Consider the following 57021-nt stretch of genomic DNA (forward strand, 5'->3'; position numbering starts at 1 on the left):
GTTTTCTCTTGAAAAGAGGGGTTTGGCGGGTCCTTTTCCACGGTCGGTGCTTCTCTGAAGGAAGCCTCTTAGGTGGCAAACAGTCTTCGCCGCGGGACCACAAAAGCGCTGCGAAGCCTTCCATTATACGAAAGAGCCCGGTCGCCGCGCAAGTGGACCGCAGTCCTGGCCCCAAAGCGGTCAGTTGGGCGTCTGGCGGCGGCGCTGCTCGTCGGCTTCGTACCGGCGGCGGTTCTCCACGCAAATGGCTTGATTGGCCTGGGACGGCTTCTGGCACTCCTGGTGGATACACATGGGGCGGGCCAGGAAATTGGCGTCAGCGCACACCTCCTGCGGCGAAGGCAGGCGGGGTGGCGGCGCAGGACGGGGCTTGGGTTCAGCCACCACAGGGGGCGGCGCAGGCACAGGCTCTTCGTGCACCACGATGGGGGTGGGGGCCGGCTCGGCAGTCACACGCTTGGTGGCACGGGGGGAGGGCTTGGGCGCCGAGGCGACCACAAAGGCGGGAACAGCGGCTGCGGCAGAAGCCGTGTCGGCCGGCGTGCCAGCACCTTCCGAGGCCACGGCCGCTGCGTCTGCGCCAGCCGTCCCAGGCGCACTGACGTCCACCAGCGCGGCCGCTGACGAAGCCCCTGCCGCTGGCGGCTCGGCCATCTCGGTGATGATGTCATCGCGCGGCGGTTTGCTGCTTTGGCTCCAGCGCCAAGCGCCTCCAGCAACCACAGCCACCAGCGCTGCCACCACAATGCCCGCCACCAAAGGCGAGCGCCGTGACGAGGGAGCGGGCTTGCCGTGGCCACGCACCAGATCCCGCTCCAAGGGCGCGGACCGCCGGTCCGCCGCACGCGAACCGCTAGCGCCCGGCGAGCGGTGGTGCGGCAGGTCCTCAAAGCGGGAATCGTCCTCAGCGACCACGGAGTCGCCAGCGTCGATGAACACCGTGTCGCCGGCATCGGCCGCCACCGTGTCAGGACCGGCCAGCATGACCGTGTCCGCGCCAAAGTCATCGCCGGGGCGGCCCGCCTGCTCGGGGGAAGGAGCCGCTGCGGCCGCTTCCGCACGCTGGGCCTGCGCCTGGATATCGGCCACGATGCTGGGGGCAGAGGTCACATCCACGGTGGGCGTGGGCAGCCCCGGACCGGGCTGGTCGGCGGGCTCTACCCAGATGTCGCCCAGTTCCGCCCGAAAGTCGAAGTGCTGCACATCGTCCGGCGCCGAGGTCATCTCCATGGTCTGGAGAAAGGCATCGATGCTCTGCGGCCGGTCCTCGGGCCGCAGGGCCAGGGACTGCGATATCGCAGCAACAAACGGCGCCGAATACTCCACGCCAAACTGCCGCTTGACGGTCTTGGCGATGCGGGAGAACGACACCATGCGGTCGCGGATGGAGCGCAGCGTGGCAGGCAGGGGCGTGTCGTTGGCCAGACAGCCGTGCATGACCGCCGCCAGAGAGTACAGATCGCTCCAAGGCCCTTGGCGCAGTTCCTCGTCGCCATCGGAATACTGCTCGATGGGCGCGTAATTCACCTTGAGCACGGCCGTGTGCTTGCGGTCCTGGTCATTGATGGCGTGCCGGGCGGCGCCCAGGTCCAGCAATACCGGCGGGCCGTTGTCCTGCAGGAAGATGTTGTCTGGCGAGATGTCGCGGTGCAGCGTGTTGCCGTCGTGCAGCACACGCAGCGCATCCAGCACCGACCACAGCAGCTTGCGCAGCCAGGCCTCGGGCGGGGGCGTGCGCATCTGGGCACGGGCCTGCTTGAACGTCATGCCCGAATACAGCGGCATGACCATATAGGCTGTGTTGTTGGCCTCCCAGAAGCGGAACACCTTGACCAGCGACGGGTGGTCAAACTGCGCCAGCAGCCGCGCCTCGCCCACAAAAGACACCAGGCCTGCCTGGAAGGTTTGCTGATCGGACGAAGACCGCACCCAGAGCGATTGCCCCTGCGAGCGACCGGCCAGCGCCGAGGGCATGTATTCCTTGATGGCCACCGCCCGGTGCAGGGAATGGTCAAACGCCTTGTAGACCATGCCAAAACCGCCCACCCCCAGCAAACCCAGGATCTCGAACTCCGCCAGGCGTGTGCCAGGGGGCAGCGCATCGATATGGCTGACACCGCTGGCGGGGGCTGTGCTGGAGCTTTCGGTCATGGTCGGAAGACGGGGCGGGCTGGCAATTTCACAGGCAAATCAATGGAACAACAAGCACAACGGCGGAAAGCGGACCCCACCGCAGGCGCGATCATGAGGCATGGCCGCACCGGATTTGGCAACAAATGGCTAACAGAGGACGGCCTGTCTGCCAAAAACATCACGTCCCCCGCCACCACAAGGCCCCCGATTGTGCCGCGCCCGGACGAGGGCGCTGCCCCGGCAGCACAACACACTCGTTACCATTGGGCCATGTTCAGTTATCGCCACGCCTTCCACGCAGGCAACCATGCCGATGTGCTCAAGCACACCGTTTTGATTGCTGCCTTGCAACACCTTACCGAGAAAGACGCGGCGCTGACCGTGCTGGACACCCATGCAGGCGCGGGCCTGTACCGGTTGGACGGGGACTATGCCAGCACCAGCGGCGAAGCCGCCGACGGCGTGGCCCGGCTTTTTGCACCAACCACGCCTGCCCTCACCCCAGCCCTGCAGGCCTATGTGGACATGGTGGGCGACTTCAACCAGGGCAAGGCGCTGCGCGTGTACCCCGGCTCACCCTTCATCACCCAGCGCCTGCTGCGTAGCCACGACAAGCTCAAGCTGTTTGAGCTGCACCCCACCGACCTGCGCGCGCTGGCCGGCAACGTGGCCCAGCTGGAGGCAGGCCGCCAGGTGGCGGTGCTGCACGAAGACGGCTTTGAGGGCATCAAGAAGTTTTTGCCTCCACCGGCCCGTCGCGCACTGGTGCTGTGCGATCCCAGCTATGAAATCAAGAGCGACTACGCCAAGGTGCTCGACATGGCGGCCGATTCGCTCAAGCGTTTTGCCACGGGCACCTATGCGTTCTGGTACCCCATCATCCCGCGCCCCGAAGCCCACGACCTGCCCCGCCGCCTGAAGACACTGGCCACCAAGGCGGGCAAGAGCTGGCTGCACGCCACGCTCACCGTCAAGTCGAGCAAGATCACGGAAACCGTCACGGGCGACACCAAACGCCCCGGCCTGCCGGCCAGCGGCATGTTCCTGATCAACCCGCCCTACACCCTCAAGGCCGCGCTTAAAGAAGCCCTGCCCCAGATGGCCGAGCTGCTAGCACAGGACAAACACGCCACCCACACGCTGGAATCGGGCGGCTGACCGTCCCTTCCGGTTCCCGAGATCGCGTCAAGGCGCCGCCGGGCATTCCTTGTCGTCGTCCTGCAGGGCGAACAGCTCCACCGGCTTGAGCCCCAGGCCCACCATACCCAACGCCTCGGCGGCGCCCCGGCTCAGGTCGATCACCCGGTTGCGGGTGTGGGGCCCGCGGTCGTTGATGCGCACGATCACCGTACGCCCCGTGGCCTGACTGCGCACACACACGCGGGAGCCAAAGGGCAGCGTGGGGTGTGCGGCCGTGAGCGCACGCATGTCGAACAGCTCCCCGCTGGCGGTACGCCGCCGGTGGAACTGCGCCCCGTACCACGAGGCCAACCCCACCTCGTCCGCCTCCAGGCTGAGCGGCGATCCGCCGGGAGTGTTAGGTTCCGGTTTGGCCGGGGGATCGATCAGCATCGCCTCCCCCGGTACGGACAGCAGGTTGGGGGCCAGCGCGTCCGGCTCTGCCTGCAGCCCCTGGGCGTGCGCAACCGCGAAGGCGCTGCACAGCAACCACAGCCCCACCAGCTGCCGCAGCGGCGCCCACCGGGCCACGCTGCGACAAGAGCCGGGTGGCTGCTCGCCCCCCACCATCAGATCCCCAGCCGGCGACAGATCTCCAGGGTCGCGGCGCTTTGGTTCATGGTGTAGAAGTGCAGCGCGGGCACGCCGGCCGTGCGCAGCTGGTCGCACAGATCGGTCACCACATCCAGGCCAAACGCCTTGATGCTGGCGGTGTCGTCCCCAAACGACTGCAGGCGCAGACGTATCCAGCGCGGAATCTCGGCACCGCAGGCGTCCGAGAACCGCATCAGCTGCGTGGAGCTGGAAATGGGCATGATGCCCGGCACCACCGGCACGTCAGCGCCCAGGCGGTGCGCGTCTTCCACAAAGCGGAAATACGCATCGCTGTTGTAGAAATACTGGGTGATGGCAGAGTCTGCGCCCGCCCGCACCTTGGTCACGTAGGCCTGCAGGTCCGCCTCGGGCGACTTGGCCTGGGGGTGCACCTCGGGGTAGGCCGCCACCTCGATGTGGAAGTCCCGGCCCGTTTCGGCGCGGATGAAGGCCACCAAGTCGCTGGCGTACTGGAACTCGCCGCCCGCGCCGTAGCCGCTGGGCAGGTCGCCGCGCAGTGCCACCAGGCGCTTGACGCCCATGGCCTTGAGCGTGGCCAGCTGCTCGCGCACCGACTGGCGCGTGGCCCCGATGCACGAAAAGTGCGACGCAGCGCCCACGCCTTCGGACAGGATCTCTCGCACCGTGCCAAACGTACCTTCTTGCGTGGAGCCCCCTGCGCCGTAGGTCACCGAGCAGAAGTCCGGATGCAGTGCATACAGCTGCTGGCGCGCCACGCGCAGCTTGTCGGCGCCTTCAGGCGTCTTGGGCGGGAAAAACTCGAAACTCACCGGAAACCCGGTGCCTTGCGCGTGGGCTGCATTCATGCGGCTCTCCTTGCGTGTACAAAAAATTCTCGATTGCCATCACCGCCCTGGATCGGGCTGTCGATCCACGCCCGCACTTCCAGGCCCAGAGTTACGCAGCAATCGCGGATGCGCTGTTCCACCACCGCATACAGGGACTCGTCGCGCACAATGCCGCCTTTGCCCACCTGCCCCGGCTGCAATTCAAACTGGGGCTTGACCAGCATGACCAGGTCGCCCTGCGGCGCGAGCAACGGCACCAGTGCAGGCAGCACCAGAGTGAGCGAGATGAACGACAGGTCGCCCGTCACCAGGTCAAACACGGGCGTGACCTGCACATCCTCTCGCCCCTCTCGGCGCTGGCGCACCACCGGTAAAGTGCCCTCGGCCCGCGCGCGGGCCTTGGCGGCGCGCTCGGCTTTGAAGGCTTCCACGTCTTGCTCTTTGGCATCGTCGCTGTCGTCGTATTCTTCATCGACCAGACCGCCATTGCGCATCCAGCTGTAAGGAGCGACCGGCTGGGTGTCGTTGTCTTCATGGTCTTGCACCAGCTCTTCGGACAAGGCCGCTTCACAGCCTTCGAGCAGCGACTCGGCTGTCATGGCGCGGGCATTGATCCCTTCCACGCCCACCACGCGCACATCGTCACGCAGGCGCTCATGCAACTGGCCATGCCCCACATCCACACCCACCACCTGGGCCGCGCCATGTTGCAACAGGCAGTCCGTGAAGCCACCGGTGCTCTGCCCCACATCCAGGCAGCGCAGGCCCGTCACGTCCAGGCCCGTGGCCTGCAAGGCGCCTTCGAGCTTGAGCCCGCCACGGGAGATGTATTTGGCCTCGGCATCGTCCAGCAGCCTTACCTCGGCCACGGACGGGACGTCATCCCCGTTCTTGGCCACCTTGTTCCAGGGCGACAAGGGCGTCAAGCGCCACTCCACCCCCGAAGCGATCAGGCGCTGCGCCTGCGAGCGCGTGGCGGCATGGCCACGCTCCACCAAAAACACATCTGCGCGCATCGCGCCCATCCTTTTTGAGTCAAATCGGCTGGTAGCGCTAGTGAATCATGCGCCAGCAGCTATCAATTTATGAGCAATCAAGCATTGCTCAGCATCACGGCGCCACACCACCGTGCGCGCGCCCTGTCGCCAGGGCGCGCGCACCGGGATCAGTAGCGGTAGGTGTCAGGCTTGTAGGGGCCTTGCTTGGGCACGCCGATGTAGGCGGCCTGTTCGTCGGTCAGCTCGGTCAGCATGGCGCCCACCTTCTTGAGGTGCAGGCGCGCCACCTTTTCGTCCAGGTGCTTGGGCAGCACGTAGACCTTGCCGTTTTCGTAGTAGTCGCTGTGAGTGAACAGCTCGATCTGGGCAATGGTCTGGTTGGCAAAGCTCGACGACATCACGAAGCTGGGGTGGCCCGTGCCGCAGCCCAGGTTCACCAGACGGCCCTTGGCCAGCAGGATGATGCGCTTGCCGTCCGGGAAGATCACATGGTCCACCTGGGGCTTGATCTCTTCCCACTGGTACTGCTCGAGCGTGGCGACCTGGATTTCGTTGTCAAAGTGGCCGATGTTGCAGACGATGGCCTGGTCTTTCATGGCCAGCATGTGCTCGTGGCGGATCACGTCCTTGTTGCCGGTGGTGGTCACAAAGATGTCGGCCTTGTCGGCCGCGTATTCCATGGTCACGACCTTGTAGCCTTCCATTGCGGCCTGCAGGGCATTGATGGGGTCGATCTCGGTCACCCACACCTGGGCGCTCAGGGCGCGCAGGGCCTGGGCGCTGCCCTTGCCCACGTCGCCGTAGCCCGCGACCACAGCCACCTTGCCGGCGATCATCACGTCCGTGGCGCGCTTGATGCCGTCCACCAGCGACTCTCGGCAACCGTACAGATTGTCGAACTTGGACTTGGTCACCGAGTCGTTCACGTTGATCGCGCGGAACATCAGCGAGCCCTTGGCCGACATTTCCTTCAGGCGGTGCACGCCAGTGGTGGTTTCTTCGGTCACGCCGATGATCTGGGCGCTCTTGCGGCTGTACCAGGTCGGGTCTTGCGCCAGCTTGGCCTTGATGGAAGCGAACAGGCAGGTTTCTTCCTCGCTGGTGGGGTTGGCGATGAGGGACGCGTCCTTTTCGGCGCGCTTGCCCAGGTGCATCAGCAGCGTGGCATCGCCACCGTCGTCCAGGATCAGGTTGGGGCCTTCGCCGTCGGTGCCGGCCGCGCCGAAGTCAAAGATGCGGTGGGTGTAGTCCCAGTATTCGGCCAGGGTTTCGCCCTTGATGGCGAACACAGGCGTGCCAGCGGCAGCAATCGCGGCGGCGGCGTGGTCTTGCGTGGAGAAGATGTTGCACGAGGCCCAGCGCACTTGGGCTCCCAGCGCCTGCAGGGTCTCGATCAGCACCGCCGTCTGGATGGTCATGTGCAGCGAGCCGGTAATGCGTGCGCCCTTGAGCGGCTGCTTGGCCGCGAATTCTTCGCGGATGGCCATCAGGCCGGGCATTTCGGTTTCGGCGATGCGGATCTCTTTGCGGCCCCATTCGGCCAGGCCGATGTCGGCAATGATGCAGTCGGTGTTGACCGGGGCGTTGACGCGTGCGTTCATGATGGTGTGCTCCAAAGCATGTTTGAAAAGCCACTGCGCGAAGGGGATGGTCGATACGCCTCACCGCACGCGAAGTGGATGAGCGTCGTTGCTAGATGACTCCGAGCCTCACGCCCCGCCTGTGCTGGGGACGCTGCAACGCTCCTCGGATCGGCGGATTATAAAAGCAAGTGCATTCCCGGCGCCATGCCCGAGGGGGTGAATTCATCCCGGACCTTGCACGGAACAGTAAAATCCCGCGACTGCCGCCCCTGCGACCCATGCAGGTCCCGGCCCGAAGATTTCTTGCGCAGGGCGCTCTGCCCCGCACCCATCCCATTCAGGAACCCCTGTGTCCTACGCCCCAGAAACCCGGCGCCGCCGCACCTTTGCCATCATTTCCCACCCCGACGCCGGTAAAACGACGCTGACGGAAAAGCTGCTGCTGTTCTCGGGCGCGATCCAGATCGCGGGTGCCGTCAAGGGCCGAAAGGCCAGCCGCCATGCCACCTCCGACTGGATGGAAATCGAAAAGCAGCGCGGCATCTCGGTAGCCAGCTCGGTCATGCAGATGCTGTACCGCGAGCATGTGATCAACCTGCTCGACACGCCCGGCCACAAGGACTTCTCGGAAGACACCTACCGCGTGCTCACCGCCGTGGACTCGGCGCTGATGGTGATCGACGCCGCCAACGGTGTGGAAGCACAAACCCGCCGCCTGATCGAGGTCTGCCGCCAGCGCGACACGCCCATCATCACCTTCGTCAACAAGATGGACCGCGAGGTGCGCGACCCGCTGGACATCATGGACGAGGTCGAGCGCGAACTGGGCATGCCCTGCTGCCCCATGACCTGGCCCGTGGGCCAGGGCAAGAGCTTTGGCGGCATCATCAACTTGCGCACCAAGACGATGACGGTGTTCGAATCCGGCAGCGAACGTCGCCCGCAGGACTTCGAATCCATCCCGCTCACCGATGTGGACACCCTGCGCGCCCGCTTCGGCGCAGAGTTCGACGCCGCCATGGACAGCATGGAGCTGGCTACCGGTGCATCGCCCGCCTGGGACCATGAAGCCTTCCTGGCCGGCAAACTGACCCCCGTGTTCTTCGGCTCCGGCGTGAACAACTTCGGGGTGATGGAAGTGCTGGACGCCCTGGTGGACATGGCCCCGCCGCCCGGCCCGCGCGTGAGCACGCTGGAGGTGAACAAACAGCCCGTCGTCAAGACCATCCAGCCCGAGGACGAAGGTTTCTCCGGCGTGGTGTTCAAGGTGCAGGCCAACATGGACGCCAACCACCGCGACCGCATCGCCTTCGTACGCGTGGCCAGCGGCAAGTACACGCCGGGCATGAAGCTCAAGGTACAGCGCACCGGCAAGGAGCTGCGCCCCACATCGGTGGTGACCTTCATGTCCCAGCGCCGCGAGGCCGTCGAAGAAGCCTACGCGGGCGACATCATTGGCTTCACCACCCACGGCGGCGTGCAGCTGGGCGACACCATCACCGACGGCGCCAACCTGCAGTTCACCGGCCTGCCCTTCTTCGCGCCCGAAATGTTCATGACCGTGGTCCTCAAGAACCCGCTGCGCACCAAGCAGCTCCAGCAAGGCCTGGCCCAGCTGGGCGAAGAAGGCGCGATCCAGGTCTTCAAGCCCGACGCCGGCGGCAACATGCTGCTGGGCGCCGTGGGCCAGCTTCAGTTTGAAGTGGTGCAGCACCGCCTGAAGGCTGAGTACGACGCCGACGTGCGCCTGGAAGGCTGTCAGTACACGGGCGCCCGCTGGATCACCGCCGACAACGCGGCCGACCTGCGCGCCTTTACCGATGCCTACCCGCTGCGCCTGGCGCACGACGCGGCGGACACGCTGGCGTACCTGTGCACCTCGCCGTACGACGTGCGGTTGGCGCAGGAGCGGTTTCCCAAGATCCACTTCCATCCGCTGCGTGAGCATGCGGGGTTGGCACTGCAGAAGGCCGGTTGAGCCCGCATGCAACCTCTGGATCTCTGGCCAACAGTGGCCCGCCGCGACCTGGTGGGCGTGTTCACCGACATCGACGACACCCTGACCACCGAAGGCGCCATCACGCCCGACGCGCTGCAGGCGCTGGCTGACCTGAAGGCGGCGGGCCTGGTAGTCATTCCCATCACCGGGCGGCCGATTGGCTGGTGTGAACCCTTCATGGCCGGGCCGGGGGGTTCGACCTGGCCGGTCGATGCCATGGTGGCCGAAAACGGGGCCGTGGCTTTTACCCGGGGCTCTGGCGCTCAACCCACGCTGGTCAAGCGCTACCAGCAAGACGCCGCCACGCGCAGCGCCAACCAGGCACGCATGCGCGAGATCGCCGCGCTGGTGGCTTCGGAAGTGCCTGGTGTGGCCCTGAGCCGCGACAGCGCTGGACGAGAGACTGACCTGGCCTTTGACTACGCCGAGTTCGACCGGCACCCGCCCGAGACCGTGCAGCAGATGCTGGCTCTGCTACAGCGCGAAGGCATGCAGACCACGGTGAGCAGCATCCACATCCACGGCTGCTTTGGGGACTTCAACAAATGGCAGGGCGCCAACTGGATCGTGCGCGAGCTGCTGGGGCGCGATCTGGCGCAGGAGCTGGACCGCTGGGTGTTTGTGGGCGACTCAGGCAATGACCAGGCGATGTTCCAGCACTTCACCCACAGCGTGGGCGTGGCCAACATCGCGCGGTTTGTGCCGCAGCTCTCACATCTGCCACGGTATGTGACGCAGGGCGAACGGGGCGCGGGGTTTGCGGAAGTGGCTAGGGCAATTCTGGCGCACCGCTAAAGACGAGCAAATCTAGCGACAGGGCGCTGTCGCCACAGCCCCTGGCTGATCCACGTAACGGGGCCAGCCCCACCGGGACAGTGCACGCAAGACCTCCAAGAAGCAGTTTTGACTAAAAACGCCCGCTTGCGCTAGTGGAGTATGCCGTGACAGCTATTATTTAAATAGCAAATCCATCAAACCTTGAGGAAGATATCGGTGTCCGGCGCAAAACACGCGTGCAGCGGCAGCAGGGCCCCGCCCAGCGCGCGGGCGTCGGAGCCTATGGTGCCCAGCTCCAGCCGGGGCGGCTGGTGCAGGCCTTCCCAGTTGTAGTCGGCCATCGCGTGCCGCGCGCCCTCGCACAGCGCCTGCAGCAGCTCGGGGGCCGCAGCGCCATCGACCACCACGGCGTCCAGATCCAAAAACGCGGTGGCCGAGACGATGCAGTGCGCCAGGCCCGCCGCAGCGCGCGCGATCCAGCCCCGGCTGTGTTCCAGCCACGGTGCCTGCAGCACACGCTTGTCGTAGGCGGCCATGGGGTCCAGGCCGTGTTCGCGAAAGCGCTGCTCCAGTTCCCACAGGGATGCCAGGCTGATGAGCTGCGCGGGCGCCTGGCCCGGCTGCGCGGGTGACAGGGGCAGCGAGGCCACGGCGCCCGCGTTTCCGTGCAGGCCCCGGTGCAGGTGCGAGTTGATGACCAGCCCGCCGCCCACAAAGGTGTCCATGAACAGGTACAAAAAACTCGGGATGTCGCGCCCGCGCCCCTGCAGCAGCTCGGCCACGCAGGCGGCGGAGGTGTCCTTGGCAAAACTCACGGGCAGCTCGGTCATCTGCTGCACCTGCTCGGCCAGGTCGATGTTGTTCCAGGCCTCGGACTGCGCTTCGGTCAGCCCCAGCATGCGGTGCCAGCCGCCCAGCTGGAACGGCGCGGCCACGCCCACGCCCACCACGCGCGAGCGCACCGGGCCCAGGCCGTCGAGCAGCTGGTTCAGGTGCGTGCGGATCGCGGGCAGCAGCACGTCGATGTCGGGGAAGACGTAGTCGAGCACGATGCGCTCGCGCACATGGCCGGTGAAATCGACCAGCAGCCAGTCGGCACTGCGGCGGCCGATCTTGATGCCGATGGCAAAGGCGCCGTCGGGGTTCAGGCCGATGGGCACCGAGGGCTGGCCCACGCGCCCACGCACCGGCGCTTCGCGGCGCAGCAGCTGGTCTTCATCGAGCCGCGCAGTGATCAGGCCGATGGTCTGCGCCGTGAGGCCGGTGACGCGCGCCATCTCGGCCTTGGCCAGGCTGCCGTGGGTGCGCAGCGCCTGCAGCACCACGCGCTCGTTGAACTGGCGCAGCCCCACGTGGTTGGATCCGCGCTGGCGCAGCAGCGCGGGGCTGGCGGCAGCGTTGTCAACGGCAGGTGGAGATGCTTCGGTGTCCAGCATGGTGATGAATCGGTCAGGCGTTCAGAGTGTCGCCGATGACGCCCTTGCGCAGCAGGAAGTTGCCCCAGGGCTGGCGCTCGCCCGTGACGACGATGGCATAGGCTTTTTTGACGCGCTCGTAGAACGCAAAACGCTCCACGCCCTCGGCCTGCTCGCTGGCTACGCCCTCGCGCGCCAACACGTCCATGGTTTCGCGCTGCAGGGCTGAGCGGTACGGCACTTCCGTGCCACCCACCTGCATGTAAGCCACGGGGTGCGGCACATCCTGCGCCAGAGGCAGCACGCTGGCCACGGCCTGCACGGCGCGCGCCATGCCAATGCCAGGCAGGCGCAGCACCGGCTTGCCTGCGCCCAGGCTCATGGCCGTGAAGTTGGCGTCCGCCAGCACGATGGCGTCGTCGTGGCCCATCTCGGCCAGCACCTTGAGCAGGTCGGGGGTCAGCAGGGGATCAATGTTTTTCAGCATGGGAAGCGTTTCAGGCAAGGCATTCGGCGGGCAGCTCGGACGCGGCCATGGCGCCCGTCATCACGGCCACGGTGTCGCTCATGCTGATCTTCTTGGGGTTGACCACGGCCGCGCGCTTGCCCAGGCGGGCGATGTGGATGCGGTCGGCAATCTCGAACACATGGGGCATGTTGTGGCTGATGAGGATGACGGGCAGGCCCTTGTCGCGCACGCGGCGGATCAGCTCCAGCACCATGTTGCCCTCCTTCACGCCAAGGGCCGCGGTGGGCTCGTCCATGATGACGACATGCCGTGCAAACGCTGCGGCGCGCGCCACGGCCACGCACTGGCGCTGGCCGCCCGAGAGCGTCTCCACCGCCTGCGTCATGGAGCGGATGCCCACCTTCAGCTCGGCCATGCGGGCCACGCTTTCTTCGAGCATCTTCTTTTTGTCGAGCATGCGCAGCGCGCTGCCCAAGAGGCCCGGGCGGCGCAGCTCGCGTCCGAGGAACAGGTTTTCGGCAATCGTCATGGCCGGGGCCACGGCCAGGTCTTGGTATACGGTTTCGATGCCCGCACGGCGCGCGTCGATGGGGCTTTTGAATTGGATGCGCTGGCCGTCGAGCAGGATTTCGCCTTCGTCCGGCACGGTGGCGCCGGACAGCGCCTTGATCAGGCTCGACTTGCCCGCACCGTTGTCACCGATCACAGCCAGGATCTCCCCGGCGCGCAGTTCAAAGTCAGCGCCGTCGAGCGCGGTGACTTGGCCGTAGCGCTTGACCAGGCCCTTGGCCTGCATGACCAGCGGTGGGGTCGTTGTATGTGTGGAGTTGGTCATGATCAACGCACTCCTTTGCGCGAGAGTTGGTCGGTGGCCACGGCCAGGATCACGAGGATGCCGGTGACCAGTATCTGGTAGACCGACGACACGCCCATCAGCGTGAGCCCGTTGCGGAACACGCCCACAATCAGCGCCCCCACCAGCGTGCCCAGGATGACACCGCGCCCGCCAAACAGGCTGGTGCCGCCCAGCACCACAGCGCTGATGGCGTCGAGGTTGTCGGTCTGCCCCGCGTTCGGGTCGCCTGCGCCGGTGCGCGCCACCGACAGCAGCGACGCAATGCCGTAGAACAGGCCTGCCAGCACATACACGCCCAGCAGCACCTTGTCGGTGGCAATGCCGGTGAGGCGCGTGGCCTCGGGGCTGTTGCCCACGGCGTATACATGGCGGCCGGGCGCGGTCTCGCGCAGCGCAAACCAGGTGACGAGGTACAGCACCAGCATCAGCACCGCGCCCCAGACAATGGCGGTCTGCCCCAGCTGAAAGGTGTTGCCCAGCGCTGTCATGCCCGCAGGGATGTCGGTGATGGTCTGCGCACCCGAGTACAGCTGCGTGGCGGCAAACGCGATGTTGAGCGTGCCCAGCGTGACGATGAAGGGCGGCAGCTTGATCTTGGTGACCAAGAGGCCGTTGACCAAACCAAACAGCATGGTCACCGCCATGCCGCAGGCAATTGCCACGGGGGCCGAGAGGCCGTAGTCCGCCGCCATCTTGGTCATGACGATGCCGCCCAGCGCCATCACCATGCCACACGACAGATCAATGCCCGCCGTGAGGATGACCAGCGTCTGGCCGATGGCAATGACCGCCACCACCATGACCTGCTGCAGGATGAGCGCGAAGTTCTGCGCTGACAGAAAACGCTCGCTCTGCGTCGCAAAAAAGGCGCACGCGAGGATCAGCGCAATGAACGGCCCCAGCGTGGCCAGCGGCGGTAGTTTGGAAGCGGTCGAGGACATGGCGGCTCCGTGCGGGTGGACAAAGGGGGCGCTCAGGCAAGCCCATTGCAGGGTGCCTGGCGCCAAGTCAGCAGAGGCAGCTTATTTGGCGCCCCAGCACAGGTCGGTGCCAGTTTTCACATCCTTGCTGTCCACGCCCGCCATGGGCTTGGCAGCGATCAGCGTCACGCCGGTGTCGGTGTAGCCGCTGACCTTCTTGCCGGTCTTGGCGTATTCCACGCCTGCCGCCACGCCCATGGCGGCCATGCGCAGTGGGTACTGCTGGCTGGTGGCGGCGATCACACCCTTGCCCACATCGGCAATGCCTGCGCAGCCGCCGTCCACCGAGACGATGAGCACGTTCTTCTCCTTGCCTGCGGCCTTGAGCGCGTTGTAGGCACCGGCGGCAGCGGGCTCGTTGATGGTGTAGACGATGTTGATGTCGGGGTTCTTCTGCAGACAGTTTTCCATGCCGGTCTGGCCCTTGGCGCGGTCACCAAAGCTGTCGGCCATGCAGACCACTTCGGCGGGGCGCGACAGTTCGTTGCTCTTGGCATCGTTGGCCTGCAGGCCAAAGCCCTTCAGGAAACCGTTGTGCCGCTGCGCGCCCACGGGGTGGCCGGGGAACAGGTCCAGCGTGGCAATCACAGGTTTCTTGCCCGCCGCGGCGGCCTTGGCGTACTGGCCGATCAGCTCGCCGGCCTTGTAGTTGTCGGTGGCAAACAGCGCGTCCGTCGCGTCCATGGGCTCGGTGGGGCTGTCGAGTGCAATCACCATCACGCCGCGTGCCTGCGCCTTCTTGATGGCGGGCACGATGGCCTTGGCGTCGCTGGGGGTGATGAGGATGGTCTTGGCACCGGCGGCGATCAGGTTCTCCATGGCCGTGACCTGGCCCGCGTTGTCGCCATCGGTCTTGCCTGCGGCCGACACCAGCTTTGCGCCCAGCTTCTTGGCCTCGGCAGTGGCACCCTCTTTCATCTTCACGAAGAAGGGGTTGGTCTCGGTCTTGGTGATGAGGCCGATGACGGGCTCGGACGTTTGCGCCTGGGCCAGGCCACAGGCCAAGGCGCCGGTGAGGGCAAGGGCAGAAAGCGCGAAGGCGGGGATGCGTTGCATGGCGTTGTCTCCAGGTGTTGGGATGGCAGATTCCTGTCGGCCCCGTGCTGCGCGGCTGGCAGGTGAACCACTCTTGTCGGGTGGATGGGATCGAACTATAGTGGCCGACAAGTTAATAAATCAAGTGGATTTACTTATGGTTTTCCCTATCCAGTCCGCCAGCTCTGCCCCCACCCACACCCCACGGCCGCTGCGCGTGGCCACGGCGGGTGAGGCCCTGTTTGACCTGATCGAAGAGCCGGACGGCCGCCTGAAGCCCTGCGCGGGCGGCGCGGTCTACAACCTCACCCGCGCGCTGGGCCTGCAGGGCGTGGGCACGCAGTACCTCAACCCGCTGTCGGGCGACATGCTGGGGCGGCAACTGGCGCGTGGCCTGCACGATGCGGGCGTGGCCCTGGCCTCCCCCACGCCGGTGCGCGCGCCCAGCGCGCTGGCGCTGGCCGCACTGGATGCCGAGGGCAAGGCCAGCTACAGCTTCTACCGCGACGGCGTGGCCGACCGCCAGGTGACGGCCGCGGCGCTGACGGCCGCCTGCGCTGCGTTACCCGACCTGCAGGTGGTGGCCACGGGCTGCCTGGCGCTGGTGGCGCAGGACGCTGCCATCTACCAGCCCTGGCTGGCAGCGCAGCGCGCAGCGGGCCGCATGGTGGTGGTGGACGCCAACCTGCGCCTGTCGGCCGTGGACTATGCGGAGTCCTACCGCGCCAACGTGATGGCCGCCCTGCAGCACACCCACCTCATCAAGGTGAGCGACGATGACCTGGAAGCGCTGGCGGTTCCGGGCGCCAACGCCTTGGAACGCGCCCACTATTTGCAGCAGCAAACACAGGCCCAATGGCTCGCCCTGACCCTGGGGCCAAACGGCGCCTGGCTGCTGCAGCGCGATGGGCTGGCCGTGCATGCGCGCGAAGAGGCGCCAATCACGGTGGTGGACACGGTGGGAGCGGGCGACTGTTTTCTGGCAGGGCTGATCACCGCCTTGTTGGCTGGGCCCGAGCGGGGGGAGGAAGCGCTGGCCCTGCGCGCGGGGGGCATCACGGCGCCCATCACGGAAGCCCGGCTGCGCACCGTGCTGCACCACGCGCTGGCGAGTGCCAGCCATTGCGTAGAGCGGGCGGGCTGCACGCCCCCCCGTTACGAAGAAGTGCGCGAAAGGCTGGCGCTGCGGCGCTCTGCGACTGCCGCAGGCCGGTAGCCTTTACTCGGCGGGCTTGGCGGCCGGTTTGCGGGCCCGGCTGCGCGGGCGGGCAGCGGGTGCCTTGGCGGGCGTGGTGCCTTCTGCCTCCGCAGCAGAGGCGTCGGGCGCGGCGGCGGGGGGGTCGACATGAACCGCTTCACCCGCATCACCCCCAGCACGCGCACTGCGTGCACGGGGCGTGGCGGCCTTGCGTGGGCTGGCGGCAGGCTTTGCGCTGTCTCCACTGCGCGCACGGCTGCGGCGAGGGGCAGCGGCTTCTGAGCTATCGACCTCGGTCGAAGCACTGACCTCCGGGGTGTCCGCGCCCTCTTCTGCTTCGGAGCGCAGCGCTTGTGGCGCGGTGGTATCGATCACCGGCTCTGGCGGCACCGCCTCAAGAGCCACGGGCTGACTGAAATAGCGGCTGGCCGGGCGCTCAGCGGGAGCATCGGCCTGCTCGGACTCAGGGTGTTCGTTGCGCTGCGTGGGGCGATTGTCTCCACGGTCTGCGCGGTCTGCACCCTCACCACGACGCCCTCGGCTGCGACCCGGCGCGCCCTGCCCTTCGCCACCTTCAGAACGCAGGTCAGGCGCCGTCGCCACCGCATGGAAATCGTGCCGTGTCGCTCCGCCTTGGCTGGTGCGCTCATTGGTGCGCTCACCGGCGCCTTCAGGCCGTGCGGGCACGACTGGGGCGCTCGACCCGCCATGGCTGCGGTACACATACGCACCTGATTTTTCATCGCGCCCAAACTCCAGCAGCCCACGCGCCTGCGCTTCCTCCAGCAGGTTGCCAAAGGTGCGAAAGCCATACCGGCCTTCGCTGAAATCGGGCTTGCGGCGCTTGATGGCCTCCTTGAGCACCGAGGCCCAGATCTTGCCGGTGTCCCCCCGCTCCAGCAGCAGGGCCTCGAAGGTTTCGGCGGCCAGCTCCACGCCCTGGGTGCGGCGTGCGTCCTGGCTTTCCTTGCGGCTGCGCTCTTCTTCGGGGCTGCGGCGGGGCGCAGGTGGCGGGTTGCTGCCAGGGCTCTGGCGGCGGGCCTGGGCACGCTGGTTTTCGCGCACCAGGTCGTCGTAGAAGATGAACTCGTCGCAGTTGGCGATCAACAGGTCGGATGTGGACTGCTTCACGCCCACGCCGATCACCTGCTTGTTGTTCTCGCGCAGTTTGGACACCAGCGGCGAAAAGTCCGAGTCGCCGCTGATGATGACGAAGGTGTTGACGTGCGACTTGGTGTAGCAGAGGTCCAGCGCATCCACCACCAGGCGGATGTCGGCCGAATTTTTGCCCGACTGGCGCACGTGCGGGATTTCGATCAGCTCGAAGTTCGCCTCGTGCATGGTGGCCTTGAAGCCCTTGTAGCGCTCCCAGTCGCAATAGGCCTTCTTGACCACGATGGAGCCCTTGAGCAGCAGGCGCTCCAGGATGGGCTTGATGTCGAACTTTTCGTACTGCGCATCGCGCACGCCCAGGGCGACGTTTTCAAAGTCGCAGAACAGGGCCATGCTGATGCTGTCGGAGGGGGATGCCATATCGTGTGTGAGTTCCGTTCAATGCTGCGGATCATCACACGGAACGCATTGCCCCCTCCGAAGGGAGTGGCCTCAGGTGGGTTTGGCCAAGCCCAATTTCTCGACCAGCGCCTTCTCGCGCGTGAAGGTGTCCTGCGCAAACTTCTTGTACGCCGACGTGCTCATGTACATGGGCACCATGTCGTAGCGGGCGAGGGCCGTCTTGTAGCTGTCCTGCTCCATGGCCTGTTTGAAGGCGTCGTGCAGGCGCTTGACCACCGCATCGGGCGTGCCCTTGGGCGCGCCGATGCCAAACGGCGAGTTCTGCACCAGGTTCAGGCCCAGCTCCTTGAGCGTGGGCGCATCGGGGAACTTGGCCAGGCGCTCGGCGCCCCAGGTGTTGAGCACGCGCAGCTTGCCGGCCTCGACCTGCGGCGCAAAGCCGGTGGAGTCGGCCGCCGCCATGATCTGCCCGCCGAGGATGGACTGCATGAGGTCGGCGCTGCCCTTGTAGGGCACATGCAGCAGCTCGATGCCCAGCTGCTGCGCGATGAGTTCCATGGTCAGGTGCGGGCTGGTCATGGTACCGGTGGAGCCGTAGCTCAGCTTGCCGGGGTTGGCCTTGGCCCAGGCCACGAAGTGGGTCCACGTCTTGAGTGGCGAGTCGGCGGGCACCACCAGGCCAAACGCGTAGCCGGTGACGTTGAGCACGTAGCTGATGTCCTTGACGGGGTCCCAGTTGATCTTTGTGGTGTAGGGCAGGCGGAACACGCCCAGCGGAATCTGAGCCACCGTGTAGCCGTCGGCTGGAGAAGTTTGCAGCTGCTGTGCGGGCAATGTGCCGCCGGCACCGGGCTTGTTCTCCACGATCACGGGCTGGCCCAGGATCTTGCTGGCGTTGTCGGCCAGCGAACGCATGGTGATGTCGGTGGGGCCACCGGCAGGGAAGGCGATGATCAGCTTGATGGGCTTGTTGGGAAAGCTCTGGGCCTGTGCCAGGAATGCGGGGGCGGCCAGGCTGGCGGCTCCCCATTGGATGATCTGGCGACGTTGCATGGCGGGCTCCTGAAAAGCAAAAACAAGGACGTCGCCATTGGACTGCAGGCCGCGCCGCGAGGGTATGCGGAAACCCCCTAGCCCATGTCGCCAAGGCGCCAGCGCGCAGCCCTTGCGCTGGTACACCGCCGGGGCTGCATCACGCCTTGTAGGTGGACAGCAGGATGCTGGTTTCAGTGTTGGCAATGCCGGGCGTGAGCCGGATGCGGCCCAGGGCTGCGTCAAACGCCTCCAGGCTCTCGGCGCGCACCTCGGCCACGATGTCCCAGCGGCCGTTGGTGGTGTGCAGTGTGCCCACGGTGGGCTCGCCACGCAGCGCGCGGATCACGGCGGGGGCGGCGTTGCCCTCCACCGCAATGCTCATCCAGGCGCGGATGCGCTGGGGTTCTGAATCGGGCCGCAGGCGCACGGTGTAGCCGGTGATGACGCCGCTCTCCTCCATCTTGTGGAGGCGGTTTTGCACCGTACCGCGCGACACGCGCAGCTTTTGCGCCAGTGTGGCGACCGGGGTGCGGGCGTCGCCACGCAGGATGCTGATGATTTCGCGGTCGGTGTCGTCAAGCTTGGTCATGGTGGGCGGGGCAACTGGCAGATCGACAATTTTCTGCGCATTCTGATGGCTTGGGTGCCAGGTCCCACAGGCCCGTGAAGCACGCCGTCGTGCCCTGCCACGCTTTGCACCCAGCGGCGTGCGACCGGCCTGTACCAGCGCGTCACAGGCCCATTGGGCATAAAAATGCCTGGTAGCGCCAGTACACATTGCCCTGACAGCTATCAAATCAGGAGTACCACCAGTCATTGCCCCGGCGGCAACACCTGCGCTTCCAGCCGCGCATCGCAGCCAATGCCCGACGCAATCCAACGCCGGGCCAGCGCCGACATCGCACGCACCGCCCACGGGTACGTCATGCCCGTCACCGCCGCCGGGTCGGCCACCATGCCGCACCAGTAGCGCTGGTCGGCATTGCTCCAGCGCAGGGCCGCACAGGCGCCCCGGCGACGGCGCGACACCAACACGCCCAGAGGGCAGGGCTCGACCAAGCAGCACAGACCGCAGCCGTTGCAGGGCGCGCCTTCGGCCGGCTTGGGCGGTGCTTCAGGGTGCAGCCACACCACGGTGGGTGAGCCAGGGGGTTGTGTGGACATCAGTTGCGAATGGCGTAGAGCGCAACGGCAACACCGCACACGCTTTGGCTCATTGTGCCGCCAGCTTCAATGTCCCGGCCCCGCGATAACGCCCGCCCAGCGCGGCTGGCCCCTCACCCCATGCCTAAAAAAAGCCCCTGCTGCGAAGGCAGCAGGGGCTGAACCGGCCGAAGGACCGGGGAGGGAGACAAGCAATGAGATCGGTAGAACGCGCGGTGCGCGCGAGGCTCAGCAGCCCGACGGGCGGTTGGGGCGCATCGGCACGATGCCGCTCACGCGCAGCGTGGCGCCCGATCCGTCGGAGGCCGTCAGCGTCTTGCCGGTAAAGCGCACCTGGTCGCTCTCGCGCACCACGGCGGTGTCGGCGGGTTCGCCGCTGCCGTATTCCTTGCCGTCAAAGGTCAGGAACACTTGGTGCAGGCTGGTGGCATCCGGGCGGTAACGGATATCGCCGAACGCAGTGGCGGCGGAGCCCACCTTGTTGGCACCGTCAAAGCGGAAGGTGCACAGCTCGGGCACCGAGCCGATGGGGTTCTTCTTGTCCACATCGGTGAGGTTGAGGGCGCCGTTGCCGTAGACGCCATTCAGGCCGTCAACGGTGGCGTTGCTCACCGTGAGCACGCCGGGTTCGTTGCTGGGGGATGGGTCGTCGTCATTGCCACCCCCGCAGGCCACCAGCAACACAGAGGTGGCCGCAAGGGCGGTACAGGTCTTGAGGAAATGGAGCGTTTTCATGGCGGTGTGTCCTGGGATGTGGATGGAAGGTGGGGAACCGATCCCCTGCAGCCCATCGTAGGAAAACCACCCCAGGCGCCACGTGCGCCATGTTCCGCGCTGTGCGTAGGACAGAGGCCGATGGGGCTGTGCGCCCCTAGCCCCACAGCCCCCTGCCCTCGGCGCCTCAGCGCGCCAGCACCGGCGCCAATGCCTTGCCCGTGTGCGTGCCTGCAGCCACCACCTCTTCGGGCGTAGCGGCCGCCACGATGCGGCCACCGGCGTTGCCGCCCTCCGGTCCCAGGTCCAGGATCCAGTCGGCCTCGGCGATCACATCCAGGTCGTGCTCGATCACGATCACACTATGGCCACCGTCCACCAGGCGGTGCAGCACACGGATGAGCTTGTCCACATCAGCCATGTGCAGGCCCACGGTGGGCTCGTCCAGCACGTACAGCGTGTGCGGCACCTTCTGGCCGCGGCGGCCGACCTCGTCGCGCACCTTGGTCAGCTCGGTCACCAGCTTGATGCGCTGCGCCTCGCCGCCACTGAGCGTGGGTGAAGGTTGCCCCAGCGTGAGGTAGCCCAGCCCCACGTCCTTCAAGAGCTGCAGCGGGTGCGCGATGCTGGGCATGGTGGCGAAAAAGTCCACGGCCTCGTCCACTTCCATCTGCAAAACATCGCCAATGCTCTTGCCGCGCCAGGTCACGGCCAGCGTCTCGGGGTTGAAGCGGGCGCCGTGGCAGGTTTCGCAGGGCACCTTCACGTCGGGCAGAAAGCTCATCTCGATGGTGCGCACACCCGCGCCTTCGCAGCTGGGGCAGCGGCCTTCACCGGTATTGAAGCTGAAGCGCCCGGCCGCATAGCCGCGCGCCTTGGCCTCCAGCGTTTCGGCAAACAGCTTGCGGATGGTGTCCCAGAAGCCGATGTAGGTGGCAGGACAACTGCGCGGCGTTTTGCCGATGGGCGTCTGGTCCACTTCCAGCACGCGGTCAATGCTTTCGAAACCCGAAAGGCCCGTGCAACCGACCAATGGTGGCGCCTTGCCCGCGTCCATCGCATCGCGCCCGGCCTTGGTACTGCGTTGCTGCACCCAGGCCTGCACATTGGCCAGCAGCACATCGCGCGCCAGGGTGGACTTGCCCGAGCCGCTCACGCCCGTCACTGCCACCAGGCGGTGCAGCGGCACGGTGGCGGTCACGTTCTGCAGGTTGTGCAGCTGCGCGCCGTGCACCGTCAGCCAGCGCATGGCGGCGCGCTCTTTGGCCTCGGTGAGTGCATCGGCGGCCAGCGCAGCGGCTTGGGCGGCGCGCTTCTTCACGGCGGCGCTTTTGCGGCCGGTGGGCGCTGCGGCTTCAGCCTGCGCAAACGCGGCGGTGGCTTCGGCGCTCACCTCGCCAGCCACCATGCTGCGGCGCAGCTGCAGCGGGTGCTTCATGGCATGCAGCAAGTAGCGGCCGGTTTGGGAATCGGCGGTGTCCGTGAGGTCGCTCACCGAGCCCTGGGCCACCAGGCGCCCGCCGCGTTTGCCCGCGCTCGGGCCGATGTCGATGATGTGGTCGGCACGGCGGATGGTGTCTTCGTCGTGTTCCACCACCACCAGCGTGTTGCCCTTGTCGCCGAGCTTGTGCAGGGCGTTCAGCAGAATCTGGTTGTCGCGCGCATGCAGGCCGATGGTGGGCTCATCGAGCACGTAGCACACGCCCTGCAGGTTGCTGCCCAGCTGCGCGGCCAGGCGGATGCGTTGCGCCTCGCCACCGCTGAGCGTGGGCGCCCCCCGGTCCAGCGTGAGGTAGCCCAGGCCCACTTCTTCCAGAAACTCGAGGCGGCTCTGGATCTCGGGCACCAGGTCGCGGGCAATGTCGGCCTCGCGCGCCGTCATGCCGCCTTCAATGCGCAGGGTCTCCACCCAGCGGCGCACATCGGTCACGGACAGCGCGGCAATGTCGGTGATGCCTACGCCTGCAAACTGCACAGCGCGCGCCGTGGCATTCAGCCGCGTGCCGCTGCAGCTCGGGCAAGCCGTGTCGGCCAGGTCTTCCACCTCGGGCTCGGCAAAGGTCTGCTCGCGGCCTTTTTCCTTGTCGTCCTGCACCGAGTCGTCAAACACCTTGCGCTGGTCTTTGGTGAGCTTGACACCGGTGCCCACGCAGTCGGGGCACCAGCCGTGTTTGCTGTTGTACGAGAACAGGCGCGAGTCCAGCTCGGCATAGCTGGTGGCGCATACCGGGCAGGCGCGTTTGGTGGAGAACGCCTGCAGCGCACCAATGCCCGCCGTGGGCTGGCCGCCCTCCATGGCCTCGCGCAGGCCGGTGATCCCACTGAGCACATGCACCACGCCCTTGCCGTGCGTGAGTGCGTCGGCCAGCGCGGTGCGCAAAGCCGCTTCATTCTCGGGCGACACATCGAGGCTGGCCACAGGCAGCTCGATGGTGTGTTCCTTGAAGCGGTCGATGCGCGGGAAGTTGGTGGTGGGCAAAAAGTTGCCGTCCACGCGCAGGTGCGTGTAGCCGCGCGGACGCGCCCAGTCAGCCAGCTCGGTGTACACGCCCTTGCGGTTCATCACCAGCGGCGCGAGCAGGCCGATGTGCTGGCCGCGGAACTGCGTGAGCAGCTGCGCGGCGATGCTCTCGGGCGTCTGCGGCTGCACGGCGGCGCCGTCCTTCACGCAGTGCTGCGTGCCCAGCTTGACGTACAGCAGACGCAGAAAGTGCCACACCTCGGTGGTCGTGCCCACGGTGGACTTGCGCCCGCCGCGCGAGAGGCGCTGCTCGATGGCGACGGTGGGCGGGATGCCATACACGGCATCCACCTCGGGCCGGCCGGCGGGCTGCACGATGGACCGCGCATAGGCGTTGAGCGATTCAAGGTACCGCCGCTGGCCTTCGTTGAACAGGATGTCGAACGCCAGCGTGGACTTTCCCGAGCCACTCACGCCCGTCACCACGTTGAACTTGCCGCGCGGGATGTCCACGCTCAGGTTCTTGAGGTTGTGCTCCTTGGCGTTGACGATTTCAATGGCATTTTTGGCCTCCTGCGCGCGTCCCTCTTGCCCAAGCAGCTCCTTTTTTCGTAGCGCCGCAGCTTTTTCGTGCACCGAGTGGCCGCCCACGCCCAGCGCCAGCTCGTAGTCGCGCAGCGCCTGCCCGGTGTGCGAGGTGGCGTGCTGCCGCACGTCCTCGGGCGTGCCCTCGGCAACGATGAGGCCCCCCGCGTAGCCGCCCTCGGGGCCCAGGTCGATGAGCCAGTCGCTGGCGCGGATCACGTCCAGGTTGTGCTCGATGACGATGAGCGAGTGCCCCGCATCGATGAGCTTGCGCAGCGCGCGCATGAGCTTGGCAATGTCGTCAAAGTGCAGGCCCGTGGTGGGCTCGTCGAACAGGAACAGCGTGCCTTTGCGCGCCACAGCCTGGCGGGATTTGGCGGCCGTTTTCGCCGCTTCGGCCAGAAAGCCTGCGAGCTTGAGGCGCTGCGCCTCACCGCCGGACAAGGTGGGCACGGGCTGGCCCAGCGCCACGTATTCGAGCCCCACGTCCACGATGGGCTGGAGCGCGCGGATCACGTCGCGGTCGTTGGCAAACACCGCCGCCGCCTCGGCCACGGTGAGCGCCAGCACATCGGCCACGTTCAGCGTCTTCCCGCCGCGCTCGATGGTGATCTCCAGGATCTCGGGGCGGTAGCGCTTGCCGTCGCAGTCCGGGCAGCGCAGGTACACGTCCGATAGGAACTGCATCTCCACATGCTCAAAACCCGAGCCGCCGCAGGTGGGGCAGCGCCCGTCGCCGCTGTTGAAGCTGAACTTGGCGGCGGTGTAGCTGCGCTGCTTGGACAGCGGCGCCACGGCAAACAGCTCGCGGATGCTGTCCCACGCGCCTACATAGCTCACGGGGTTGGAGCGCGCGGTCTTGCCGATGGGCGACTGGTCTACAAACACCACGTCCGACAAATGGTCCGCGCCCAGCATGCGGTCGTGCGCGCCGGGCGCGTCGGTGGCCTTGCCGAAGTGGCGCAGCAGTGCGGGGGCCAGCACGTCCTGGATCAGGCTGGACTTGCCCGAGCCGCTCACGCCGGTCACGGTGACCAGGCGCTGCAGCGGAAATTCGACCGTCACATCCTTCAGGTTGTGCTCGCGCGCGCCTTCGAGGATGAGGCGCGGGGTCGATTCCGTCACCATGCGCTTGAAGCCAAAGCCCACATGCTTGCGCCCGCCCAGGTAGGCGCCTGTGAGAGTGTCGGCCTTGCGCAAATCGGCCGTAGTGCCGTCGAACACGATCTGCCCACCCAGGCGGCCCGGGCCGGGGCCCATGTCGATCATGCGGTCGGCCGCGAGCATCACGGCCGGGTCGTGCTCCACCACCACCAGCGTGTTGCCCGCATCGCGCAGGCGCAGCATGGCCTCCGTGATGCGGTGCATATCGCGCGGGTGCAGGCCGATGCTGGGCTCGTCCAGCACAAACAGCGTGTTGACCAGGCTGGTGCCCAGGGCCGTGGTGAGATTGATGCGCTGCACCTCGCCGCCGCTGAGCGTGCGGCTTTGGCGGTCGAGCGTGAGGTAGCCGATGCCCACGTCGCACAGGTACTGCAGGCGCGTGGTGATTTCTTCGTGCAGCAGCTTCAGCGCTTGCGCGTCGCCACCCTTGGCATCGTCGCCCACCGGCAACTGCATGCGCGCAAAGAACTGGCGCAGGCGGTCAATGGGCAGCAGCATCAGGTCGTGCAGGCACAAGCCGGGCAAGGCCTCCAGTTGCTCACGGCTCCATTGCACGCCCTCGGGCAAGAAGCGTTTGGCGGGCTCCAGCACCGCGTCGGCGTCTTCCTTGCGGCCGATGCGCCAGAGCAGGCTTTCGGTCTTGAGCCGCGCGCCCGCGCAGGTGGGGCATGGCGTGTAGCTGCGGTACTTGGACAAGAGCACACGGATGTGCATCTTGTAGGCCTTGCTCTCCAGGTATTCAAAGAAGCGCTTGATGCCGTACCACTGCTTGCTCCACTGCCCGTCCTTGTAGCCGGGGGCGCCGTTGATGACCCATTTTTTCTGGTCGTCGGTGAGCTTGTACCAGGGGGTGTCGCGCGGGATGCCTGCGGCCTCGGCGTGGCGCATGAGGTCGTCCTGCGCCTCTTGCCACGCGGGGGTCTGGATGGTCTTGATGGCGCCCGCGCGCAGCGTGAGCTTGTCGTTGGGGATGACCAGGCCGTAGTCCACGCCGATCACGCGGCCAAAGCCCCGGCAGCTCTCGCACGCGCCCACGGCCGAGTTGAACGAGAACATGGAGGGGATGGGGTCGCTGTAGCGCAGGTCGCTGTCGGGGCAATGCAGGCCGGTCGAGAAGCGCCACAGCTCGGGCTCGCCTTCATCCACCAGGCGGTACACATTCAAACGCCCCGTGCCGCGCTTCAGGGCCACCTCAATCGCCTCGATCACGCGCGCCTTCTCTGCATTGCCCAGGCGAAAGCGGTCGGCCACCACGTCCAGTACTTTCACAGCCCCCACGCTCCCCACTGCGTGTGGTTCGCTGCCCCCCGAGGGGGCGCTCGCTTGCTTGGGGCGGCCCGGCGCGGCGCTCGTGCGCGACCCGATGGGCCTGAACTCCTCGCGCTCGGCCTGCACCTTGGTGAAGCCGCTGGCGGACAGCCATTGCTCGACCTGCTCTGCGCTGGTGTTGGCAGGCAACTCGACTGGGAAGGTCAGCACGATGCGCGGGTCGCCTGCCTCGGCACTGCGACGCTGCAGCTCGGCATAGATGGTCTCCGGCGAGTCGTGCCGCACCGGCTGCGCGGTCTGCTTGTCGAACAGCTGGCCCGCACGCGCGAACAACAGCTTGAGGTGGTCGTTCAGCTCCGTCATGGTGCCCACGGTGGAGCGGCTGGAGCGCACGGGGTTGGTCTGGTCGATGGCAATCGCGGGGGGCACGCCCTCGACCTTGTCCACGGCGGGCTTGTCCATGCGGTCCAGGAACTGGCGCGCGTAGGCACTGAAGGTCTCCACGTACCGGCGCTGGCCTTCGGCATACAGCGTGTCGAACACCAGGCTGGATTTGCCCGAACCGCTGGGGCCCGTCACCACCGTCAGTTCGCCGGTGCGGATGTCCAGGTCCAGGTTCTTGAGGTTGTGCTGGCGTGCGCCACGGATACGGATCTGTCCCTGGGTCATGGAGGCGGTCTTTCTGGGGTGAGGCGGGACATTCTAGGGACGCACTCCGGGTTTGCGCCTGCGCCCGCCGATTACCCCCGAGGCGCACTGCGGTGCTTTTGACCATGGACAAAGCACGCGCAATGGAGCAGCGGCTAGGGAAAAGCGGGTGTTCTGGCCGGGAACATCCGGCTAGACTGCGGCCTCCACACAAAACAAGAGGAGACCGCCATGACAAAACAATGGCAACTGCGGGCGGCGGGCTTGGTCCTGGCGCTGGCGGCCAGTGCAGCCAGCCATGCCCAGATCCTGATCGGCCAGACAGCAGGGTTCAGCGGCCAGGTCGCCGCCGGGGTGAAGGAGACCACCGATGGTGCACTGCTGTACATCGATGCCATCAATGCCAAAGGCGGCGTCAACGGCCAGAAGATCGAGCTGATCTCCCTGGACGACAAGTTCGACCCCAAGCTGGCAGCGGAAAACGCCCGTACGCTGATCGAGGACAAGAACGTCTTGGCCCTGTTCCTCAACCGGGGCACCCCGCACACTGAAGCCATCCTGCCCCTGCTGGACAAGCACGGCGTGGTGCTGGTGGCGCCGTCCACGGGTGCCATGGTGCTGCACCAGCCGGTGCGCAAATACATCTTCAACGTGCGCGCCACCTACCAGCGCGAGGCCGAAAAGGCGATCACCCACCTCGCTTCCATGGGCATCAGCCGCGTGGCGCTGGTGTATGCGGACGACAGCTTTGGGGCGGACGGCATCCAGGGCGCACAAAAGGGCTTGGCAGCCGCCAAGCTGACCGCCGTGGTGTCCGAAAAGTTCGACCGCGCCAAACCCGACTTCGCCCCCATTGCCGCCAAGGTAGCCAAGGCCGACGCGCAGGCGGTGTTGATGGTGGCCTCGGGCTCTGCGGTGGTGGACGCCACCACCGCGCTGCGCACGGCGGGCTCGGCCGCGCAGATCGTGACGCTGTCGAACAACGCCTCCAGCGGCTTCATCAAGAGTCTGGGCGCCAACGCACGGGGTGTCATCGTGACCCAGGTGTTCCCCAATGAGCGGGCCGTGACCTACCCGATGGTGAAGGAAGCCCAGGAGCTGGCCAAGACCAAGGGGCTCACCGAGATCAGCCCCGCTATGCTGGAGGGCTTTGCCGCCGCCAAGGTGCTGGTCGAAGGCCTCAAGCGCGCGGGCCCCAAGCCCACCCGCGACAAGATCCAGACCGCGCTGGAAAGCATCAAGAAACTGGACCTGGGCGGGCTGGAGGTGAACTTCAGCCCCGAAGACCACACCGGACTGGACTTTGCCGACCTGTCCATCATCGGCACGGACGGGCGCTTCCGCCGCTGAGCGTCCGCGCACCGGGTCTACGCGTTTTTACAGTTGTCCCGCGCGGGGGCGTGCCTACACTCGGGCGCTCCACACGCAGGAGACAACCCCATGAAGACAACTGGCTTGGCCGGTGCGCTCTGCGCCCTGGCCGCCGCCCTGGGCATCGGTTCCGCCCACGCACAGATCCTGATCGGCCAGACGGTGGGCATCACCGGATCGGCCGCCGCCACGGTGGCCGAATCCATGCAGGGCGCAGCCCTGTACATCGACCACATCAACGCCAAGGGCGGCGTGGGCGGGCAGAAGGTGGAGGTGCTGTCGCTGGACGACAAGTTCGACCCCAAGCTGACCCTGGACAACACCCGCACGCTGATTGAACAAAAGGGCGTGATTGGCCTGTTCATGACCCGTGGCACGCCCCACACGCAAGGCATCATCCCGGTGCTGGAGCAGCATGGCGTGCCGCTGGTGGGCCCGTCCACCGGGGCGATTGCGCTGCACCAGCCGGTGAGCAAATACGTGTTCAACGTGCGTGCGCCCTACCAGCGCGAGGTGACCAAGGCCATTTCGCACCTGCACACGCTGGGCATCCAGCGCATTGGCGTGGTGCATGTGGACGACACGTTTGGCGCGGACGGCCTGGCGGGCGCCCAGGCCGGCTTCAAGGCCAACAACATCGAGGCGCTGTTCATCGAGAAGTTTGACCGCGCCAAGCCCGACTACAGCGCCATCGCACCCCGCGTGGCCGGCAAGCAGCCCCAGGCCGTGATTTTCATCGGCACGGGAGCGGCGGTGGTCGATGGCATCAAGGCCTTGCGCGCTGCGGGCGTTGCCGGCCAGATCGTCACGCTGTCCAACAACGCGTCGGGCGGGTTTGTGAAGGCCCTGGGCGACCAGGCCCGGGGCGTGGTGGTGACGCAGGTGTTCCCGTCGGAGCGCTCGCTCAACTACCCCGTGGTCAAGGAGGCCATGGACCTGGCCAAGGCCAAGAACATCGGCGACCTGACGCCCGCCATGCTGGAGGGTTTTGTGAGCGCCAAGGTACTCGTGGAAGGCCTCAAACGTGCAGGCGCCAAGCCCGACAGCGCCAAACTCCACATGGGGTTGGAAAGTATCAAGAAGTGGGATCTGGGCGGCATGGAGCTGAGCTACAGCCCTACCGACCACAGCGGGCTGGACTTCTCCGACCTGTCCATCATCGGCACGGACGGCCGCTTCAAACGCTGACACGGCACACGCTCCCGAGCCTCAGGTCACCACAAAAAAAGGCCCTGCCAGCAATTGCTGGCAGGGCCTTTGTCATGCCGGGCAACGTGCTTATTGCGCGCTGGCAGCCGAGGCAGGAGCCGCAGCGGGCGCAGGTGCGGCAGCAGGTGTCGCCGCGCTGGCCGGGGCCTCCGGCGCGTGCACCGCATCGGCACCGTGCTTTTCACCGCCCATGTCGGCCTTGTCGCCCGCCGTGATGATCACGTACATCGACAAAGCAGCAAACAAGACGAAGCCAACAACAATCTTCCACATATCAATATCTCCTGGGATGGGTTTGTTCAATCAAGGGGCCTGGCTGAACGGGCAAGGTTGTGGGTTGTACTGGTGCACGGTACAAGCCCCTTGATGGAACACAGGGCCCGACCCTTGCGGGGCGGGCCCTGTACACCGGTCAGTAAGGATCAGTCGTTGGCGTAGATGTCAACGTCCTTGGTTTCCTTGATGAACAGGCCACCGATCACCACCGTGGCACCGGCAATGATGATGGGGTACCACAGGCCGTTGTACATGTTGCCGGTCTGGGCCACGATGGCAAACGCCGTGGTGGGCAGCAGGCCGCCGAACCAGCCGTTACCGATGTGGTACGGCAGGGACATGGACGTGTAACGGATGCGGGTGGGGAACATTTCGACCAGCATGGCGGCGATAGGGCCGTACACCATGGTCACCAGCAGCACCAGGTAGGTCAGGATGATGGTGACCATCACCTTGTCGATGCGGGCTGGGTCAGCCTTGGTGGGGTAGCCAGCGGCCTTCAGGTCGTCGGCCACGAGCTTCTTGAACTCGGCGTCCTTCTTCTTGGCTTCGTCAGCGCTCAGGCCCTTGCTGGAGTACGAGGGGATCGCGGTTTCGCCAATCTTGATGGTCGCCACCGTGCCGGCGGGAGCCACAGCGTTTTCATAGCTCACCGAAGCACCAGCCAGCACCTGCTTGGCGATGTCGCACGAGCTGGTGAACTTGGTGGTGCCTGTGGGGTTGAACTGGAACGAGCACTCGGCAGGGTCGGCAGTGATCACCACCTTGTTCTTGGCCTGGGCTTCAGCCAGAGCGGGGTTGGCCGCCTTGGTGAGGGCGCCGAACACAGGGAAGTACGTCAGCGCGGCCAGCAGGCAGCCTGCCAGGATGATGGGCTTGCGGCCGATCTTGTCGGACAGCGCACCGAACACAATGAAGAACGGCGTACCGATCAGCAGCGACACAGCCACAAAGATGTTGGCGGTGGCGCCATCGACCTTCAGTGCTTGCGTCAGGAAGAACAGCGCGTAGAACTGGCCCGAGTACCACACCACGGCCTGACCGGCGGTCAGACCCACCAGTGCCAGGATCACGATCTTGAGGTTCTTCCACTCACCGAAGGATTCCTTCAGCGGCGCCTTGGAGGTCTTGCCCTCGGCCTTCATTTTTTGGAAGGCAGGCGATTCATTCATCGACAGGCGGATCCACACCGAGATGGCCAGCAGCAGGATCGACACGATGAACGGGATGCGCCAGCCCCAGTCGGCAAAGGCTTCTTCACCCAGCACGGTACGGGTGCCCAGGATCACCATCAGCGACAGGAACAGACCCAGCGTGGCGGTGGTCTGGATCCAGGCCGTGTAGGCGCCGCGCTTGCCGTGTGGAGCGTGCTCGGCCACATAGGTGGCAGCGCCGCCGTACTCACCGCCCAGTGCCAGGCCTTGCAGCAGGCGCAGGGCAATCAGGATGACGGGAGCGGCCACACCGATGGACGCATAGGTCGGCAAGATGCCCACGATGAAGGTGGACAGGCCCATGATCAGGATGGTGACCAGGAACGTGTACTTGCGGCCGATCATGTCGCCCAGACGGCCGAAGAAGATGGCGCCGAAGGGACGAACAATGAAGCCCGCCGCAAACGCCAGCAGCGCGAAGATGAACGCCGAACCGGCATCCAGACCGCTGAAGAACTGCTTGGCGATGATGGCTGCGAGCGAGCCGTACAGGTAAAAGTCGTACCACTCGAAAACGGTGCCGAGCGACGAGGCGAAGATGACCTTCCTCTCTTCGGGCGACATCGGCCGCGGTGCGGGATGAACAGTTGCCATGGTGTGTGTCTCCTATTGGTGTTACAGACCGCACTGCGGCGGGCTGCACGCATTCTTGGAGATGGCACTGACCACCCTCTGACGCGAAACCAACAAGAGCTTTCATCAAACTGACCGCTCTCTGACAACTTAGGGTGAAACCCGCAGCACCCCTTTCAGCATCCGGAAATTGCTCAGCGCTTGCCGGGTAAACCCGATGGGAGCTGGCTGACGGCGTCCCAGTCCGGTCCGCCGAACCAGGCGTCGCCATCGAGGTAGGCACGCAGCATGGGCAGGCCGTCAAGCCCCCAGAACAGCTTGCCGTCCACGCCGAACGCGGGCACACCAAACACACCGGCGGCCTGCGCAGCTTCGGTGTTGGCGCGCAGCAAGGCTTTGGGGCCGTCGCTGTTCACGTCCTGTCCGGGGCGCATCTGTTCCGCCAACGCCTCGGCCAGCGCGGCCAGGCGCGCGGGGTCGAGCGCGTCACCACCGCCCTGCCACACGTGACGCAGCACCGTGCCCGCCACGTAGCGGTTGATGCTGCCGTCGTCGCTGCAGGCCAGGGCCTGGCGCAGCAGGGGCAGCGGGTTGAACGGGTGGCGCGCCGGCATCTGCAGCGGGGTGCCCTGCGCATGGCCCAGCCAGGTCACGTGGCGGTAGGTCCAGTCGCGCTTGGGGGCAATGCCCGCAGGGCCGGGGTTGCCGTGCTGCTGCAGCAGGGCACCCAGCAGCACGGGCTGGTAGGTCACGCTGTAGGTCAGCCCTTCCAGCACCTCGGGCAAGCGCTCAAACGCCAGCCAGGCATAGGGGGAAATGAAGTCCAGGTAGAACGTGATGCGCTTCATGCTTCGGTCTCCGGCACGGGCCAGGCAATGCCCGCACGCTGCAACAGCTGCGCCCAGATGGCGCGCCGCTGCGGGGCGTCGGCGCGCGACCAGGCACGAATTTCATCCAGCGTGCGAAAGCAGCCTTCACAGTGGCTGCGGTCGGGCGTCATGCGGCACACCGAGATGCAGGGTGAAGGCACCGGCTCGGTGCTTCGGGGGCCAAAATGGCCAGTAGCGCCAGTGTCTTTTGCCTTGGCAGCTAGCAAATCAATAGCATTCATGCGGCCACCTGGGGCGCGGGGGTGTCCGCCACAGGCGCCTGCACCACATCTACAACGGGAGCGCCCGTCAGGCGCTGCAGGTCGCTGGGGTGCAGGGGGAACACGCCATGCGGGTGTCCTGCTGCGGCCCACACCACGTCAAAGCGCAGCAGGTCCTGGTCGATGAGCGTGACGGGCGGCGTGGCATGCGCCACGGGCGACACGCCGCCAATCGAAAAGCCGGTGCGCGACTTGACGAACTCGGCATCGGCGCGGCCGATCTTGCCGCCCACATGGGCTTCCACCTTTTTCTCGTCCACGCGGCGGTCGCCCGATGTGACCACCAGCACCGCTGCATCGTCGCTCTTGCGCCGGAAGATGATGCTCTTGGCCACCTGCCCCACCAGGATGCCCAGCGCATCAGCGGCCTGCTGCGCAGTGCGCGCGGCATCGTCCAGCATCTGCGGCAGGTGCGGGTGGCCGAGCCGCTGCAGCTCGGCAGCCACACGCTGTACGCCCTCGGGCAGGTTTTTCAGTTCAGCTCCACACATGCGCATCGGTCTCCAGCGGGCCCCCATGGGGGCGTGATTCGGTCGGGTCTCCCTCCATTTTGCCGCGCGCCAGGGCCTGCCTGGCGCCCTGCCCCGCATGTCCCTGCGCTGCGCTCCGACACCCGGGCCAAATCAGGCCACTTTACAAACAGGAAATGTGCGCCCCCCACAATGCGCCGAACTTTCCACCCCCACGCCCCAAGCCCCACGCCCATGAACGATGCCGCGTTGTCCCTGTTGTGCCCGAGCCTGTCTGCGCCGTCCCCTGCCGATCCCGTGTCAGGCCGCGCCGCCCGCCCCGCCCTGGGGGCCTTGCCGTCCCGGGGAGCGTTGCTGGGGCTGCTGCTGATCGCAGGCATCCTGGCAGGCTGCAGCAAACCCAACGAGGCCCCTGCACCGGCCAAGGCCGCCCCAGAAGTGGGCGTGGTCACGCTCAAGCAGCAAAGCCAGCAGCTCGAAGCCGCGCTGCCGGGCCGTACCCGCGCCTCGCTCACGGCCGAGGTCCGGCCCCAGGTGTCGGGCATCCTGCAAAAGCGTCTGTTCACCGAAGGCGCGCTGGTGCGCCAGGGCCAGCCGCTGTACCAGATCGACGACGCCTCGCTGCGCGCCACCGAGGCCAGCGCGCAGGCCGCCCTGGCCAAGGCCGAGGCCACCGCGCGCACCCAGGAGGCCACGGCCAAGCGCAATGCCGAGCTGGTGAAGATCGACGCCATCAGCCAGCAGGCGTTTGAAGAAAGCCAGGCCGCCGCCGCCCAGTCGCGCTCCGACGTGGCAGTGGCCCAGGCCAACCTGGCCACGGCGCGCATCAACCTCAAGTACAGCCGCATCGAGGCCCCGATCAGCGGACGCATCAGCCTGTCCAACGTCACGCCGGGGGCGCTGGTCACAGCCAACCAGGCCGACGCGTTGACCTCCATCGTCCAGCTCGACCCGATGTACGTGGACTTCACCCAGTCCACCACCGAGCTGATGCAGCTGCAGCGGGACTGGGACGCAGGCCGATTCCAGAAGGTCGAGGGCGACAAGATCCCCGTGCGCATCCGCCTGGACGACGGCACCGAGTACGCGCAGCGCGGCCAGCTGCAGTTTGCGGGCGTGATCGTGAACGCCACCACCGGCACCGTCACGCTGCGCGCCGTGGTGCCCAACCCCAAGGGCACGCTGATGCCCGGCATGTATGTGCAGGCGCTGCTGCCCACCGGCCTCGCGCCCGAAGCCCTGCTGGTGCCCCAGCAGGCTGTGACTCGCGACCTCACCGGCAAGCCCAGCGTGCTGGTGGTCAAGGACGGTGATGTGGTGGAAAAGCGCCCCATCAGCATCGACCGTGCCGTGGGCAACCAGTGGCTGCTGCAGGGCGGGCTGGCTGCGGGCGAGCGCGTGGTGGTCGAGGGTTTCCAACGCGTCAAACCCGGCGACAAGGTGCGCGCGGTAGAGGTGGACCCGAAGGCCCCCGCCAAGGGCCGCAAGGGCGCCCCTGGCGCTGACGCACCCGCCGCCGCCGGTGCCGCGCCCGCGTCAGCCCCCGCTTCCAATCCCGCTCCGGCAGCCTCCCGCTGAGCACGAAGGACGCAGCACATGGCTCAGTTCTTCATCAACCGGCCCATCTTTGCGTGGGTCATCGCCATCATCATCATGCTGGGCGGCGCGCTGTCCATCGTCACGCTGCCACTGGAGCAGTACCCCGACATCGCTCCGCCGCGCGTGACCATCGGCTCGCAATACACCGGGGCCTCGGCCGAGACGGTGGAGAACTCGGTCACGCAGATCATCGAGCAGCAGCTCAAGGGCATCGACAACATGCTCTACATGAGCTCGACCTCGGACGCCTCGGGCCGCTCGCGCACCACGCTCACCTTTGCGCCCGGCACCAACATCGACGTGGCGCAGGTGCAGGTGCAGAACAAGCTGCAGGCCGCCACCAACCGCTTGCCCGACGCCGTCAAGAGCCGGGGCGTGTTCGTGAACAAGGGCGGGCAGGACTTCCTGGTCACCTACAGCTTCTTCTCCAAGGACCCGTCGATGAGCGCCGTGGACATCGGCGACTTTCTGACCAGCAGTCTGGTGGATGTGATCGGCCGTATCGACGGTGTCGGTGACGTGACCGTGTTCGGCACCAACTACGCCATGCGCATCTGGATGGACCCGGCCAAGATGGAGAAGTACGCGCTGATGCCGTCGGACCTGGTCAACGCGCTCAACGCCCAGAACGCCCAGGTGTCTGCCGGCCAGCTGGGCGCCCTGCCGGCAGTGTCCGACCAACAGCTCAACGCCACCATCACCGCCCGCACCAAGCTCAAGACCGTGGAGCAGTTCGAAGCCATCGTGCTCAAGTCGGCGCTCGATGGCTCGGTGGTGACCATCAAGGACGTGGCCCGTGTGGAGTTGGGCGCCGAGAACCTGACCGTGAAGGCCAAGCTCAACGGCATGCCCGGCGCAGGCATGGGCATCGTGCTGGCCGACGGCGCCAACGCCATGCAGGTGGCCGACGCCATCACCGCCAAGCTGGCCGAGCTGAAGCCCTACTTCCCCAACCAGATCGACTACTTCGTCAGCTCGGACTCCACGCCCTTCGTGCGCGCCTCCATCAAGGAAGTGGTCAGCGCGCTGGGCGAGGCCATGATCCTGGTGGTGATCGTGATGTTCGTGTTTTTGCAGAACTTCCGCGCCACGCTGATCCCCGCCATTGCCGTGCCCGTGGTGCTGCTGGGCACCTTTGGGGTGCTGTCACTGGCGGGGTATTCGATCAACACGCTGACCATGTTTGCCATGGTGCTGGCCATCGGCCTGCTGGTGGACGATGCGATCGTGGTGGTCGAGAACGTCGAGCGCGTGATGCACGAGACCGGCCAATCGGCCAAAGAGGCCACCCGCCAGTCCATGCGCGAGATCACGCCCGCTCTGGTGGGTATCGGGGTCACGCTGTCGGCGGTGTTTGTGCCCATGGCGTTCTTTGGCGGCTCCACGGGCGTGATCTATCGGCAGTTCTCGATCACCATCGTGGCGGCCATGGCGCTGTCGGTGTTTGTGGCGCTGACCCTCACCCCGGCGCTGTGCGCCACACTGCTCAAGCCTGCAGCCGCATCGGCTGGGCATGACCGGCTGATCCGGCGCGGCCTGCTGGGCCTGAACGACCGGTTCTTCCGCTGGTTCAACCACCACTTCGATGCCACTGCGGCACGCTACCAGGGCACGGTGGCCTACACCCTGCGCCGCACCAAGCGCATGGCGCTGATCTTTCTGGCCGTTTGTGGCGTGGTTTGGCTGCTCATGGCGCGCCTGCCCACCTCCTTCCTGCCCGACGAAGACCAGGGCTTTCTGTACGTGAACGTGAACCTGCCCTCGGGCGCCGCCGATGCGCGGCTGCAGAGCGTGCTGGACCAGGTGCGCGACTACTTTGCACAGCAACCCGATGTGCTGAGCTTCTACCAGGTCTCGGGCATCAACGGCGACCAGGCCTCGGCACGCGGCTTTGTGCGCCTCAAGCCCTGGGAAGACCGCACGCTGCCCAACCAGGCGGCCGCGCAGATTGCCTACAAGGCCACGCGCGACCTGGCCTCCATCCGTGATGCGCGGGTGCTGGTCGTCATGCCCCCCGCCGTGCGGGGTCTGGGCTCCAGCTCGGGCTTCAACTTCGTGATCAAGGACATGAACGGCCTGGGCCACCAGGCGCTGCTGGCGGCCACCAACACCTTCCTGACCGAAGCGCGCAAACGGCCCGAGCTGACCAACCTGCGCATGACCAATCTGGAGGACGCCAGCGAGCTGCGCCTGGAGATCGACGACCGCAAGGCCGCCGCGCTCGGACTGTCCTACAACGACATCAACAGCGTGCTCTCCAGCGCCATTGGCGGCACCTACGTGAACGACTTCCTGAACAACGAGCGGGTCAAGCGCGTGTACATCCAGGGCGACGCGCCAGCGCGCATGCTGCCGCAGGACGTGGCGCGCTGGAGCGTGCGCAACAGCAAGGGCGAGATGGTGCCGTTTGGCGCGTTCTCGACCAGCTACTGGGCCTACGGCTCGCCGCAGCTGCTGCGCTACAACGGCAACCCGGCCTACGAGCTGGAAGGCCGCGCGGCACCGGGCGTGAGCTCGGGCGCAGCCATGAAGGTCGTGGAAGACATCCTGCGCACGCTGCCCCCGGGCATCGGTTACGAATGGACGGGCGCTTCGCTGCAAGAGCGGCAGTCAGGGGCCCAGGCCCCCATGCTGTACGCGATCTCGATCCTGTTCGTGTTCCTGTGCCTGGCAGCCCTGTACGAGAGCTGGACCGTGCCACTGTCGGTGATCCTGGCCGTTCCGCTGGGGGTGGTGGGCGCGCTTGCGGCCACTTACACCCGGGGCCTGACCAACGACGTGTACTTTCAGGTGGGGCTGCTGACCACCGTGGGGCTGGCGTCCAAAAACGCGATCCTGATCGTCGAGTTTGCGGTGCAGCTGCAGGAGCAGGGCAAGAACCTGTTCGACGCCATCGTGGCCGCCGTGCGCCTGCGGCTGCGGCCCATCCTGATGACGTCGCTGGCCTTTGGTTTCGGGGTGATCCCGCTGGCCATCGGCACCGGCGCGGGTGCAGGCGGGCGGGTGGCCATCGGTACCGCCGTGCTGGGCGGCATGCTGGCTTCCACGGTACTGGGCATCTTCCTAGTGCCGGTGTTCTTCCTGCTCATCCGCCGCTGGTTCAAGAGCCGGTCGCGCAACGAGGACAACGCCCCGCCGCCCGCAGCCAGCACCCCACCGCACTCTATACAGGAGAGCGCAGCATGACGCGCCCACCCTTGTCGCCACGTCGCCAGCGTCAGCCTGCCGCCATCGCTGCGGCCCTGGCCACCGCCGCACTGCTCACAGGCTGCAACCTGGCCCCTACTCACCAGACCCCTGCCCTGCCCGTGCCCGACACCGTGGGCACGACCGGCGGACAGCCCGCCGTAGCCAGCGACGCCAGCGTGCAAGCGGCAGCTGCGCTGGGCTGGGTGCAGGCCCAGCCGCTGCGTGATGTCATTGCCCTGGCGCTGTCCAACAACCGCGACCTGCGCGTAGCCATCGAGGCCATCGAGCGGGCCCGCGCCCAGTACGGCATCACCCGGGCCGACCTGTTGCCCAGCGTCACCGCGCAGGCGCAAGCCAGCCGCGCACGCACCGCCGCCGGCATGAGCAGCGCCACCGCGCCTGCACAAGTGGCTACGCAGTACACAGCCCAACTGGGCTTTGCCAGCTACGAAATCGACTTCTGGGGCCGCGTGCGCAACCTGAACGAGGCGGCGCTGCAGCAATTTCTGCAGAGCCAGCAGAACCAGCGCAACATCCAGACGGGCCTGATTGCCGATGTGGCCAACGCCTGGCTCACCCTGGCCGCCGATGAGGCCCGGCTGCAACTGGCGCGCGACACCCTGGCCAGCCGCGAGAAGGCCTATGCGCTGACCGAACGCATCCACGCCATCGGCTCCACATCGGGGCTGGTGCTGGCCCAGGCGCAGACCACGGTGGACGCCGCACGCGGCGATGTGGCGACCTACCTGGCGCAGGTGGAACGCGACCGCAACGCCCTGCAACTGCTGGTGGGCGGCCCGGTGCCTGCAGCCCTCTGGCCCACTGCCAGCACGCTGCGTGCAGACGCGCAGGCCCCGGCGGCCTTGCAGCCCGTGCCCGTGCCGCTGGCCTCCAACGTGCTGCTCGCCCGGCCCGACATACAGGCCGCCGAAAACGCCCTGCGCGCCGCCGAGGCGAACATCGGCGCTGCGCGGGCGGCCCTGTTCCCCACCATCAGCCTCACGGCCAACGTAGGCACCGGCAGCCGCGAGCTGGACGGCCTGTTTGGCGCGGGCAGCGGCACCTGGAGCTTTGTACCGCTGGTCCGCCTGCCCATCTTCGACGCCGGCCGCAACCGCGCCTACGTGCAGGTGGCCGAGGCCAACCAGCGCATCGCGGTGGCCCAGTACGAGAAGGCCGTGCAGACCGCGTTCCGCGAGACCGCCGATGTGCTGGCCGACCGCGCGCAATGGGATGAACGCATCGCCGCGCAGACGCGGCTGGTGGCCTCCACCCAGAAGGCGTTCGACCTGTCGGAGGCCCGATTCAAGGCCGGGGTGGACAACTACCTCACGGTGCTGGATGCACAACGCAGCCTGTATGCGGCGCAGCAGACCCTCATCGGCCTGCGCCAGGCCGAGCAGGTCAACCGCGTGACGCTGTGGAAGGTGCTGGGAGGCACCCCGGACGCCGGTTGACGGCGAGCGGGTGGCGTTGGGCCTGCGGGGTCAGCCCGCGCGCTTGGTCAACAAGGCGTTGGCCGCGCGTGAGTTGGGCTTGCGGTCCAGAAAGCCGCTGATGTAGGCGCCTGCGTCGATGAGCAGGTCGAGATCGATGCCGGTCTCAATGCCCATGCCCTGCAGCATGTAGACCACATCTTCGGTGGCCACGTTGCCCGTAGCGCCCTTGGCATACGGGCAGCCGCCCAGCCCGGCCACGGACGACTGGAAATTCCACACGCCCAGCTCCAGCGCGGCCAGCGTGTTCGACAGTGCCTGGCCGTAGGTGTCGTGGAAGTGTCCCGACACTTCATCGATGCCAAAGTGCTGCAGCGTCGCCTCCAGCGCCTTTTGCACCTTGCGCGGCGTGCCCACGCCAATGGTGTCGGCCACATCCACGCGCTGCACGCCAATGCCTTTGAGCAGGCCCGCCAGGTACGCCACGCGCTCGGGCGCAATGTCGCCCTCGTACGGGCAGCCCACGGTGCAGCTCATGGCTCCGCGCACGCGTATGCCTGCGGCCAACGCGGCCTCTACCACTGGGGCAAAGCGCTCAATGCTTTCGGCAATGCTGCAGTTGATGTTGCGCTGGCTGAAGGCCTCGCTGGCGGAGCCGAAGACGACGATCTCGTCGGGCTTGTCGAGCACGGCCGCCTCAAAGCCCTTGAGGTTGGGCGTGAGCACCGAGTACGCCACGCCTGGCTGGCGGGTTATGCCCGCCATCACCTCGTGGTTGTCGGCCATCTGCGGCACCCACTTGGGGCTGACGTAGCTGGTGACTTCGATCTCTTGCAGGCCCGCTTGCTGCAGGCGGTGCACCAGCTCGATCTTGACAGCGGCAGGCACCGGGGTCTTTTCGTTCTGCAGGCCGTCGCGGGGGCCAACGTCGATGAGGCGAACGCGGGAGGGAATGCTCATGGGGCTACCAAATGGGGATCAAGGAATGCCGCCATTGTCTCGCCAGCGCCGCCACAGAGCCACCTCATATCGTGCCAGACCATACGCCGGACGCGCCATCAGCCAGCCTGGGCGCCATCGCCCTCAACCTCTTGCCGCAGCAGCGCCACCATGGCCTGCGCCGCTAGCGACAGCGGCCGGCCGCGCAACGTGATCAGCCCGATGGGCCGGTGCAGCACGGGCGCCTTGAGCGCGCGCGTCACCACCTCGGGCCTGCGCACCACCTGGGCAGCCAGCTCGGGCAGCGCGCTCACCCCCAGCCCCGCCGCCACCATGGCCGCGATGGTGGCCAGGTGCTCCACCTCGTAGTGGGGTTCAAAGCGGATGCGGTGCGTCAGCAGGGCCTCTTGTGCGTACTGCCGCACGCTGGTGCCTGCGGGCATGGAGATGTGGGGCAGCTCGGCCACATCGGCCCAGGCAATGGCTCCCCGCCCACGGGCCAAGGGGTGCGTACGCGGCATCAGCAGCACAAACCGGTCGGACACCAGCGGGGTGTAGTCCAGGTCCGCATAGGCGGGGTTGGCGGCGGTGAGGGCAAAGTCCACCCGCCCGGCGCGCACGATGTCAAACGCCGGGCCTGCCAAGCTGTCGATCAGCTCCATCTGCACGCCCGGGTGCTGCGCGGCAAACCGGGCAAAGGCCCGTGGCACGGCCCCGGCTGCGAGCGACGGCAGCGCCGCCAGCGCCACGCGGCCCACCTGCAGCTGCGCCACCTCTTGCACACGGCGCACGGTCTCCTCCATCTGATGGCGCAGAAAACGCGCCTGCTCGGCAAACACCTCACCCGCCAGCGTGAGCTGCACGGTGCGCGTGGTGCGCTCGAACAGGCGCACATCCAGCATTTCCTCCAGCCGCGCCACCGTGCCGGACACCGCCGACTGCGACAGGTGCATCTGCAAGGCTGTGCGCCGAAAGCTCAGCGTCTCGGCCAGCGACAGGAACACATCCACCTCGCGGGCGGACCAATTGATCTTCATAGCCGATCAGTCTATCGAAAAAGACGTCTGGACCGCGCAATGAACGCTCCCTAGACTGCATTGCACGTAAGCACGCTCAGCAAGAAACAGGAGACACGATGGAAACAAGTTCGCCTCGCAACGCACGCACCGTGGTGGTGGGCGGAGGAACCATGGGGGCCGATGTGGCCGTGGTTCTGGCGCGCGGGGGCGCCCACGTCACGGTGGTTGACCCGCACACCGACCGCCGCAACCGGCTGCTGCCCCACATCGCCCAAGAGCTGGCCACTGCCGGCCAGGCTCACCATGCAGGCCCGGTGCAGGTGTGCGCATCGCTGCAGGAGGTGGACTGGACCGGCGTGGGGCTGGTGGTCGAATGCATCACCGAGCAGCTGGCCGCCAAGCAGCAACTGTTTGCCGAGCTGGAGGCCATCGCGCCCGCCAATGCCGTACTAGCCAGCAACAGCTCGGGCTTTCCCATCAGCGCCATCGCCCAGGGGCTGGCCACGGCGCAGCGCATGCTGGGCCTGCACTTCTTCATGCCCGCCCACCTGGTGCCGCTGGTGGAAGTGGTGCTGGGCGAGCGCAGCGACCCGGCCCTGGGCACCTGGCTGCATGCCTTCATGCGCGGCTGCGGCAGCGTGCCAGTGCTGGTCAAGAAAGACAAGCCAGGCTTTCTAGCCAACCGCATGCAGCATGCCCTCTCGCGCGAGGCGTTTGCCCTCATCGACGAAGGCATTGCCTCGCCCGAAGACGTGGACGCCGCCGTGCGCTTTGGCTTTGGCTTCCGCTTTCTGGCGGCGGGGCCGGTGCTGCAGCGCGACCATGCGGGCATTGAGGTGCACACCGCCGCCGCAGCCACTATGTACCCAACCCTCGCCAACACCGACATACCCGCCCAGGCCCTGCGCGACAAGGTGGCCCAAGGCCAGCTCGGCATGAAGACGGGCAAGGGATTTTTCGACTGGCCCGAAGACCGCAAGCAGGCCGAGCGCGCGCGTTACGACACGCTGCTGCGCCAAGGCCTGGCGCTGTTGGCCAGCGAGCTGCCCACCATCGAGCCCCCTGCCGACGCGCCCCCCCATACCGGAGATCGTTCATGACCGCCTCGCCCACATCACCCACGACTCCCAGCCAGTGGGCCGACCCGCTGATCGTGACCGTGGCCCCCAACGGCGCGTACAAACAGCCCGCCGACCACCCGGCTGTGCCCATCACCCCCGCCACGCTGGCCACCACGGCCAAGGCCTGCCTGGATGCGGGCGCGGCCATGCTGCACATGCACATCCGCGACGCACAAGGCCGCCACAGCCTGGATGTGGAGGGCTACCGCGAGGCCCAGCGCGTGGTGCGCCAGGCCGTGGGCGATGCCATGGTCCTCCAGATCACCAGCGAAGCCGCAGGCGTGTACCAGGCCCCGGCGCAGATCGCGATGGTGGAGGCGTTGCAGCCCGAGGCCGTCTCCATCGGACTGCGCGAGGTGGACAAGCCCGAGATCGGCGACGCGGGGCTGCAGCGCTTCTTCACCGGCCTGGCCCAGCGCCACACCATGGTGCAGGTCATCCTGTACGACGTGGCCGACCTGCGCCGCTGGCAAGCCTTGCGCGCCAGTGGCGTGGTGCCGGATGCGCCGTGGTTCCTGCTGTTTGTGCTGGGCCGCTACAGCGCGGGCCAGACCTCCAGCCCGCGCGACTTGCTGCCGTTTCTGAACGCCCATGCGGGCAACGAGCCCTGGGCCGTGTGCGCCTTCGGCGCCGCAGAGAACGCCTGCGTGGCCGCAGCCGCCGTGTTTGGCGGCCACGCCCGCGTGGGGTTTGAAAACAACCTGCTGTGCAAGGACGGCAGCGTTGCACCCGACAACGCCGCACTGGTGCGCCAGGCGGTGGAAGCGGCTCAGGCGCTGGGCCGCCCGCTGGCCACCGCCGCCGACATCTGGCAGCGCTTTGGTGCTTCTTGAGAGTCCTCTTTCCCTTCTTCCATCGACATCAACCCGCAACAGACGGGCCTTATCCATCCCCACAGGAGACAGACATGCACCACCGCCTCATTTCCTCTTCCACGCGCCGCGCCGTGCTGCACGCAGCCTTGGGCGTCCCCCTGGCCTTGGGTCTGGCAGGGCAGGCCGCCGCACAGTCGGCCGCTACCGCGTTCCCCAGCAAGACCATCCGCTTTGTGGTGCCCTACCCGCCCGGCGGCCCCACCGACCTGATGGCCCGCATGCTTCAACCTGAGCTGCAAAGCCGCCTGGGCGTGCCTGTGGTGGTGGACAACAAGGGCGGCGCGGGTGGCAACACGGGCAGCGCAGAAGTCGCGAAGCAGGCTCCCGCTGACGGCCATACGCTGCTGCTGGCGGCCAGTGGTCCGATGGCGGTGAACCCCTCGCTCTACGCCAGCATGCCGTTCAACCCGCTGACCGATCTGGCGCCAGTAATCCAGCTGTCGGCCTTTCCGCTGGTGCTGGAAGTGCACCCCTCGCTGGGCGTCAAAACCCTGGCCGAATTTCTGGCCCTGGCCAAGGCGGGCAAGCCGGTGCTCAGCTTTGCGTCGGCCGGCAACGGCACACCGCAGCATCTGGCAGGGGAGCTGTTCAACACCATGGCAGGCGTGAAGATGGGGCACATCCCCTACCGGGGCGCAGGCCCGGCGCTCAACGATCTGATCGGTGGGCAGGTGAACGTGATGTTCGACATCGTCGGCAGCTCGCTGCCCCACATCCAAGCGGGCAAGCTGATCCCGCTGGCGGTCACGTCCAGCGAGCGCGCCAAGGTCCTGCCCAACGTGCCCACGATGGCCGAGGCCGGTATTGCGGGCTACCAGATCACGGGCTGGCACGGCATTGCCGTGCGCGCGGGTACCCCGCAAGCCACCATCGACAAGCTCAACGCCACCGTGAACGCGATCTTCAAGGACCCCGCCTTCCGCACCAAATGGGAAGCCATCGGCACGCCGGTGGTGGCGGGCAACGCCGCCGACTTTGGCGCGCTGATCAAAGCCGACGCGCAGCGGCTGGGCAAGCTGGTGCGCGATGCGGGCGTGACGGTGGATTGAGCACCGGGCGGCGGGGACATTGACTCAGTAGCCGCGCCCCGGGTTCACCACCCCGGCCACCGCCTCGCCCCGCTCCAGCGCCACCATCTTGCGCGCGATCTGGGCGATGCTTTCATCGCGCAACGTGCGCGCAGAGGTGTGCGGCGTGACGGTGATGCGGGGGTGCTTCCAGAACGGGTGGCCCGCAGGCAGCGGCTCGGTACGGAACACATCCAGCGTGGCACCCGCCACATGGCCGCTGTCAATGGCGGCAAGCAAATCCTCGTCCACCAGATGCGCTCCGCGCGCCACGTTGATGACATAGGCGCCGGGCTGCAGCCGGGCCAGCGTGTCCTTGTTGATCACGTCGGTGGTGTCGGGTGTGAGGGGCAGCAGATTGACCAGCACACGGCTTGCGGCCAGAAAATCGTTGAACTGATCCGCCCCCGCAAACGCGCGCACACCCTCGATGGCCTTGGGGCTGCGGCTCCAGCCGTTGATCGGAAAGTCAAACTGCGCCAGCGCCTTGGCCACACGCTCGCCCAGAACACCCAGGCCCATCACGCCGATGGGGTAGTCGCTGCGCAGGCGCGGCTTACGGTAGCCCCAGCGCCCAGCGGCCGTGTCGGCCTCGTAGCCGTCCAACTCGCGGAAGTGACGGATGACGGCGTGGCACACATATTCGGCCATCTGCACGGCCATGCCCGCATCGTCCAGCCGCACCACCAGGGCCTGGGGCGGCAGGCGCAGCTTGAGCAGGGCATCCACCCCCGCACCGATGTTGAACAGTGCCTTGAGCGCGGGCTGCTCGTCCATGAACTGCTGGGGCGGGGCCCAGACGACGGCGTAGTCGGCCTGGGGAGCGCCGGGCTGCCACACAGAAATCTCAGCGCCGGGCAGCGCGGCGGAAAAGCCCTGGAGCCAGGGCTCGGGCTTGGCGTCAGTACAGCAAAAGGTGATTTTCATGGGCCCCGAGCGTAGCCGCATTGCGCACCCCGCGCTGTCACGCACGGGGTGCCCTGATGGGGCTTACGCCTTCTCGGCCACCACGAGCTTGAGCAGCTCGGCCCCTTCAGTTACCTGGTCGCCAGGTGCGTACAGCAGCTCCTGCACCACGCCGTCAGCGGGCGCTGCAATCGTGTGCTCCATCTTCATGGCTTCCATCACTGCCAGCGGCTGGCCCTTGGTCACGGCATCGCCCGCCTTCACGGCAAATGACACGACCTTGCCAGGCATGGGCGCCGTCAGGCGCCCGCCTTCGGCAGCCGACTCGCCCGAATGGGCCAGCAGGTCGATGGACGTGATCTGGGTGGCGCCCAGCGGGGTGAAGACATGGTCCACCTCACCCTGTGCATACACAGCGGCGCGCGTGCGCTGGCCGGCAAACTGCAGCTCGATGCCCCCGGGAATGGCCGCAAACACCAGCGGACCGGCCACGGCAGCGTCGCCCTCACCGACGGCAAGATGCAGGCTGCCGCCGCGTTCGTACGTTAGCCAGGCCTTGGCATGTGCACCACCAAAATCGAACTCGAACCGGCGCCGCACCACACCATGGGTGTGGAAGCCGTCGCGGCGGCTGAACGGGTCGGCGGCTTCGCTGGCACGCTCTTGCAGCAGGGTCTGGGCAATGGCGGCAGCTGCAGCCAGCGGCAGGCCGACCGGCTCCTGGTGGAACAGCACGGCCTGCTCGCGTTGGATCAGGGCGGTGTCTAGCTTGGCCTGCGCGAATGCTGCCGTCTTCGCCACGCGGCGCAAGAACTGCACGTTGGTGGCCAGGCCCACGATGTGGGTCTGCGCCAGCGCTTCATCCAGCCGCGCCAGCGCCTGCTCGCGCGTGTCGCCGTGCACGATGAGCTTGGCCACCATGGAGTCGTAGAACGGGCTGATCGCATCGCCCTGGCGCACGCCGGAATCGACGCGGACCGCGACGCCTGTGTCGCTCACATTCGCGCGTTCGAAAGTCACGCACTCGGGCAGCGCATACACATTGAGCGCTCCGGTGGCGGGCAGGAAGTTGTTGTCGGGGTTCTCGGCACAGATGCGCGCCTCGATGGCGTGGCCGGTGATGCGCAGGTCTTCCTGCTTCAGCGGCAGCGGTTCGCCCGACGCCACGCGCAGCTGCCACTCCACCAGGTCCAGGCCGGTGATGGCTTCTGTCACGGGGTGTTCCACCTGCAGGCGGGTGTTCATCTCCATGAAGTAGAACTTCATCTGCTCGGGCGCGTCGTAGCCGCCGGGCTGCTCGACGATGAACTCCACCGTGCCCGCGCCCACGTAGTTCACGGCGCGTGCGGCCGCCACGGCGGCCTCGCCCATGCGGGCGCGCAGCTCGGGTGTCATGCCGGGGGCGGGGGCCTCCTCCAGCACCTTCTGGTGGCGGCGCTGCACCGAGCAGTCGCGCTCGAACAGGTACACGCAGTTGCCGTGCGTGTCGCCGAACACCTGGATCTCGATGTGGCGCGGGCGCTGCACGTACTTTTCGACCAGCACTGCGTCATCACCAAAGCTGTTGATGGCCTCGCGCTTGCAGGAGTCGAGCGCAGCGGCGAAGTCCTCGGCCTTGTCCACCGCGCGCATGCCCTTGCCACCGCCACCAGCGCTGGCCTTGATGAGCACGGGGTAGCCAATGCGGTCGGCCTCGCGTTGCAACATGGCGGGGTCTTGATCAGCGCCGTGGTAGCCCGGCACCAGGGGCACCTGGGCCTGCTCCATCAGGCGCTTGGACTCGGCCTTGAGCCCCATGGCGTTGATCGCGCTGGCGGGCGGGCCGATGAAGACCAGGCCCGCGTCGGCGCAGGCCTTAGCAAAGTCTTCGTTCTCGCTCAGAAAGCCGTAGCCGGGGTGAATCGCCTGGGCGCCCGTGGCCTTGGCCGCATCGATGATGCGCTCCCAGCGCAGATAGCTGTCCTTGGGAGCACTACCACCGATGTGCACGGCCTCGTCGCAGACGGCCACATGCTTGGCGCTGGCGTCGGCATCGGAGTACACGGCGACGGTTTTCACGCCCAGGCGTTTGGCGGTGGCCGCGACACGGCAGGCAATCTCACCGCGGTTTGCAATCAGGATTTTGTTGAACATGTTTAAGCCACCTTGGCAGAACCAGAAAAGATAGAAGACAAGCGCCGCACTACGGCGCGCAGAAACTTGAACAGCACCACCAGCAGCAGCACCGACACTGCCACCATCACCACCAGCGCCACACCAAAGGCCACCGGGTGCTGCGTGGCCAGCCACACCACGGCCACCACCAGGCCGTCTTCAAAGAACGACAGCCCCCAGTTGGAAAACGGCTCGGGCGAGGTGTTCACTGCCGCCCGTGTGGTCATCTTGGTGGCCAACGCGGTGGCCGAGAGCGATCCGCCCAGCAGCCCCGCCAGCACGGCCAGGGTGGCGTTGTCGGCGCCGAACACGCCAAAGGCCAGGGCCGCACCCGCAGGCACGCGGATGAAGGCGTGCAGGGCGTCCCAGGCGCTGTCCACCCACGGCACCTTGTCGGCAAAAAACTCCACCATCAGCAGCACGCCGCTCACGATCAGCACAAGAGGGTTCTGCAGCACGGCCAAGCCGGGAGGCAATGGCATCCAGCCCAGCACGCCCATCATTCCCACCAGGAACACCACGGCATACAAGCGAAAGCCGCTGGCCCAGCCCAGCGCGGCGGCCAAAGCCAGCAGGCTGGGCATGTCGAGCTTCGCGGTCGCCGTGGCAGCCGCATCGCCCACAGCACGCGCGGTACCGCCATCCACATGCAGCCCCAGCGTGTGGAGCCACTGCACGATGTTGAACCAGAGGGTGTCCATGGCCTGCAGTTACCAGTCAGCCCAACCAGTTGGGCTTGCGCTTATTGAGGAAAGACTGCACGCCCTCCTTGCCTTCATCACTGGCGCGGATGTCGGCGATGCCCTGCACGGTAGCGGCGATCAGGCCCGCGTTGATCTCGCGCTCGGCCACATCCATCACCAGCTTCTTGCACACGCGCACGGCGTTGGGGCTGGCGGTGGTCAAGGCCTTGAGCAGTTCGTCCACTTTGGCGTCGAGCTGGTCGGCAGCCACCACCTCGTGCACAAAGCCGATGCGCAGCGCCTCAGCCGCGCCAAAACGCTCGGCGGTGAGAAAGTAGCGGTGCGCAGCGCGCGCGCCCATGACGCGGATCACATAAGGGCTGATGGTGGCGGGGATCAGCCCCAGCTTCACTTCGCTGAGGCAGAAGCCCGCCGTGTCCACCGCCACGGCCATGTCACACGCGGCCACCAGGCCCATGCCGCCGGCGTACACATCGCCCTGCACGCGGGCGATGGTGGGCTTGGGGCATTCGTAGATCACGCGCAGCATCTCGGCCAGCTTGCCCGCGTCGGCGATGTTCTCGTCCCGCGTGTAGTCGGCCATGCGGCGCATCCAGTTGAGGTTGGCACCGGCGCAAAAGGCCGGGCCTTCGGCCGCCAGCACCACGGCGCGCACATCGGCGCGCCCACCCACATCGATGAAGGCGGCGGTGATTTCGGCAATGACTTCGTCGCTGAACGCGTTGCGAATCTCCGGCTGCGTGAGCGTGATGCGCGCCACGGCGCCGGTCTGGGTGATGGAAAGGTTCTGGCTGCTCATGGCTTGGACGGGTTTTGCAGAAAGTAGACAAGGTCCAGCTCGGGGCAAGGCTGGCCCAGCGCGGTCAATGCCGCAGTGATCTGGCCCCGGTGGTGTGTGCCGTGGTTGAACACATGCGCCAGCGTGACCGCAAACGGCAGCGATGCCGCCGTGCCGCGCATGGTGGTGTAGTCGAGCGTGCCGCTCCAGCGCTCGGGCGAGAACGACGCGATCAACGGCGCCCAGCGGGCCGCGCCTTCGCGCAGCCGGGCATCGAGCTGCGCGCGGTCGGTCTCGAGCTCGGCATCCAGGGCCACCTTGGGCGAGATGCCTTCGGCAAAGCGCACAAACCACAGATGGTGCTCGCCCACCAGCAGGTGATTGAGCGTGCCATGGATGCTTTTGAAGAAGAGGCCTACGTCGCGCCGGTAGGCCCCGTCGGGCAGGGCCCGCACGGCATCGAGCAGGCGCGCCGTGGCCCACACGTTGTAGCGCGCGAGCTGGGTGAAATGATCGGTTGCGTTCATAGCGCAGCAGGGGTGCCAAACACCCGTTTCCAAAAAGATTGCAGCGCGGCCAACGACTGAACGCGCGCTGCGGGATTTCCGCCCTGGTGCACCCCATAGGGCGACGAGCCGTTGGGCACGTCGCCACGCAAGCGCACAGGCGCGGTTCCATCAAAGCCGTGGTAGCTGCCCTCGTACACGTGTACCGTCACGTCGCTTCCAGCGCGGGTCTTCAGCGTGCCGGCCCAGTCCACGCAGGGTTGGGGTGGTGTCCAGTCGTCCAGCGCACCGAGCTGCATCAGCAGCGGAACACTTTCCGCCTCGGCCCGGTGTTTGAGCAAGGGCCCACAGCCCGGGTAGAAGACCGCCGCACCGGCCAGTGCCGGCTCGCCCTCGCGCGCATGGGTGTGCCGCTGCACCAGCAGATTCAACGTGGTGGTGCCACCGTTGGACCAGCCCATCACGCCGATACGCCGCGCATCCACGCCGGGCTGCGCGGCCAGCCACAGCAGGGCAGCGCGCGCGTCCTGCACTCGGTCGTTCACATTCAGGCTGTGGTCGCTGTAGCGGGTCTGGCACACATCACGCAGCCCGCGCGACCCGAAACTGTCGGGCATCAGCACGGCATAGCCTGCGGCGTGCAGCGTTTCAACCGTTTCTCGGTAGCGTGAAGACAGCACGCCCGCCTTGGCATACAGGCCACCACAGCCATGCAGCGCCAGCACAGCCGGCTGTGCAGACGCAATAGCCTGCGCGGATGACGGCCGGGGCGCTGGCCACCAATGGGCACGCAGCACGGTACCGGAAGGCAAAGGCAACTCCACCTGGTGCAGCGCCGCAGGCTCTCCAGCGGGCGACTGGGCCCATGCGGCGCCAGTGCAGACGCCAACGCAGGCGACAACAAGAGCCAACGCGGCGAAGGCCTTGCGAGGAGAGAGGTAGATGGCGAACGTCATGGCAGACAAGTCAACGCGCAACGGCGGCGGGGAACCCGTTCGCATCCAGAAACTCGGACACGGCCGGCTGCCAAACGCGCGGGAAACGCGTGAAAAGGGAATGCCCATCCTCCCCATGCGGCGGAAACTGCACAAAGTTCGCCCTGCCGCCTGCCTTGGTGAACGCAGCGTGCCACTGGCGGGGCAGCTGGGGGCCGAAATACATGTCGTTTTCGGTGTAGATCCACAGCATGGGCACCTTGGCCTGCGCACCGTACGCCTGAAACGTGCGCTCCAGCGCAGGCTGCGAACAAGGGTTCTGCGGCCGGCCCTTGGGGTCGCCGCCACTGCCGCCTGCAAAGTTGATGGCCGCCACCAATCCGGGCGGATTCATCGCGGCCAAGGCCACAGTGCTGGCGCCACCGAACGACTGTCCGACCACCAACACCCTGTCGGGAGCGACGTCCGGCCGCTGGCGCACAGCGTCCAGTGCGGCCAGCATTTGCACGGCTGCGGCGTCGAACCCTGGCGGGTAGTTGCGGTTGTTGCAGGCCCCCGTGTCCTCCACGTCCTCGCCGCCGCTCACGCCGTAGCCCACACGGGTCGGCACGGCCACCACAAAACCACGGCGCAGGAGGTAACGCGACGCATCGGTGTAGCGCGCCCGCCCCAGGCTGGAACGACCTTGCGCATCCGGTGCGCGACCATGGTTGATGAGCGCAATCGGCGCGGGCCGAGGGTTGGTGTCGTCAGACCAGACCGTGACGCGAATGTTTTGGGCGATCTGCTTGCCCCAGGTGTTTTTCACCTGCACGGGCACATCGATCTCCTCCTCCAGCACGCGGGCATGCGTGCCACTAGCCAGCACCGCCAACGCCACACCCCAAGCCAGACCAAAAGACACGCGCATCTCTACCACCCTTACATGCGGAACAAGCCGAACTTCGTGTCTTCAATCGGCGCGTTGCGCGTGGCGGCCAGGCCCAGCGCCAGCACGCGGCGGGTGTCGGCGGGGTCGATCACGCCGTCGTCCCACAGGCGGGCCGTGGCGTAGTAGGGGTGGCCCTGGTCTTCATACTGGCGACGGATGGGGGCCTTGAAGGCTTCTTCTTCCTCCATGCTCCACTGCCCGCCCTTGGCCTCGATGCCATCGCGCTTCACCGTGGCCAGCACGCCCGCGGCCTGCTCTCCGCCCATCACGCTGATGCGTGCGTTGGGCCACATCCACAGGAAGCGGGGGCTGTACGCGCGGCCGCACATGCCGTAGTTGCCTGCGCCAAAGCTGCCGCCGATGATGATGGTGAACTTGGGAACACTCGCAGTGGCCACGGCCGTGACCATCTTCGCGCCGTTGCGGGCAATGCCTTCGTTCTCGTACTTGCGGCCCACCATGAAACCGGTGATGTTCTGCAGGAACACCAGCGGAATCTTGCGCTGGCAGCACAGCTCGATGAAGTGCGCGCCTTTCAGGGCCGACTCGCTGAACAGGATGCCGTTGTTGGCGATGATGCCGACCATCATCCCCTCGATGCGCGCAAAGCCCGTGACCAGCGTGGTGCCGTAGCGCGCCTTGAATTCGTCAAACTCGCTGCCATCGACGATGCGGGCAATGATCTCGCGCACATCAAACGGCTTGCGCGTGTCCACCGGGATCACGCCATAGAGTTCTTCTGCTGCAAATTTAGGAGCTACCGGCGCATGATCCACTAGCGCCTGCGGCTTGTTTTTATTCAAATTGCGCACCGCATTGCGTGCCAACTGCAGCGCGTGCAGGTCGTTCTGCGCCAGGTGGTCTGCCACGCCCGACAAGCGCGTGTGCACATCACCACCGCCCAGGTCTTCAGCGCTCACCACCTCGCCCGTGGCGGCCTTCACCAGTGGAGGGCCACCCAAAAAGATGGTGCCCTGGTTCTTGACGATGATGGACTCGTCGCTCATCGCGGGCACGTAGGCCCCGCCGGCCGTGCACGATCCCATCACCACCGCGATCTGGCTGATGCCCATGGCGCTCATGTTGGCCTGGTTGAAGAAGATGCGGCCGAAGTGGTCGCGGTCCGGAAAGACCTCGTCCTGGTTGGGCAGGTTCGCGCCGCCCGAGTCCACCAGGTATATGCAGGGCAGGTGGTTCTGCTGCGCTACTTCTTGCGCGCGCAGGTGCTTCTTGACGGTGAGCGGGTAGTAGGTACCGCCCTTCACCGTGGCGTCGTTGCACACAATCATGCAGTCCACGCCGCTCACGCGGCCAATGCCCGCGATGAGCCCCGCGCAGGGTGCGTCGTTGTTGTACATGTTCAGCGCAGCCAGCGGTGCGAGTTCGAGGAACGGCGTGCCGGGGTCCAGCAGCATCTGCACGCGCTCGCGCGGCAGCAGCTTGCCGCGTGCGGTGTGCTTGGCGCGGGCGGCTTCACCGCCGCCCTGGGCCACCTTGTCGAGCTGGGCGCGCAGGTCATCCACCAGCGTGCGCATGGCGGCGGCATTGGCCAAAAAGTCCGCCGAGCGGGCGTTGAGTTGGGTGTCGAGAATGGTCATACGGTTTTGCTCTTTCAAGCGGTTTTCTGTTCTTCCAGGCCCAGCTGGTCCTTCATCTCCTCCCGGATCTTGAACTTCTGGATCTTGCCCGTCACCGTCATCGGGAAGCTGGTGACAAAGCGGATGTAGCGCGGCACCTTGTAGTGCGCAATCTGGCCCTTGCAGAAGGCGCGGATGTCGTCTTCTGTGGGCTTCGTGCCGGGCTTGGCGATGATCCAGGCGCAGAGTTCTTCGCCGTACTTCTGGTCGGGCACGCCCACCACCTGCACGTCCTGCACCTGGGGGTGGCGGTACAGAAATTCTTCGATCTCGCGCGGGTAGATGTTCTCGCCGCCGCGGATCACCATGTCCTTGATGCGGCCCACGATGTTCACGTAGCCCTCGGCGTCCATGGTGGCCAGGTCGCCGGTGTGCATCCAGCCGCCTTCGTCAATCGCCTCGCGGGTCTTGGCCTCGTCGCCCCAGTAGCCGTGCATGACGGAGTAGCCCCGGGTGCAGAACTCGCCGCGCTGGCCGACGGGAACGATGGCGCCGGTGTCCGGGTCCACGATCTTCACCTCCAGGTGTGGTTGCACCTGGCCCACGGTCGATACGCGCTTGTCCAGCGGCGTGTCGGTGCTGCTCTGGCAGCTCACGGGGCTGGTCTCGGTCATGCCGTAGGCGATGGTGATCTCGCGCAGATGCATCTGCTCCACCACGCGCTTCATCACCTCGGTGGGGCAGGGCGATCCGGCCATGATGCCGGTGCGCAGCGTGCTCAGGTTGAACTCGGCAAAGCGCGGGTGGTCCAGCTCGGCAATGAACATGGTGGGCACGCCGTGCAGGCCAGTGCAGCGCTCTTCCTGCACCGTCTGCAGCACGGTGAGCGGGTCAAACCCGTCGTTGGGGTACACGATGGTGGCGCCGTGGGTAAAGCACGCCAGGTTGCCCAGCACCATGCCAAAGCAGTGGTACAGCGGCACGGGAATGCACAGCCGGTCTTCGGGCGTGAGCTTCATGCACTCGCCAATGAAGAAGCCGTTGTTCAGGATGTTGCGGTGCGTGAGCGTGGCGCCCTTGGGAAAGCCGGTGGTGCCGCTCGTGAACTGAATGTTGATGGGGTCGGTGGCCTTCAGCGTCGCTGCAATGGGCGCCAGGCGCGGGTCGGCCGCGTTGCCGCGTGCCAGCAGGTCGGTAAAGCGCATCAGGCCGGGCTCGTCGGCGCCCTGCCCCGCCTCATCGATCCACACCACCGTGTTCAGGTGGGGCAGCTTCACGGAGCCCAGTTGCCCCGGCTGCTGGTCATGCCATTCGGGCGCCAGCTCGCGCAGCATGCCCAGGTAGTCGCTGGTCTTGAAGCGGGCCATGGTCACCAGCAGCTTGCAGCCCACCTTGTTCAGCGCGTATTCCACCTCAGACGTGCGGTAGGCCGGGTTGATGTTGACCAGCACCAGGCCCACCTGCGCGGTGGCCAGCTGCATCAGCACCCATTCGGCGTTGTTGTGCGACCAGATGCCCACGCGGTCACCGGGGGTAAGCCCCATGCCCAGCAGCGCGCTGGCCAGGCGGTGCGCCTCGGTCTGCAACTGGGCGTAGGTGTAGCGGCGGCCCTGGTGCACGCTGACCAGCGCCTCGCGCTCGGGCTGGCGGGCCACCATGTCGGCAAAGACGGCGCCGATGGTCTGCTCGATCAGGGGAACATCGGTAGCGCCACGGGCGTAGCTGTCTACCAGCGGTGCGGATTGTTTTGCGGCTGCAGTCGTCACGGGTTTGTCTCCTCGGTCATCCGGCCAGCGCGGGCAGAGCGCGCAGGGCGAGCCATTCGAAAGCATAGGCAAGCATAGAAGCCCACGGCCCGGCCGGGTTGCCACAATGGTTGCAAATCGTGCCACGACTGGCACACTCTGTAACGTGAAATCACCTGCCTCTATCGCCCACCGCCTGCCTGCTCCCGCCACAGCCCCCGCAGCGACGCCCATCGCACCGGCGGCCACGCCCATCGCGTTCGTGCGCGCCATTGTTCTGGCCTATGAACGGCGCGGCATGAGCCCCGAACGCGCCCTGGCCCAGGCACAGATTGCGCCGCAGCTGCTGCAAGACGACAGCGCCCGCATCACCGCCTGGCAGATGGAACAGATCTCCGACGCCGCCATGCAGGAGCTAGACGACGAGGCCTTGGGCTGGTTCAGCCGCCGCCTGCCCTGGGGCAGCTACGGCATGCTGGCGCGTGCCAGCATCAGCTCACCCACGCTGCAGGTGGCCCTGGCCCGCTGGTGCCGCCACCACGGCCTGCTGGCCGACGACATTGCGCTGCACCTCACCACCACCGGCGACACCGCCACGCTGGCCATCACCGAGGCCCGCGACCTGGGCGCGCTGCGCGAGTTCTGCCTGGTGTCCGTGCTGCGCAATGCCCACGGCCTGGCCTGCTGGATGGTGGACTCGCGCATCCCCCTCATCGCTGCCGAATTTGCGTTTGATGCCCCGCCGCACGCCGATGCCTATGCCGTGCTGTTCCGGGGCCCCGTCACGTTCCACGCACCGCGCACCGCCATCCACTTCGACGCCCGCTACTTGCACCTGCCCCTGCGCCGCGACGAACAAGCGCTGCGCCAGATGCTGCAGCACGCCCTGCCGCTGACCGTGCTGCACTACCGCCGCGACCGCCTGCTGGTGCAGCGCGTGCGCCAGTTGTTGGCCGCCCCGCTGCCCGGCCAGCCCGCCCACGCCCTGCCTCAGCACAGCGCCGAATCCCTGGCCGCGCTGCTGCACGTGTCGCCGCGCACGCTGCACCGGCAGTTGAAGGAAGAAGGCGCCACGCTACAGGGCCTGAAAGACGAGGTGCGCCGCACCCGCGCAGTGGAGCTGCTGCACCGCACACAACGGCCCATCAAGCAGGTGGCGGAGGCAGCGGGGTTTGAGAACGAGAAGAGTTTTATCCGGGCGTTTCGGGGGTGGACGGGGCAGTCGCCCGCGGAGTTTCGAAAGATTGAGTCGGGAATAGGGACAAAAAGAGAACTATTTAAAGCGCCTCAATGATTTCTCGCGTGCCTGTGAGCATTTCTCCCACATCTCGAAGATCGAAGTCATCCCATTGAGCGTGAAGTGCTTTATTACGTACTGCCGCATAGCTTTTCCATCGCCTGGATTTGACGGGGGTTATGGAGCCCTGCTTTGCAAGGTCATCAATCACAGCATCCAGTGATCTACTAGCCTGAGGAACGCTTACTTTTTCAGCCAACTTGCGCACGGCATCTTCGAAAACTGCGCTGCATAGCACAGAGGATTCCGTCTTTTTTCCAGCTCTATGAAAGTCTGCCGCGTGAGTGAGAAAGTCATCAAAGGTTGAGGCGACAAAGATGTATTCGACTTTGCGGAGTAATCCGTTCTGCATCTCATCTGATATGGACGCCAATAGACCGATGAGCTTCTGTATCGCGTGCAGCGGCACGCCTCCCTTCAGCTCTCCTTGCTCGACAACCCGACGTACCTCTTCTGTGAAATAGCTTCCTGGAATCGCTGTAAGCGCAAAAAAATTTGCTACTGAAGCTATCCATGCATGTCCATCTGGTATGTCTCGCGCATCAAACCAATACTCAGGGCCGTATTGATTATTGCGAATGCGACGGGCGAACAATTGCCCTCGTTCCAAGAGTTGCGCGCAGCGTGCTGCAAAGTCAGGTGTACTCATGTATGGACGCTCGCTAAAAGTTGATATTTACGATCTCTGGGCATTCTCTGGCTGGTTACCTCAACGAACAAAGCGGTTTTTGTTCGGAACTGGAGGCCGCCGATACAACGAGACAGGCCGCTAGGTAGGATGGATAGATTTGACTGGCTCATGTTCAACTGAACCCCGTTCTCCCCATGCTCCACCTCCACCACTGCGTCAGCGCCCGTTCCTTCCGCCCCCTGTGGATGCTCGAAGAGCTGCAACTGCCCTACCAGCTCCACATGCTGCCCTTTCCACCGCGTGCCAAGGCGCGGTGGTTTCTGGACGAGAACCCTCTGGGCACGGTGCCGCTGCTGGTGCAGGGCGCCGCACCGAACGAGGTGCGCATGACCGAATCGGCGGCGATGTGCCAGTACCTCGCCGCCACACACCCCGACGCGGGGCTGGATGTGGCACCTACGCACCCGGCGTATGGCGCCTACCTGAACTGGCTGCACATGAGCGATGCCACGCTGACCTTTCCGCAGACGCTGGTGCTGCGCTACGGGCGTTTTGAACCGGCAGAGCGCCAACAGCCGCAGGTGGTGGAAGACTACAGCCGCTGGTTTCTGGCACGGCTGCGCGCTGTGGAGACGGCGCTGACCCACGGCGCCAGCGACTACCTGTGCGCAGGCCGCTTCACGGCGGCGGATGTGGCGGTGGGTTATGCGCTGCTGCTGGCGCAGCACCTGGGGCTAAGCGGGCAATTTGGCCCGGCCACGCAGGCCTA

At 66.4% G+C, this 57021-nt stretch carries 47 protein-coding genes and 1 riboswitch (1 of these 48 only partly in view); of the genes, 14 read left to right on the top strand and 33 right to left on the bottom strand.

Features of this window, described 5'->3' with window-relative positions; translation table 11 throughout:
* Positions 1–180 precede the first annotated feature (180 nt).
* On the bottom strand, positions 181–2151 hold the full coding sequence (locus DNK89_RS12355; protein ID WP_110960313.1) for a serine/threonine-protein kinase: 1971 nt from the start codon (positions 2149–2151) through the stop codon (positions 181–183).
* Positions 2152–2403: 252 nt separating this feature from the next.
* Here DNK89_RS12355 and DNK89_RS12360 point away from each other — a divergent pair, with 252 nt between their 5' ends.
* Positions 2404–3291, top strand: a complete 888-nt coding sequence (locus DNK89_RS12360; protein ID WP_110960314.1) for a 23S rRNA (adenine(2030)-N(6))-methyltransferase RlmJ — start codon at positions 2404–2406, stop codon at positions 3289–3291.
* A gap of 27 nt (positions 3292–3318) precedes the next feature.
* On the opposite strand, the gene DNK89_RS12365 is transcribed toward DNK89_RS12360, so the two are convergent.
* The 4 genes from DNK89_RS12365 to ahcY all read right to left on the bottom strand — a co-directional run bounded on the left by DNK89_RS12365 (position 3319) and on the right by ahcY (position 7314).
* A complete protein-coding gene (locus DNK89_RS12365) occupies positions 3319–3843 on the bottom strand; it encodes a septal ring lytic transglycosylase RlpA family protein (protein WP_370220911.1) in 525 nt (174 codons plus the stop codon).
* 38 nt (positions 3844–3881) lie between these two features.
* Positions 3882–4733: a methylenetetrahydrofolate reductase [NAD(P)H] gene (metF, locus tag DNK89_RS12370; RefSeq protein ID WP_015015724.1), complete on the bottom strand. Its 852-nt coding sequence runs from the start codon at positions 4731–4733 to the stop codon at positions 3882–3884.
* Positions 4730–5731 (bottom strand): TlyA family RNA methyltransferase, encoded by a 1002-nt coding sequence (locus DNK89_RS12375; RefSeq protein WP_110960403.1) that lies wholly within the window; start codon positions 5729–5731, stop codon positions 4730–4732. The genes metF and DNK89_RS12375 overlap by 4 nt, the downstream gene beginning before the upstream one ends.
* A 149-nt stretch (positions 5732–5880) precedes the next feature.
* Positions 5881–7314 (bottom strand): adenosylhomocysteinase, encoded by a 1434-nt coding sequence (ahcY, locus tag DNK89_RS12380; protein ID WP_110960404.1) that lies wholly within the window; start codon positions 7312–7314, stop codon positions 5881–5883.
* 73 nt (positions 7315–7387) lie between these two features.
* A riboswitch (S-adenosyl-L-homocysteine riboswitch) is annotated at positions 7388–7467 on the bottom strand.
* 178 nt (positions 7468–7645) lie between these two features.
* On the opposite strand from ahcY, the gene DNK89_RS12385 reads away from it, so the two are divergent.
* Positions 7646–9274 carry a peptide chain release factor 3 gene (locus DNK89_RS12385; protein ID WP_015015727.1) on the top strand — a complete coding sequence of 543 codons (1629 nt, stop codon included), beginning with the start codon at positions 7646–7648 and terminating at the stop codon, positions 9272–9274.
* Between the two features lie 6 nt (positions 9275–9280).
* Positions 9281–10090: an HAD-IIB family hydrolase gene (locus DNK89_RS12390; RefSeq protein WP_110960316.1), complete on the top strand. Its 810-nt coding sequence runs from the start codon at positions 9281–9283 to the stop codon at positions 10088–10090.
* A 176-nt stretch (positions 10091–10266) separates the two neighbouring features.
* Here DNK89_RS12390 and DNK89_RS12395 read toward each other — a convergent pair whose 3' ends face one another.
* The 5 genes from DNK89_RS12395 to DNK89_RS12415 form a co-directional block, all read right to left on the bottom strand.
* Positions 10267–11508, bottom strand: a complete 1242-nt coding sequence (locus tag DNK89_RS12395) for an ROK family transcriptional regulator (protein ID WP_110960317.1) — start codon at positions 11506–11508, stop codon at positions 10267–10269.
* Between the two features lie 13 nt (positions 11509–11521).
* Complete coding sequence (locus DNK89_RS12400; RefSeq protein WP_015015730.1) at positions 11522–11974, bottom strand: RbsD/FucU family protein; 453 nt, start codon at positions 11972–11974, stop codon at positions 11522–11524.
* 10 nt (positions 11975–11984) lie between these two features.
* On the bottom strand, positions 11985–12791 hold the full coding sequence (locus tag DNK89_RS12405; RefSeq protein ID WP_110960318.1) for an ATP-binding cassette domain-containing protein: 807 nt from the start codon (positions 12789–12791) through the stop codon (positions 11985–11987).
* A 2-nt stretch (positions 12792–12793) separates the two neighbouring features.
* Positions 12794–13753 (bottom strand): ABC transporter permease, encoded by a 960-nt coding sequence (locus DNK89_RS12410; protein ID WP_110960319.1) that lies wholly within the window; start codon positions 13751–13753, stop codon positions 12794–12796.
* 81 nt (positions 13754–13834) lie between these two features.
* Positions 13835–14848 (bottom strand): sugar ABC transporter substrate-binding protein, encoded by a 1014-nt coding sequence (locus DNK89_RS12415; RefSeq protein WP_110960320.1) that lies wholly within the window; start codon positions 14846–14848, stop codon positions 13835–13837.
* Between the two features lie 136 nt (positions 14849–14984).
* Between DNK89_RS12415 and DNK89_RS12420 the strand changes: the two genes are divergently transcribed.
* The gene (locus tag DNK89_RS12420) at positions 14985–16043 is read left to right on the top strand and encodes a PfkB family carbohydrate kinase (protein ID WP_110960321.1); all 1059 of its coding nucleotides are present in this window, start codon (positions 14985–14987) and stop codon (positions 16041–16043) included.
* Positions 16044–16046: 3 nt separating this feature from the next.
* Here the strand turns inward: DNK89_RS12420 and DNK89_RS12425 are convergent, their stop codons facing one another.
* The 6 genes from DNK89_RS12425 to uvrA form a co-directional block, all read right to left on the bottom strand.
* The gene (locus tag DNK89_RS12425; RefSeq protein WP_110960322.1) at positions 16047–17558 is read right to left on the bottom strand and encodes an NYN domain-containing protein; all 1512 of its coding nucleotides are present in this window, start codon (positions 17556–17558) and stop codon (positions 16047–16049) included.
* Positions 17559–17630: 72 nt separating this feature from the next.
* Positions 17631–18593 (bottom strand): tripartite tricarboxylate transporter substrate binding protein, encoded by a 963-nt coding sequence (locus DNK89_RS12430; RefSeq protein WP_015015736.1) that lies wholly within the window; start codon positions 18591–18593, stop codon positions 17631–17633.
* A gap of 139 nt (positions 18594–18732) precedes the next feature.
* The gene (locus DNK89_RS12435; RefSeq protein WP_110960323.1) at positions 18733–19164 is read right to left on the bottom strand and encodes an Lrp/AsnC family transcriptional regulator; all 432 of its coding nucleotides are present in this window, start codon (positions 19162–19164) and stop codon (positions 18733–18735) included.
* Positions 19165–19388: 224 nt separating this feature from the next.
* A complete protein-coding gene (locus DNK89_RS12440) occupies positions 19389–19739 on the bottom strand; it encodes a hypothetical protein (protein WP_110960324.1) in 351 nt (116 codons plus the stop codon).
* Positions 19740–19967: 228 nt separating this feature from the next.
* Positions 19968–20474, bottom strand: a complete 507-nt coding sequence (locus DNK89_RS12445) for a hypothetical protein (protein WP_110960325.1) — start codon at positions 20472–20474, stop codon at positions 19968–19970.
* Positions 20475–20640: 166 nt separating this feature from the next.
* Positions 20641–26601, bottom strand: a complete 5961-nt coding sequence (gene uvrA, locus DNK89_RS12450; RefSeq protein WP_110960326.1) for an excinuclease ABC subunit UvrA — start codon at positions 26599–26601, stop codon at positions 20641–20643.
* A 210-nt stretch (positions 26602–26811) separates the two neighbouring features.
* On the opposite strand from uvrA, the gene DNK89_RS12455 reads away from it, so the two are divergent.
* Together DNK89_RS12455 and DNK89_RS12460 are read left to right on the top strand one after the other, a co-directional pair.
* Positions 26812–27930 (top strand): ABC transporter substrate-binding protein, encoded by a 1119-nt coding sequence (locus DNK89_RS12455; protein ID WP_110960327.1) that lies wholly within the window; start codon positions 26812–26814, stop codon positions 27928–27930.
* Positions 27931–28020: 90 nt separating this feature from the next.
* Entirely contained in the window at positions 28021–29139 is a 1119-nt protein-coding gene (locus tag DNK89_RS12460; RefSeq protein WP_110960328.1) for an ABC transporter substrate-binding protein, read from the top strand.
* 90 nt (positions 29140–29229) lie between these two features.
* Here DNK89_RS12460 and DNK89_RS12465 read toward each other — a convergent pair whose 3' ends face one another.
* From DNK89_RS12465 to DNK89_RS12485, 5 genes are all read right to left on the bottom strand, one after another.
* Positions 29230–29433, bottom strand: a complete 204-nt coding sequence (locus DNK89_RS12465; protein WP_110960329.1) for a hypothetical protein — start codon at positions 29431–29433, stop codon at positions 29230–29232.
* 149 nt (positions 29434–29582) lie between these two features.
* The gene (locus DNK89_RS12470; RefSeq protein ID WP_110960330.1) at positions 29583–31244 is read right to left on the bottom strand and encodes an MFS transporter; all 1662 of its coding nucleotides are present in this window, start codon (positions 31242–31244) and stop codon (positions 29583–29585) included.
* Between the two features lie 173 nt (positions 31245–31417).
* Positions 31418–32071 carry a 2-hydroxychromene-2-carboxylate isomerase gene (locus tag DNK89_RS12475; protein WP_110960331.1) on the bottom strand — a complete coding sequence of 218 codons (654 nt, stop codon included), beginning with the start codon at positions 32069–32071 and terminating at the stop codon, positions 31418–31420.
* Positions 32068–32334: a DUF1289 domain-containing protein gene (locus DNK89_RS12480; RefSeq protein WP_110960332.1), complete on the bottom strand. Its 267-nt coding sequence runs from the start codon at positions 32332–32334 to the stop codon at positions 32068–32070. The genes DNK89_RS12475 and DNK89_RS12480 overlap by 4 nt, the downstream gene beginning before the upstream one ends.
* Complete coding sequence (locus DNK89_RS12485; protein WP_110960405.1) at positions 32331–32864, bottom strand: YbaK/EbsC family protein; 534 nt, start codon at positions 32862–32864, stop codon at positions 32331–32333. The genes DNK89_RS12480 and DNK89_RS12485 overlap by 4 nt, the downstream gene beginning before the upstream one ends.
* A 213-nt stretch (positions 32865–33077) precedes the next feature.
* Between DNK89_RS12485 and DNK89_RS12490 the strand changes: the two genes are divergently transcribed.
* The 3 genes from DNK89_RS12490 to DNK89_RS12500 are packed head-to-tail and all read left to right on the top strand — an operon-like array spanning position 33078 to position 39088.
* Entirely contained in the window at positions 33078–34421 is a 1344-nt protein-coding gene (locus tag DNK89_RS12490; protein WP_110960333.1) for an efflux RND transporter periplasmic adaptor subunit, read from the top strand.
* 18 nt (positions 34422–34439) lie between these two features.
* Positions 34440–37628 (top strand): efflux RND transporter permease subunit, encoded by a 3189-nt coding sequence (locus DNK89_RS12495; protein ID WP_110960334.1) that lies wholly within the window; start codon positions 34440–34442, stop codon positions 37626–37628.
* On the top strand, positions 37625–39088 hold the full coding sequence (locus DNK89_RS12500; RefSeq protein WP_110960335.1) for an efflux transporter outer membrane subunit: 1464 nt from the start codon (positions 37625–37627) through the stop codon (positions 39086–39088). The genes DNK89_RS12495 and DNK89_RS12500 overlap by 4 nt, the downstream gene beginning before the upstream one ends.
* 30 nt (positions 39089–39118) lie before the next feature.
* On the opposite strand, the gene DNK89_RS12505 is transcribed toward DNK89_RS12500, so the two are convergent.
* Positions 39119–40027, bottom strand: coding sequence for a hydroxymethylglutaryl-CoA lyase (locus DNK89_RS12505; RefSeq protein WP_110960336.1), 909 nt, complete (start codon positions 40025–40027; stop codon positions 39119–39121).
* A 98-nt stretch (positions 40028–40125) separates the two neighbouring features.
* Positions 40126–41043 carry a LysR family transcriptional regulator gene (locus tag DNK89_RS12510; protein ID WP_110960337.1) on the bottom strand — a complete coding sequence of 306 codons (918 nt, stop codon included), beginning with the start codon at positions 41041–41043 and terminating at the stop codon, positions 40126–40128.
* Between the two features lie 98 nt (positions 41044–41141).
* On the opposite strand from DNK89_RS12510, the gene DNK89_RS12515 reads away from it, so the two are divergent.
* The 3 genes from DNK89_RS12515 (at position 41142) to DNK89_RS12525 (ending at position 44070) form a co-directional block, all read left to right on the top strand.
* On the top strand, positions 41142–42125 hold the full coding sequence (locus DNK89_RS12515; protein ID WP_110960338.1) for a 3-hydroxyacyl-CoA dehydrogenase family protein: 984 nt from the start codon (positions 41142–41144) through the stop codon (positions 42123–42125).
* A complete protein-coding gene (locus tag DNK89_RS12520; protein ID WP_110960339.1) occupies positions 42122–42979 on the top strand; it encodes a 3-keto-5-aminohexanoate cleavage protein in 858 nt (285 codons plus the stop codon). Before DNK89_RS12515 ends, DNK89_RS12520 begins: the two co-directional genes overlap by 4 nt.
* Before the next feature lie 74 nt (positions 42980–43053).
* Entirely contained in the window at positions 43054–44070 is a 1017-nt protein-coding gene (locus DNK89_RS12525; RefSeq protein WP_110960340.1) for a tripartite tricarboxylate transporter substrate binding protein, read from the top strand.
* A 24-nt stretch (positions 44071–44094) separates the two neighbouring features.
* Here the strand turns inward: DNK89_RS12525 and DNK89_RS12530 are convergent, their stop codons facing one another.
* The 9 genes from DNK89_RS12530 to DNK89_RS12570 all read right to left on the bottom strand — a co-directional run bounded on the left by DNK89_RS12530 (position 44095) and on the right by DNK89_RS12570 (position 54345).
* On the bottom strand, positions 44095–45015 hold the full coding sequence (locus DNK89_RS12530) for a glyoxylate/hydroxypyruvate reductase A (RefSeq protein WP_110960341.1): 921 nt from the start codon (positions 45013–45015) through the stop codon (positions 44095–44097).
* 63 nt (positions 45016–45078) lie between these two features.
* The gene (locus DNK89_RS12535; RefSeq protein ID WP_110960342.1) at positions 45079–47127 is read right to left on the bottom strand and encodes an acetyl/propionyl/methylcrotonyl-CoA carboxylase subunit alpha; all 2049 of its coding nucleotides are present in this window, start codon (positions 47125–47127) and stop codon (positions 45079–45081) included.
* A gap of 2 nt (positions 47128–47129) precedes the next feature.
* Positions 47130–47849 carry a DUF4126 domain-containing protein gene (locus DNK89_RS12540; protein ID WP_110960343.1) on the bottom strand — a complete coding sequence of 240 codons (720 nt, stop codon included), beginning with the start codon at positions 47847–47849 and terminating at the stop codon, positions 47130–47132.
* Positions 47850–47865: 16 nt separating this feature from the next.
* Positions 47866–48651 carry an enoyl-CoA hydratase/isomerase family protein gene (locus DNK89_RS12545; protein WP_110960344.1) on the bottom strand — a complete coding sequence of 262 codons (786 nt, stop codon included), beginning with the start codon at positions 48649–48651 and terminating at the stop codon, positions 47866–47868.
* Positions 48648–49157: a DinB family protein gene (locus DNK89_RS12550; protein ID WP_110960345.1), complete on the bottom strand. Its 510-nt coding sequence runs from the start codon at positions 49155–49157 to the stop codon at positions 48648–48650. The genes DNK89_RS12545 and DNK89_RS12550 overlap by 4 nt, the downstream gene beginning before the upstream one ends.
* On the bottom strand, positions 49154–50092 hold the full coding sequence (locus DNK89_RS12555; protein ID WP_161958937.1) for a dienelactone hydrolase family protein: 939 nt from the start codon (positions 50090–50092) through the stop codon (positions 49154–49156). The genes DNK89_RS12550 and DNK89_RS12555 overlap by 4 nt, the downstream gene beginning before the upstream one ends.
* A gap of 10 nt (positions 50093–50102) precedes the next feature.
* Entirely contained in the window at positions 50103–50975 is an 873-nt protein-coding gene (locus DNK89_RS12560; RefSeq protein WP_238990796.1) for a S9 family peptidase, read from the bottom strand.
* Between the two features lie 17 nt (positions 50976–50992).
* Positions 50993–52600: a carboxyl transferase domain-containing protein gene (locus DNK89_RS12565; RefSeq protein WP_110960347.1), complete on the bottom strand. Its 1608-nt coding sequence runs from the start codon at positions 52598–52600 to the stop codon at positions 50993–50995.
* Between the two features lie 14 nt (positions 52601–52614).
* Positions 52615–54345, bottom strand: coding sequence for an AMP-binding protein (locus tag DNK89_RS12570; protein WP_110960348.1), 1731 nt, complete (start codon positions 54343–54345; stop codon positions 52615–52617).
* A 106-nt stretch (positions 54346–54451) separates the two neighbouring features.
* Between DNK89_RS12570 and DNK89_RS12575 the strand changes: the two genes are divergently transcribed.
* Positions 54452–55618: an AraC family transcriptional regulator gene (locus DNK89_RS12575; protein ID WP_203422253.1), complete on the top strand. Its 1167-nt coding sequence runs from the start codon at positions 54452–54454 to the stop codon at positions 55616–55618.
* On the opposite strand, the gene DNK89_RS24265 is transcribed toward DNK89_RS12575, so the two are convergent.
* On the bottom strand, positions 55602–56270 hold the full coding sequence (locus DNK89_RS24265; protein WP_153064283.1) for a hypothetical protein: 669 nt from the start codon (positions 56268–56270) through the stop codon (positions 55602–55604). The genes DNK89_RS12575 and DNK89_RS24265 overlap by 17 nt on opposite strands.
* 176 nt (positions 56271–56446) lie before the next feature.
* Between DNK89_RS24265 and DNK89_RS12580 the strand changes: the two genes are divergently transcribed.
* On the top strand, positions 56447–57021 hold the 5' portion of the coding sequence (locus tag DNK89_RS12580; protein ID WP_110960349.1) for a glutathione S-transferase family protein. The gene runs 112 nt beyond the window's last position; the window shows 575 of its 687 coding nt (coding positions 1–575); its start codon is at positions 56447–56449; its stop codon lies off the right edge, out of view.

It is taken from the genome of Acidovorax sp. ST3, from assembly GCF_003231145.1.
Taxonomy (GTDB): Bacteria; Pseudomonadota; Gammaproteobacteria; order Burkholderiales; family Burkholderiaceae_C; genus Acidovorax.

Excerpts from the sequence above, each read along its gene's own strand:
- DNK89_RS12355 (WP_110960313.1), bottom strand. The coding sequence starts at position 2,151 with ATGACCGAAAGCTCCAGCACAGCCCCCGCCAGCGGTGTCAGCCATATC.
- DNK89_RS12360 (WP_110960314.1), top strand. The coding sequence starts at position 2,404 with ATGTTCAGTTATCGCCACGCCTTCCACGCAGGCAACCATGCCGATGTG.
- metF (WP_015015724.1), bottom strand. The coding sequence starts at position 4,733 with ATGAATGCAGCCCACGCGCAAGGCACCGGGTTTCCGGTGAGTTTCGAG.
- DNK89_RS12375 (WP_110960403.1), bottom strand. The coding sequence starts at position 5,731 with ATGCGCGCAGATGTGTTTTTGGTGGAGCGTGGCCATGCCGCCACGCGC.
- ahcY (WP_110960404.1), bottom strand. The coding sequence starts at position 7,314 with ATGAACGCACGCGTCAACGCCCCGGTCAACACCGACTGCATCATTGCC.
- DNK89_RS12390 (WP_110960316.1), top strand. The coding sequence starts at position 9,281 with ATGCAACCTCTGGATCTCTGGCCAACAGTGGCCCGCCGCGACCTGGTG.
- DNK89_RS12395 (WP_110960317.1), bottom strand. The coding sequence starts at position 11,508 with ATGCTGGACACCGAAGCATCTCCACCTGCCGTTGACAACGCTGCCGCC.
- DNK89_RS12400 (WP_015015730.1), bottom strand. The coding sequence starts at position 11,974 with ATGCTGAAAAACATTGATCCCCTGCTGACCCCCGACCTGCTCAAGGTG.
- DNK89_RS12405 (WP_110960318.1), bottom strand. The coding sequence starts at position 12,791 with ATGACCAACTCCACACATACAACGACCCCACCGCTGGTCATGCAGGCC.
- DNK89_RS12410 (WP_110960319.1), bottom strand. The coding sequence starts at position 13,753 with ATGTCCTCGACCGCTTCCAAACTACCGCCGCTGGCCACGCTGGGGCCG.
- DNK89_RS12415 (WP_110960320.1), bottom strand. The coding sequence starts at position 14,848 with ATGCAACGCATCCCCGCCTTCGCGCTTTCTGCCCTTGCCCTCACCGGC.
- DNK89_RS12420 (WP_110960321.1), top strand. The coding sequence starts at position 14,985 with ATGGTTTTCCCTATCCAGTCCGCCAGCTCTGCCCCCACCCACACCCCA.
- DNK89_RS12425 (WP_110960322.1), bottom strand. The coding sequence starts at position 17,558 with ATGGCATCCCCCTCCGACAGCATCAGCATGGCCCTGTTCTGCGACTTT.
- DNK89_RS12430 (WP_015015736.1), bottom strand. The coding sequence starts at position 18,593 with ATGCAACGTCGCCAGATCATCCAATGGGGAGCCGCCAGCCTGGCCGCC.
- DNK89_RS12435 (WP_110960323.1), bottom strand. The coding sequence starts at position 19,164 with ATGACCAAGCTTGACGACACCGACCGCGAAATCATCAGCATCCTGCGT.
- DNK89_RS12440 (WP_110960324.1), bottom strand. The coding sequence starts at position 19,739 with ATGTCCACACAACCCCCTGGCTCACCCACCGTGGTGTGGCTGCACCCT.
- DNK89_RS12445 (WP_110960325.1), bottom strand. The coding sequence starts at position 20,474 with ATGAAAACGCTCCATTTCCTCAAGACCTGTACCGCCCTTGCGGCCACC.
- uvrA (WP_110960326.1), bottom strand. The coding sequence starts at position 26,601 with ATGACCCAGGGACAGATCCGTATCCGTGGCGCACGCCAGCACAACCTC.
- DNK89_RS12455 (WP_110960327.1), top strand. The coding sequence starts at position 26,812 with ATGACAAAACAATGGCAACTGCGGGCGGCGGGCTTGGTCCTGGCGCTG.
- DNK89_RS12460 (WP_110960328.1), top strand. The coding sequence starts at position 28,021 with ATGAAGACAACTGGCTTGGCCGGTGCGCTCTGCGCCCTGGCCGCCGCC.
- DNK89_RS12465 (WP_110960329.1), bottom strand. The coding sequence starts at position 29,433 with ATGTGGAAGATTGTTGTTGGCTTCGTCTTGTTTGCTGCTTTGTCGATG.
- DNK89_RS12470 (WP_110960330.1), bottom strand. The coding sequence starts at position 31,244 with ATGGCAACTGTTCATCCCGCACCGCGGCCGATGTCGCCCGAAGAGAGG.
- DNK89_RS12475 (WP_110960331.1), bottom strand. The coding sequence starts at position 32,071 with ATGAAGCGCATCACGTTCTACCTGGACTTCATTTCCCCCTATGCCTGG.
- DNK89_RS12480 (WP_110960332.1), bottom strand. The coding sequence starts at position 32,334 with ATGAATGCTATTGATTTGCTAGCTGCCAAGGCAAAAGACACTGGCGCT.
- DNK89_RS12485 (WP_110960405.1), bottom strand. The coding sequence starts at position 32,864 with ATGTGTGGAGCTGAACTGAAAAACCTGCCCGAGGGCGTACAGCGTGTG.
- DNK89_RS12490 (WP_110960333.1), top strand. The coding sequence starts at position 33,078 with ATGAACGATGCCGCGTTGTCCCTGTTGTGCCCGAGCCTGTCTGCGCCG.
- DNK89_RS12495 (WP_110960334.1), top strand. The coding sequence starts at position 34,440 with ATGGCTCAGTTCTTCATCAACCGGCCCATCTTTGCGTGGGTCATCGCC.
- DNK89_RS12500 (WP_110960335.1), top strand. The coding sequence starts at position 37,625 with ATGACGCGCCCACCCTTGTCGCCACGTCGCCAGCGTCAGCCTGCCGCC.
- DNK89_RS12505 (WP_110960336.1), bottom strand. The coding sequence starts at position 40,027 with ATGAGCATTCCCTCCCGCGTTCGCCTCATCGACGTTGGCCCCCGCGAC.
- DNK89_RS12510 (WP_110960337.1), bottom strand. The coding sequence starts at position 41,043 with ATGAAGATCAATTGGTCCGCCCGCGAGGTGGATGTGTTCCTGTCGCTG.
- DNK89_RS12515 (WP_110960338.1), top strand. The coding sequence starts at position 41,142 with ATGGAAACAAGTTCGCCTCGCAACGCACGCACCGTGGTGGTGGGCGGA.
- DNK89_RS12520 (WP_110960339.1), top strand. The coding sequence starts at position 42,122 with ATGACCGCCTCGCCCACATCACCCACGACTCCCAGCCAGTGGGCCGAC.
- DNK89_RS12525 (WP_110960340.1), top strand. The coding sequence starts at position 43,054 with ATGCACCACCGCCTCATTTCCTCTTCCACGCGCCGCGCCGTGCTGCAC.
- DNK89_RS12530 (WP_110960341.1), bottom strand. The coding sequence starts at position 45,015 with ATGAAAATCACCTTTTGCTGTACTGACGCCAAGCCCGAGCCCTGGCTC.
- DNK89_RS12535 (WP_110960342.1), bottom strand. The coding sequence starts at position 47,127 with ATGTTCAACAAAATCCTGATTGCAAACCGCGGTGAGATTGCCTGCCGT.
- DNK89_RS12540 (WP_110960343.1), bottom strand. The coding sequence starts at position 47,849 with ATGGACACCCTCTGGTTCAACATCGTGCAGTGGCTCCACACGCTGGGG.
- DNK89_RS12545 (WP_110960344.1), bottom strand. The coding sequence starts at position 48,651 with ATGAGCAGCCAGAACCTTTCCATCACCCAGACCGGCGCCGTGGCGCGC.
- DNK89_RS12550 (WP_110960345.1), bottom strand. The coding sequence starts at position 49,157 with ATGAACGCAACCGATCATTTCACCCAGCTCGCGCGCTACAACGTGTGG.
- DNK89_RS12555 (WP_161958937.1), bottom strand. The coding sequence starts at position 50,092 with ATGACGTTCGCCATCTACCTCTCTCCTCGCAAGGCCTTCGCCGCGTTG.
- DNK89_RS12565 (WP_110960347.1), bottom strand. The coding sequence starts at position 52,600 with ATGACCATTCTCGACACCCAACTCAACGCCCGCTCGGCGGACTTTTTG.
- DNK89_RS12575 (WP_203422253.1), top strand. The coding sequence starts at position 54,452 with ATGGTTGCAAATCGTGCCACGACTGGCACACTCTGTAACGTGAAATCA.
- DNK89_RS24265 (WP_153064283.1), bottom strand. The coding sequence starts at position 56,270 with ATGAGTACACCTGACTTTGCAGCACGCTGCGCGCAACTCTTGGAACGA.